The 41,111-nt window shown below is 69.9% G+C and carries 37 protein-coding genes, 1 tRNA gene and 1 pseudogene; 23 read left to right on the forward strand and 16 right to left on the reverse strand.

The features are described from left to right. The 7 genes from ACTOWL_RS29845 to ACTOWL_RS29875 all read left to right on the forward strand — a co-directional run. Positions 1-717, forward strand: a 717-nt coding sequence (locus tag ACTOWL_RS29845) for a hypothetical protein (RefSeq protein WP_441324925.1), incomplete at its 5' end; no start/stop codon positions are given. 266 nt (positions 718-983) lie between these two features. Further along, a complete protein-coding gene (locus tag ACTOWL_RS29850; RefSeq protein ID WP_441324926.1) occupies positions 984-1,790 on the forward strand; it encodes a TIGR04255 family protein in 807 nt (268 codons plus the stop codon). A 269-nt stretch (positions 1,791-2,059) separates the two neighbouring features. Beyond that, the gene (locus ACTOWL_RS29855) at positions 2,060-2,509 is read left to right on the forward strand and encodes a hypothetical protein (RefSeq protein ID WP_441324927.1); all 450 of its coding nucleotides are present in this window, start codon (positions 2,060-2,062) and stop codon (positions 2,507-2,509) included. Then, on the forward strand, positions 2,510-3,355 hold the full coding sequence (locus tag ACTOWL_RS29860; RefSeq protein ID WP_441324928.1) for a hypothetical protein: 846 nt from the start codon (positions 2,510-2,512) through the stop codon (positions 3,353-3,355). It abuts the gene before it with no gap. A 284-nt stretch (positions 3,356-3,639) separates the two neighbouring features. After that, positions 3,640-4,656: an N-acetyltransferase DgcN gene (gene dgcN, locus ACTOWL_RS29865; protein ID WP_441324929.1), complete on the forward strand. Its 1,017-nt coding sequence runs from the start codon at positions 3,640-3,642 to the stop codon at positions 4,654-4,656. After that, positions 4,653-5,639, forward strand: coding sequence for an N-acetyl-D-Glu racemase DgcA (dgcA, locus tag ACTOWL_RS29870; protein ID WP_441324930.1), 987 nt, complete (start codon positions 4,653-4,655; stop codon positions 5,637-5,639). Before dgcN ends, dgcA begins: the two co-directional genes overlap by 4 nt. Before the next feature lie 143 nt (positions 5,640-5,782). After that, a complete protein-coding gene (locus ACTOWL_RS29875; RefSeq protein WP_441324931.1) occupies positions 5,783-6,988 on the forward strand; it encodes an adenylate/guanylate cyclase domain-containing protein in 1,206 nt (401 codons plus the stop codon). A gap of 1 nt (position 6,989) precedes the next feature. Here the strand turns inward: ACTOWL_RS29875 and ACTOWL_RS29880 are convergent, their stop codons facing one another. Both ACTOWL_RS29880 and ACTOWL_RS29885 read right to left on the reverse strand, forming a co-directional pair. After that, a complete protein-coding gene (locus ACTOWL_RS29880; RefSeq protein ID WP_441324932.1) occupies positions 6,990-8,015 on the reverse strand; it encodes an alpha/beta fold hydrolase in 1,026 nt (341 codons plus the stop codon). A gap of 121 nt (positions 8,016-8,136) precedes the next feature. Further along, positions 8,137-9,045 carry a LysR family transcriptional regulator gene (locus ACTOWL_RS29885; RefSeq protein WP_441324933.1) on the reverse strand — a complete coding sequence of 303 codons (909 nt, stop codon included), beginning with the start codon at positions 9,043-9,045 and terminating at the stop codon, positions 8,137-8,139. Positions 9,046-9,224: 179 nt separating this feature from the next. Between ACTOWL_RS29885 and ACTOWL_RS29890 the strand changes: the two genes are divergently transcribed. The 3 genes from ACTOWL_RS29890 to ACTOWL_RS29900 are packed head-to-tail and all read left to right on the forward strand — an operon-like array spanning position 9,225 to position 13,506. Beyond that, complete coding sequence (locus tag ACTOWL_RS29890) at positions 9,225-12,800, forward strand: ABC transporter ATP-binding protein (RefSeq protein ID WP_441324934.1); 3,576 nt, start codon at positions 9,225-9,227, stop codon at positions 12,798-12,800. Positions 12,801-12,847: 47 nt separating this feature from the next. Beyond that, positions 12,848-13,267 (forward strand): putative toxin-antitoxin system toxin component, PIN family, encoded by a 420-nt coding sequence (locus tag ACTOWL_RS29895; RefSeq protein ID WP_441324935.1) that lies wholly within the window; start codon positions 12,848-12,850, stop codon positions 13,265-13,267. After that, positions 13,264-13,506 (forward strand): toxin-antitoxin system HicB family antitoxin, encoded by a 243-nt coding sequence (locus ACTOWL_RS29900; protein WP_437378594.1) that lies wholly within the window; start codon positions 13,264-13,266, stop codon positions 13,504-13,506. Before ACTOWL_RS29895 ends, ACTOWL_RS29900 begins: the two co-directional genes overlap by 4 nt. 6 nt (positions 13,507-13,512) lie before the next feature. Here ACTOWL_RS29900 and ACTOWL_RS29905 read toward each other — a convergent pair whose 3' ends face one another. Next, complete coding sequence (locus ACTOWL_RS29905) at positions 13,513-14,499, reverse strand: ABC transporter ATP-binding protein (RefSeq protein ID WP_441324936.1); 987 nt, start codon at positions 14,497-14,499, stop codon at positions 13,513-13,515. Between the two features lie 106 nt (positions 14,500-14,605). Between ACTOWL_RS29905 and ACTOWL_RS29910 the strand changes: the two genes are divergently transcribed. The 8 genes from ACTOWL_RS29910 (at position 14,606) to dapB (ending at position 21,988) form a co-directional block, all read left to right on the forward strand. Next, positions 14,606-14,797: a zinc-finger domain-containing protein gene (locus ACTOWL_RS29910; protein ID WP_395673132.1), complete on the forward strand. Its 192-nt coding sequence runs from the start codon at positions 14,606-14,608 to the stop codon at positions 14,795-14,797. A 16-nt stretch (positions 14,798-14,813) separates the two neighbouring features. Beyond that, the gene (locus tag ACTOWL_RS29915) at positions 14,814-15,167 is read left to right on the forward strand and encodes an MmcQ/YjbR family DNA-binding protein (protein WP_441324937.1); all 354 of its coding nucleotides are present in this window, start codon (positions 14,814-14,816) and stop codon (positions 15,165-15,167) included. Position 15,168: 1 nt separating this feature from the next. Beyond that, the gene (locus ACTOWL_RS29920) at positions 15,169-16,152 is read left to right on the forward strand and encodes a DNA polymerase beta superfamily protein (protein ID WP_441324938.1); all 984 of its coding nucleotides are present in this window, start codon (positions 15,169-15,171) and stop codon (positions 16,150-16,152) included. After that, the gene (locus ACTOWL_RS29925; protein ID WP_441324939.1) at positions 16,149-16,955 is read left to right on the forward strand and encodes a nucleotidyltransferase domain-containing protein; all 807 of its coding nucleotides are present in this window, start codon (positions 16,149-16,151) and stop codon (positions 16,953-16,955) included. Before ACTOWL_RS29920 ends, ACTOWL_RS29925 begins: the two co-directional genes overlap by 4 nt. Before the next feature lie 73 nt (positions 16,956-17,028). Next, positions 17,029-17,658: a rhomboid family intramembrane serine protease gene (locus tag ACTOWL_RS29930; protein WP_441324940.1), complete on the forward strand. Its 630-nt coding sequence runs from the start codon at positions 17,029-17,031 to the stop codon at positions 17,656-17,658. 193 nt (positions 17,659-17,851) lie between these two features. Next, positions 17,852-19,771: a molecular chaperone DnaK gene (gene dnaK / locus ACTOWL_RS29935; protein WP_441324941.1), complete on the forward strand. Its 1,920-nt coding sequence runs from the start codon at positions 17,852-17,854 to the stop codon at positions 19,769-19,771. Between the two features lie 136 nt (positions 19,772-19,907). Next, complete coding sequence (gene dnaJ / locus ACTOWL_RS29940; RefSeq protein WP_441324942.1) at positions 19,908-21,029, forward strand: molecular chaperone DnaJ; 1,122 nt, start codon at positions 19,908-19,910, stop codon at positions 21,027-21,029. 122 nt (positions 21,030-21,151) lie between these two features. After that, positions 21,152-21,988 carry a 4-hydroxy-tetrahydrodipicolinate reductase gene (gene dapB / locus ACTOWL_RS29945; protein WP_441324943.1) on the forward strand — a complete coding sequence of 279 codons (837 nt, stop codon included), beginning with the start codon at positions 21,152-21,154 and terminating at the stop codon, positions 21,986-21,988. Between the two features lie 9 nt (positions 21,989-21,997). Here dapB and ACTOWL_RS29950 read toward each other — a convergent pair. After that, a pseudogene (locus ACTOWL_RS29950) lies at positions 21,998-23,324 on the reverse strand (amidase). Between the two features lie 209 nt (positions 23,325-23,533). On the opposite strand from ACTOWL_RS29950, the gene ACTOWL_RS29955 reads away from it, so the two are divergent. Next, positions 23,534-24,445 carry an ADP-ribosylglycohydrolase family protein gene (locus ACTOWL_RS29955; RefSeq protein WP_441324944.1) on the forward strand — a complete coding sequence of 304 codons (912 nt, stop codon included), beginning with the start codon at positions 23,534-23,536 and terminating at the stop codon, positions 24,443-24,445. Here ACTOWL_RS29955 and ACTOWL_RS29960 read toward each other — a convergent pair. The 3 genes from ACTOWL_RS29960 to ACTOWL_RS29970 form a co-directional block, all read right to left on the reverse strand. Further along, complete coding sequence (locus tag ACTOWL_RS29960; RefSeq protein WP_441324945.1) at positions 24,442-25,320, reverse strand: methylated-DNA--[protein]-cysteine S-methyltransferase; 879 nt, start codon at positions 25,318-25,320, stop codon at positions 24,442-24,444. The two genes, ACTOWL_RS29955 and ACTOWL_RS29960, sit on opposite strands and share 4 nt — an antisense overlap. A gap of 61 nt (positions 25,321-25,381) precedes the next feature. After that, positions 25,382-26,284: a creatininase family protein gene (locus ACTOWL_RS29965; RefSeq protein ID WP_441324946.1), complete on the reverse strand. Its 903-nt coding sequence runs from the start codon at positions 26,282-26,284 to the stop codon at positions 25,382-25,384. A gap of 41 nt (positions 26,285-26,325) precedes the next feature. Then, positions 26,326-26,850: a DUF2244 domain-containing protein gene (locus tag ACTOWL_RS29970; RefSeq protein WP_441324959.1), complete on the reverse strand. Its 525-nt coding sequence runs from the start codon at positions 26,848-26,850 to the stop codon at positions 26,326-26,328. Positions 26,851-26,928: 78 nt separating this feature from the next. On the opposite strand from ACTOWL_RS29970, the gene nth reads away from it, so the two are divergent. Continuing rightward, positions 26,929-27,567: an endonuclease III gene (gene nth / locus ACTOWL_RS29975; RefSeq protein ID WP_441324947.1), complete on the forward strand. Its 639-nt coding sequence runs from the start codon at positions 26,929-26,931 to the stop codon at positions 27,565-27,567. 10 nt (positions 27,568-27,577) lie between these two features. On the opposite strand, the gene ACTOWL_RS29980 is transcribed toward nth, so the two are convergent. The 3 genes from ACTOWL_RS29980 to ACTOWL_RS29990 all read right to left on the reverse strand — a co-directional run bounded on the left by ACTOWL_RS29980 (position 27,578) and on the right by ACTOWL_RS29990 (position 30,069). Beyond that, the gene (locus ACTOWL_RS29980; RefSeq protein WP_441324948.1) at positions 27,578-28,525 is read right to left on the reverse strand and encodes a hypothetical protein; all 948 of its coding nucleotides are present in this window, start codon (positions 28,523-28,525) and stop codon (positions 27,578-27,580) included. Positions 28,526-28,748: 223 nt separating this feature from the next. Further along, positions 28,749-29,156: a VOC family protein gene (locus tag ACTOWL_RS29985; protein ID WP_441324949.1), complete on the reverse strand. Its 408-nt coding sequence runs from the start codon at positions 29,154-29,156 to the stop codon at positions 28,749-28,751. Between the two features lie 31 nt (positions 29,157-29,187). Then, positions 29,188-30,069, reverse strand: a complete 882-nt coding sequence (locus tag ACTOWL_RS29990) for an N-formylglutamate amidohydrolase (protein ID WP_441324950.1) — start codon at positions 30,067-30,069, stop codon at positions 29,188-29,190. Positions 30,070-30,221: 152 nt separating this feature from the next. Here ACTOWL_RS29990 and ACTOWL_RS29995 point away from each other — a divergent pair. After that, positions 30,222-30,296: transfer RNA gene (locus tag ACTOWL_RS29995), tRNA-Val, on the forward strand. A gap of 115 nt (positions 30,297-30,411) precedes the next feature. Here the strand turns inward: ACTOWL_RS29995 and ACTOWL_RS30000 are convergent. From ACTOWL_RS30000 to ligD, 6 genes are all read right to left on the reverse strand, one after another. Then, the gene (locus tag ACTOWL_RS30000) at positions 30,412-30,699 is read right to left on the reverse strand and encodes a type II toxin-antitoxin system RelE/ParE family toxin (protein ID WP_441324951.1); all 288 of its coding nucleotides are present in this window, start codon (positions 30,697-30,699) and stop codon (positions 30,412-30,414) included. Continuing rightward, positions 30,696-30,953, reverse strand: coding sequence for a type II toxin-antitoxin system ParD family antitoxin (locus ACTOWL_RS30005; RefSeq protein ID WP_441324952.1), 258 nt, complete (start codon positions 30,951-30,953; stop codon positions 30,696-30,698). Before ACTOWL_RS30005 ends, ACTOWL_RS30000 begins: the two co-directional genes overlap by 4 nt. Positions 30,954-31,042: 89 nt before the next feature. Then, the gene (locus tag ACTOWL_RS30010) at positions 31,043-31,777 is read right to left on the reverse strand and encodes a class I SAM-dependent methyltransferase (protein ID WP_441324953.1); all 735 of its coding nucleotides are present in this window, start codon (positions 31,775-31,777) and stop codon (positions 31,043-31,045) included. Position 31,778: 1 nt separating this feature from the next. Next, a complete protein-coding gene (locus tag ACTOWL_RS30015; protein ID WP_441324954.1) occupies positions 31,779-33,596 on the reverse strand; it encodes a polysaccharide pyruvyl transferase family protein in 1,818 nt (605 codons plus the stop codon). Next, positions 33,589-35,727 (reverse strand): polysaccharide pyruvyl transferase family protein, encoded by a 2,139-nt coding sequence (locus tag ACTOWL_RS30020; RefSeq protein ID WP_441324955.1) that lies wholly within the window; start codon positions 35,725-35,727, stop codon positions 33,589-33,591. The genes ACTOWL_RS30015 and ACTOWL_RS30020 overlap by 8 nt, the downstream gene beginning before the upstream one ends. A 789-nt stretch (positions 35,728-36,516) precedes the next feature. Then, positions 36,517-39,162, reverse strand: a complete 2,646-nt coding sequence (ligD, locus tag ACTOWL_RS30025) for a DNA ligase D (RefSeq protein WP_441324956.1) — start codon at positions 39,160-39,162, stop codon at positions 36,517-36,519. Between the two features lie 144 nt (positions 39,163-39,306). Between ligD and ku the strand changes: the two genes are divergently transcribed. Both ku and ACTOWL_RS30035 read left to right on the forward strand, forming a co-directional pair. Continuing rightward, positions 39,307-40,176, forward strand: coding sequence for a non-homologous end joining protein Ku (ku, locus tag ACTOWL_RS30030; protein ID WP_441324957.1), 870 nt, complete (start codon positions 39,307-39,309; stop codon positions 40,174-40,176). A gap of 74 nt (positions 40,177-40,250) precedes the next feature. After that, positions 40,251-40,913, forward strand: coding sequence for a hypothetical protein (locus ACTOWL_RS30035; protein ID WP_441324958.1), 663 nt, complete (start codon positions 40,251-40,253; stop codon positions 40,911-40,913). Positions 40,914-41,111: the final 198 nt, after the last annotated feature.

The following is a 41,111-nucleotide window of genomic DNA, read 5'->3' on the forward strand; positions in this document are numbered from 1 at the left end:
GCTCAGCCCGCGCCGGCCGCCCCGATCGCCCCGACCCAGCCGGCCACTGCGGCCGACACCAGCACCGTGCCGTCGGCCCGGGTCGCCGCCCGGCTGATCGAGGCGCTGCGCCGCTGGCCGCAGCCGCCGATGGTGACCGCGGCGCCCACGGCGGACGCGGCGCCCAAGGCCCCGGATCCCTTCGCCGAACTCTATGCCCGGCTGCGCGGCCACGCCGCCAATGGCGAGATGCCGGCGGTGCAGGCCGGCCGTTACGAGCTGGTCGGCATGGCGCTGCTCGAGCACGGCGCCGAATCGACCCAGATGCTCGACGCCGACCTGCTGCTGGTGCAGGCCGCCCAGGCCCTCGACGCGCGCGACGAGGCCCGCCGCGGCCTGGCCGCGGCGGCGCCCCTGATCGGCCGGCTGGGCAGCGGCGAGAGCCGGCGGTCGCGGCAGTCGTTGGAGGCGGCGACGGCCTGGCTGGGGCTGCGCATCGTCGCCGCCGACCTGCTGGAGGCGATCGAGGCGGCGAAGGCCGATCCGCTGGACGGCACCACCGCCGACCGCATGGCCGAGCGGCTGGACCAGATCGAGCAGGTCATGGCCCAGGCCCAGGACGGCGTCGACGAGCTGGCGGCCCAGGCCCTGTTCCTGCGCGCCGCCGTGCTGGCCTCGGCCGGGCGGATGCCGGACGATGCCGAGCTGAAGGCCGAGATCGACCGCCTGCTGAAGTAGGCTGCCGCAGCGGTAGGCGCTTTCGAATGGCGCCATGCCGAGCATCGCCAAACCCTGCCGTACGCTTCGCTCCATACCTGTTCGTCGCTGCTAGGCGCCGCACGCAACGCTACCCTTGCATTACAATGTGTTCACTTTACGCCATACTTTACATTCGATATGATGAATATGGTCGTTCGGAAGCGGCACACAGCCGTACCTTTAATGTTCGGCTTTACGCCCTACTTGACATTATGTACCGTGATTCCGCACGGGGAGACACACCAATGGAAATGCGCGACACCTTCGATCCGCTCTTCGGGGCGGAGCGTAAGGAGATTCCCCTCGCCGCCGCGCCGCTCGCACGTGTAGTGGCGCAAGTCCGCTTCGCAGAGATCGTCTCCATCGAAAAGAGGGCCTTTATCGCCGAGTTTCAGGAGGCGATCAGAGGCGATTATCCGAGGTTCGCCGGCGAGGAAGTCCAAGTCGTGGTTGGCGTCGGGATGCAGCCCGACATTCGCCGCGATCAGATTTGGCGTTTCTATGACGACCAGGGCATCTGGCGCGTCTCGTTGACCTCAAACTTCGTTGCGCTGGAAACGACCGCCTACGAGTCTCGCTCGGACTTCATGGAGCGCTTTCGGGCTGTGCTTGACGCACTTGCGCGAACGATCGCTCCGACGCACGTCAACCGGATCGGTGTTCGGTATGTCGACCACATCCGGTCGCCGCACTCGGACGATATGGATGAGATGGTTAATCCGCAGATGCTCGGGCTCGTCACATCCGACCTGCGCGAGCATATTCAGCACTCCATCAGCGAGACCCTATGTGAGGTGGCAGAGGGACAACTTCTCGCGCGATGGGGCCTGCTGCCTCCCGACGGCACTCACGACCCGGCAGTCATGCCCGCAGCTGATAAGCAATCTTGGTTCCTGGATCTTGACGTGTTCCAGGAGCATGGGCGAGAGTCTGTGCCGTACGATTCTGCTCGCCTTCAGGCAGTTGGGCTTGCATTGGCAACCCGTGCGTACTCATTTTTCCGGTGGGCAACCACCGACAAATTCATATCTGCCTATGGTGGCAAATCATGACTTTTTCGCACGCGCTGAGTCCCAAGGAATCGAAAGCTTACGGCGCTTACGAGGAGATTGACCCTCGCAAACCGCGGTGGACCCGTGGCTTTGTGGTTATCCTCCGATCGCTTACGGGTTGGAACGGCCGTGACATTGGAGAAGGGACCACCACTGCACCCGATCGCGCACTGGAACTCCGACACTCAATCGCATCTCCATGGCGAGATCATACGGCAAGTGAGAAGCCTATAGTCGACGAGCCGTCGCAAGCGACTGACGTGCCTGGAATGCTGGCCGAGACGAAGCGGTTAACTGGCTGGAGTTGGGAGACTCTTGCGACCACCCTGGGTTGCACTCGTCAAGCGGTGCATGGATGGACTCTCGGTCGCGAGATAAACCAGGACAATCTCGCTCGTCTTGGCAGACTCCATGCGGCTGTGAAATTTGTCGATCGCGGAAGCGCCGAGGCTAATCGCATTCTCCTCGCACTGGACGCTGGTGATGGCCTGACGTGGATCGAACTGCTCAAGCAGGGCGAATTCACGTTCGTCTGCGAACGGCTGGGCCGGGGAACTGCTCGCCCAAGTTCGACATGGGCGCCGCTTGTTCCTGGGAAATCCGCGGACCGGCAGCATTGGTTCGACCGATTGGCCGTGGACGGGGAGAGCATCGATCCAGATGCGCAGTTTGCGCTACGTGGAGAGAAGAAGCGCGTGGCTATCCGGCGGAGAGAGTGAATGTCGCCAGCCGGTGAGGCTGATGCCGCTCTGGTAAAGGCACTTGAGGATTGGCGCCAAGGTGATTGCATCTTGGCGCCAATCCAATTTATCGAGGCGGACGGACTTGAAGGTGGAGCCCTCACTGTCGGGTCCTGGGATGTCCCCGGCCTCGTCGTGATCACTCAAACCTGCGATATCGTTAACTTCGGCCCCGGCAAAGAGTCGGTTGTCGTATGTCCACTCGTTGAGCTCTCCGACGCGACGCTCATCGAGGTAGCTACTGGGCGTACTCCTCGAGCAGCTCTTCTAGAGCATCCGCCAAAGCCGAATCTCGCAATCGATCTGGGTCGGATGATGTCCCTCCGAAAGGAGGTTCTTGCCACGCTCACGCGCCACGTCGGCGTTTCCACTGATGAAGCCCGTGTGCGGCTTGCGGATGCGCTTCAGCGTAAGCATGGCCGGTTTGCCTTCCCGGACGCCTTTAATGAACACGTTTTAAATGTGTTAAAAAAGAAAATTGCCCGTGCTCATAAGAGCTCCGGCTCGCCGGCTGGAAAGGCCTATCGGTCAATTCGCTATACCCGCGTGCGAGGGGCTCCAAACTGGGAAGCCGAACATGTCACGGTTGGCTTTTGGTTCGTGCTGCACGACCCGAGCCAACGAGAGGTCAGCCTTAGCGAGATTGACAAGGCAGTTGGCGAATTGCTCGAAGGACTTGTCTGGCCGGACGGCTTTGCTGCTGAGCGGCCGGCGTACGAGCTTCGGACAATGGACGAAATGACGGCGAGGGAATGGAACGAAAGCCAGTTGGTTGATTGGGAATTCATCTCAAACCGTTCCAGGCCCGAGTCCGCTGGAAGCTAGTTTGTCGAATTTTCCCGCTCCAACGGTGGAGAGGTAACTCCTCCGACGGGGCGGACGCTCGTTCTTTTCCCGGACTCCCAGGAGGGCCGCCGCCGGTGCCCGTCCAGGCCCAGCCGAGCATCCGCCATCGCATAATGTTGCCGCCACCGGACAAACGGCAGCAGCAGGACCAGAACTGACCTCGCGGACCCTCACCGCTGGTTATGACATCCCGAAGCCCCGATCCTGGCCAGCCCCCGGATTCCCGCTACACTCGCGGCGATCGTTGGTGAGGAGCCCGCATCGTGGATATCAGGCGTCCCTATCTGCTGTTCCTGGGGGATGCCCCCGACCAGCTCGCCGCCAAGACCGCCTATGGCGTGGCGCAGTGGCGCCGCGAGGTCTGCGTCGGCCAGCTGCGGCTGGACGGCTGCCGCGCCACCTGCGGCCTGCCCGACCTGACGCTGGAGGAGGCGGCGGCCAAGGGCGCGCAGACCCTGATTATCGGCGTCGCCAACCGCGGCGGCCGGATCTCGGAGGCCTGGCAGGACACCATGCTGCGGGCGCTCGAACTCGGCATGGACATCGCCTCCGGCCTGCACAACCGCATCGCCGACCTGCCGGCGGTGGCGCAGCGCGCCCAGGCGCTGGGCCGCAGCCTGTTCGACGTGCGCCACCCGGACCGCGACTTCGACGTCGCCACCGGGGCCCCGCGCCAGGGCCGGCGCCTCTTGACCGTCGGCACCGACTGCTCGGTCGGCAAGATGTTCACCTCGCTGGCGCTGGAGCGCGAGATGAAGGCCCGCGGCCTGAAGGCCGATTTCCGCGCCACCGGCCAGACCGGCATCCTGATCGCCGGCGGCGGCGTCTCGGTCGACGCCGTGGTCGCCGACTTCATCTCCGGCGCCACCGAATGGCTGTCCCCGGAGGCCGAGACCGACCATTGGGACCTGATCGAGGGCCAGGGGTCGCTGTTCCACGCCTCCTATGCCGGCGTCTCGCTCGGCCTGCTGCACGGCGCCCAGGCCGAGGCGCTGGTGATGTGCCACGAGCCCGGGCGGCCGCATATGCGTGGCCTGCCGCACTTCCCGCTGCCCGACCTGGCCGACTGCATCGCCCTGAACGAGCGCTGCGCCCGGCTGACCAACCCGGACGCCAGGGTGGTGGGGCTGGCCTTCAACACCTCGGCGCTCGACCCGCAGGCGGCGGAGCGGGCGCTGAAGGAGGCCGAGGACCGCTTCGGCCTGCCGACGGTCGACCCGGTGCGCACCGGCGTCGGCGCCATCGTCGATCGGCTGCCGACCCCGGTCGCCGCCGAATGACCGGTCGCCGGCTTTCGGTGCGCGAGGCGGTGTGGCCGATCCGCGGCGTCTTCACCATCTCGCGCGGCAGCCGCACCGAGGCGCGGACGCTGATCGCCGAGATCGTCGCCGGCGGCGCGGTCGGCCGCGGCGAGTGCACGCCCTATGCCCGCTACGGCGAGAGCCTGGAGAGCGTGGCGGCCCAGATCGAGAGCGTGGTCCAGGCGATCGCCGACGGTGCCGACCGGCCCGGCCTGGAAGCGCTGCTGCCGCCGGGCGCGGCGCGCAACGCGGTCGACTGCGCCCTGTGGGACCTGGAGGCCAAGCTGGCCGGGGTGCCGGCCTGGGCCGTGGCCGGGATCCCGGAGCCGGGCCCGGTCACCACCGTCTACACGCTGAGCCTGGACACGGTGGAGAAGATGGGCGAGGCGGCCCGGCAATCGGCGCACCGGCCGCTGTTGAAGCTGAAGCTGACCGGCGACGGTGACCTGGAGCGGGTGCAGGCGGTGCGCGCCAACGCGCCGGCCAGCCGCCTGGTGGTCGACGCCAACGAGGCCTGGTCGATCGCCCATCTCGAGCGCTTCGGCCCGGCCTTCGCCGCGCTCGGCGTCGAGGTGATCGAGCAGCCGCTGAGGGCGTCGGAGGACGACGCGCTGCTGGGCTTCGAGAGCCCGATCCCGCTCTGCGCCGACGAGAGCTGCCACGACACCGCCAGCCTGGAGCACTGCGCCGGCAAATACGCCATGGTGAACATCAAGCTGGACAAGGCCGGCGGCCTGACCGAGGCGCTGCGGCTGCGTGCCGCAGCCCGCGAGCGCGGCTTCGCCGTGATGGTCGGCTGCATGGTCGCCTCCTCCCTCGCCATGGCGCCGGCGACCCTGGTCGCCCAGGGGGCGGAACTGGTGGATCTCGACGGACCGCTGCTGCTGGCCCAGGACCACGATCCTGCCCTGCGCTACGACGGCGCCACGGTGTACCCGCCGGAGCCGTCGCTATGGGGCTGAGACCGCCCCGGCCCGCTGCGCAAGGCAGGATTTCCTTTCGATCGTAACGACCTGACTCGAAATCTGGACGCGTCACCCCTAGATGAGGGAGGCTGTGCTGCGAGGGGCGGACCATGGGCGTCGTGATCGAGAAAGAGAATCCGATGACGAGCTGTACCGGCTCACCCACGCTGGACTGGCTGCTCTATGAGGCGCCGGGCATCCGCGACATCGGCCAGCTGCTGGAGGAATTCTGCAACCGCCTGGTCGCCGAGGACGTCCCGGTCACGCGCGGCCTCGCCATCATCCCGGCCCTCCACCCGCTCTATTTCGGCACCGCCTATATCTGGCGCGGCACCGGCGCGATCGAGCGGCGCCGCGGCCTGTGGGAGAACCGGAACTCGCCCGAATACCAGGACAGCCCGATCCGCGTGGTGATCGAGGACGGCGCGGACGCGCTGCGCCGCCGCCTGACCGGCCCGAAGGCGCAGCTCGACTTCCCGGTGCTGGAGGAGTTCCGCGACGAGGGGCTGACCGACTACGCCCTGTTCGGCCTCGCCTTCACCAGCGGGCGCCGCTCCGCCATCTCCTTCGCCACGCGCGAGGAGGGCGGGTTCAGCGAGGCGGCGCTGGAGAGGGTCGACCGGCTGATGCCGATCCTGACCCGGCTGATCGAGATCCATGCCCTGCGCGCCACCGCGGTCGACCTGCTGGACACCTATGTCGGCCACGACGCCGGCGCCCGCATCCTGAACGGCCAGATCCGCCGCGGCATGTCGGAATCGCTTCACGCCGCGATCTGGTACTGCGACCTGCGCGACTTCACCGCGATGAGCGAGAAGGTCGGGCGCGAGGAGATCGTCGCCTCCCTCGACAGCTATTTCGAGACGATGGCCGCGGCGGTGCAGGAATCCGGCGGCGAGATCCTGAAGTTCATCGGCGACGCCATGCTGGCGATCTTCCCGGTGGATGAGGAGCAGGGCGTGCAGGACGCCGCGTCCAAGGCCCTGGCCGCCGCCGCGGTGGCCGAGCACGGCATGGCCGCGCTGAACGTCAAGCGCGTCGAGGAAGGCCGGCAGGCGCTCGACTACGGCCTGTCGCTGCATATCGGCGAGGTGATGTACGGCAATATCGGCGCCGCCGACCGGCTGGACTTCACCGTGATCGGCCCGGCGGTCAACCTGGCCAGCCGGGTCGAGGCGCTGTGCCGCATCACCGGCCGCCGGCCGCTGATGACCGACGCCTTCCGCCGCGCCGTCGGGGTCGAGGCCGAGCCGATGGGCCGGTTCAGCCTGCGCGGCGTGTCGGAGGAGCAGGAGGTGTTCAGCCCGGTACGCCTGCCGCTCCCGGCCGAAGCCGCCGCCGAATAGCTCAAGGCCCGCCTGACGCCTGTTGATCGGAGGCCGCGACCGTGCCGTCGGCCACGGCACGCCGGGCCTCGCCGCGCAGCTCGGCGCCCGAGGGCAGGCCGGTCCCCGGATGCAGCATCCAGTCGGCGACATCGCGCTGCGGCGTGCGCCGGCCGAGATCGCGCAGCAGCCAGTGCCAGCCGCGGCTGTAGGAGGCGACGACAAAGTCCGGCCGTCGCGGCAGGCGGCGCAGCAGCAGGTTGACCGAGGTCGGCGCCAGCACCTGCTCATGCTCGCCCAGCAGCACCAGGGTCGGCTGCGGGATCTCCGCCGCCGCGTCCGAGCCGCGGCCCATCAAATCGACCAGCCCGTCGATCGTGTCGACCCGGGTCGCCCGGATGTAGAGCGGGTCGCGGCCGAGCGCGATCAGCATCGGCACGTTGTCGCTGGCCTGGACGCCGAGATTGCGCCCGGTGAAGGTCATCGCCGGGATCAGCCGGCGGGTCAGCCACAGCGCCACCCGCGGGATGGTGTCCATGCTCTGCCGACCCCAGGTGGCCGGGGCGGACAGGATCAGCCCGGCCATCGGCGGGTGGTCCGGCCCGGTCGCGGCCAGGATGGCCACCGCGCCGCCCATGCTCTCGCCCAGCAGATAGGCCGGCACGCCGGGATAGCGCGCCTCCAGCAGCTGCAGCGCAGTGGCGGCGTCGGCGGCCAGCGTCTCCGCCCCCGGCCAGATGCCGCGCCCGGCGGTGTCGCCGAAGCCGCGCTGGTCATAGGCATAGGTGGCGATGCCCAACGCGCCCCAGAACCGCGCCGGATCGTCGAAGGCCCGGCCGTATTCGTTGAAGCCGTGCAGCGCCAGCACCACCGCGCGGGGCCGCTCGACCGGCCCCCAGTGCCGCAGCGGCAGGCGATAGCCGTCGGCCGCGATCACGGCGTCGGCCTCCAGCCGCGGCGCCCCGTTCGACGCGCCCATCGGCTGGACCATCGCTCCGCAGGCGGCGACCAGGAGGAGGGCGAGGAGGGGCAGGAGACGGGCGAACAACCCGGGAGCGTATCCCTTTCCTGTCCCCCCTCCCCTTGCGGGAGGGGGACTAGGATTTGCCTTCGTCGTGGATCTGTCGCTCACCAGCATGGCCCCATTTCATCCGCCGGCGGCGTCAGGATCAAGGCGTCGCGACCTCCTGAGGCAGCCGGCCTTCCAGCTCGTCGCGCCGTTCACGGAACAGGGCGACCAGGGAATCCATCACCCGGCGCACCCGCGACAGGGCCCGCAGGTCGCGATGCACCAAGAGCCACTGGTCGACCCCGACCTCCTCCACCACCGGCCGAAGCCGGCGCAGGCCGGGATCCGGATCGCCGGCATAGCAGGGCAGCAGCCCCACCGCCTCGCCGCTGCGCACCGCCTGCTGCAGCACCAGCCAGTTGTTGACCCGCACCGCCGGCCGGGCGCCCTGCAGCAGCTCCGCCACCCAGGCCTGGCCGGGCATGTAGGCATGCTCCTCGTCGAAGCCGGCCCAGGTCGCGCCGCGCAGCCCCTCCCGCGTCGTGTCCGGCACCTCGCGGCCGCGGCCGGCATAGATCGCGTACTCGACGCGCCCCAGCCGCCGCGCCACCAGGCTCGACACGTCCGGCACCTGCTCGCGGATCAGCAGGTCGGCCTCGCGCCGCGACAGGTTGGCCAGCATGTGGCTGGCCGCCAGCTCGATCTCGATGCATTGCAGGCCGCGCCGCAGCCGCGGCAGATGGTCGGCCAGGAACCCGGTCATCGCCTCGCCGGCCGAGACCCGCACCGTGCCATGCGCGGTGTCGCCGAGGCCGGCGCTGCGGCGCTGGATCGATTCGGCCGCCCGCTCCATCGCCTCGGTGTCGGCCAGCAGCTCTTCGCCCGCCGCGGTCAGGACGAAGCGGTCGGGCAGCCGGTCGAACAGCCGGGCGCCGATCGACTCCTCCAGGCTGCGCACTCGCCGCGCCACGGTGGGGTGGCTGACCTGCAGCCGCCGCGCCGCCGCGGTCAGGTTGCCCTCGCGCGCCAGGGTCAGGAACACGCGCAGATCGTCCCAGTCGGCGGCCATGGCCCGTTCTCCCACACCGATGTGCCTGAACAGAAACGTACAGCCCATCCTCGAATTTGTCGAATTCCGTTCACCAGCGTTCACATTATCGTCAGGTCGGGGCCGGCCCGACCCATCCGACGCCTGACTTATCCAAGGGGGGCCGACCGGCAGCGTCTTTTCATCAGAGGGAATGCGTGATGCATTTCGAACCGCGCCTGTGGCAGTTCACCCAAGGGGTCCGCGCCCGCATCGCCTGGGCGGTCGGGATCGGCCTGGTCTCAGTGGCGCTCGGCGTCGCCCGGCTGGCCCTGCTGGGCTGGCTGATCGGCCAGGTCTTCGCCGGCCGGCCGCTGGCCGAGCTGGTGCCGTCGATCGTCCTGATCGCCGGCGTCATGGTGCTGCGCGGCGTCGCCGAATACGGAAGGGTGATGGTGGCGCACGAGACCGCGTCGCGCGTCCAGGCCCGGCTGCGCCGCACCATCTTCGACCGGATCGCGGCGCTGGGGCCGGGCACCGTGGCCCGCCGCCGCTCCGGCGCGCTGACCCTGTCGCTGATCGACGGGGTGGAGCAGCTGGAAGTCTATTTCGGCCAGTTCCTGCCGCAATTCCTGATCGCGCTGCTGACCCCGATCCTGATCTTCGCCGCCATCGCCTTCGTCGACCTGCCGGTGGCGGCGGTGATGCTGGCCTTCGCCCTGATCGCCCTGTTCGGTCCGGCGCTGTGGCACCGGCGCGAAACCGGCAGCTCGCTGCAGCTGCGCCAGGTCTATGCCGATTTCGCCGCCGAGTTCCTGGATTCGGTGCAGGGCCTGGCGACGCTGAAGGCCTTCGGCCAGAGCGGCGCGCGGGCCGTGACCTTGAAGCTCAAGGCGCAGTCGGTGTTCCGCAGCACTATGCGGGTGCTGGGGACCAATGTGCTGGCCCGCGGCATCACCGACAGCGCCATCGCCAGCGGCGCCGCCGCTGCCCTGGCGCTGGGCGCCTGGCGGGTCGAGTCCGGCGCCATGGCCCTGTCGGCGCTGCTGGTCATCCTGATGCTGGGGGTCGAGATCTTCCGGCCGATGCGCGAGCTGCGGTCGGTGCTGCACCAGGGCATGGTCGGCCTGTCCGCCGCCCAGGGCATCTACCAGGTGCTGGACGACACGCCGGAGGTGGCGGATGCGGCCCCGGCGGCGCTGGCCCGGCCGCTGGACCCGACCATCACCTTCGACGGCGTGCGCTTCCGCTATCCCGGCACCCGCCGCACCATCCATGAGGCGCTGAGCTTCGAGGCCCGGGCCGGCGAGCGCATCGGCCTGGTCGGCCCGTCCGGCGGCGGCAAGTCGTCGATCGTGCGCCTGCTGCTGCGCTTCTACGACCCGGAGGCGGGGACCATCCGCCTGGGCGGGCACGACCTGCGCGGCCTGTCCTTCGGCCAGATCCGGTCGATGATCTCGGTGGTGAACCAGGACACCTTCCTGTTCCACGGCACGGTCGAGGACAACATCCGCATGGGCCGGCCGGAGGCGACCGAGGCCGAGGTCGAGGCCGCCGCCCGCGCCGCCAACATCCACGGCTTCGTCCAGTCGCTGCCGCAGGGCTACAGGACCGTGGTCGGCGAGAAGGGCGTGAAGCTGTCCGGCGGCCAGCGCCAGCGCGTCGCCATCGCCCGCGCCCTGCTGCGCGACACCCCGATCCTGGTGCTGGACGAGGCGCTGTCGGCGGTCGACGCCGAGAACGAGGCGGTGATCCAGGAGGCGCTGGACCGGCTGATGCAGGGCCGCACCACCCTGGTGCTGGCGCACCGCCTGTCGAGCGTGATCGGCTGCGACCGTATCCTGGTGCTGGACCGCGGCCGGGTGGTCGAGAGCGGCCCCCATGCCGCGTTGATGCAGCAGGGCGGTGTCTACGCCGGGCTGATGGCCGAGCAGGCGCGCGAATCCGCCGCCGGCACGATCATCGACGCTCCCATCGCGGCCCGCACGGCCGAGTCGGCGCCGACTGCGCCGAGCGCCGCGGCCAAGTCCGAGACCGAAGGCATCCTTAAGGCCGAGGGGCTGGGCTGGGGCCGGCTGGTGGCCGAGCTGATGACGCTGGCCATGCCCTGGAAGGGCAAGCTGGCCCTGACCTTCGCCTTCGGCGTGCTGCGCGTCGTCAGCTTCATCGGCGTCGGGGTGCTGAGCGCCCTGGTGCTGCTGGCGCTGAAGAACGGCGAGCCTTACGGCGCGCTGCTCTGGGCCCTGGCCGTCGTCGCGCCGTTGTCCGGCGTGCTGCACTGGCTGGAATCCTGGATCGCCCATGACATGGCCTTCCGCCTGCTCGCCGACATGCGCGCCGACGTGTTCCGCAAGCTCGACGCCCTGGCCCCGGCCTATCTGGTGCGGCGGCGCACCGGCGACCTGATGGCGCTGGTCACCCATGACATCGAGCTGGTGGAGTATTTCTTCGCCCACACCGTGGCGCCGGCCTTCGTCGCCGTGCTGGTGCCGGCCGCGGTGCTGGCCGTGCTGGTCTGGGCCAGCCCGTGGATCGCGCTGGCGCTGCTGCCCTTCCTGCTGGCGGTGGCCATCAGCCCGTTCCTGATGCGCGGCCGGGTCGACAAGCTCGGCTCCGAGTCGCGGGAAGCGGCCGGCGAGCTCGGCGCCTTCGCCGTCGACTCGGTGCAGGGCCTGGGCGAGATCGTCGCCTTCCAGCAGGAAAGCGCGCGGGGCGGCCGGCTGGACGCGCTGTCGCAGCGCTTCATCCGGCTGCGCCTGCCCTTTTTCGCCGAGCTGACCCGGCAGCAGAGCCTGCTGGAGATCCTGACCGGCCTGGGCGGCCTGGCCGTGGTGGTGACCGGCGCCGCGCTGTCGACCCATGGCGCGATCGATCCCGGCCTGCTGCCGCTGCTGACCATCCTGGCCATGGCGGCGTTCCTGCCGGTGTCGGAGATCGCGCAGGTCGGCCGCCAGCTGGCCGACACGCTGGGCGCCACCCGCCGCATCTACGGGCTGAAGGCCGAGCCGGTGCCGGTCGTCGACGGGCCGGGCGTGCCGGACCATGCCGGCCCGGCGGCGTTGGCGCTGCAGGGCGTCGGCTTCACCTATCCCGGCCAGGGCCGGCGCGCCTTGGCCGGGGTGACGGTCGAGATCCCGGCCGGCAAGACCGTGGCGCTGGTCGGCACCTCCGGCGCCGGCAAGACCACCACGGCGCAGCTGCTGATGCGGTTCTGGGACGTGGATGAGGGCCGGATCATGCTGAACGGCGCCGACCTGCGGGACTACAGTCTCGACGACCTGCGCCGCCGCATCGCCCTGGTGGCCCAGGACACCTACCTGTTCAACGACACGCTGCGCGCCAACATCCTGATCGCCCGGCCGGAGGCGAGCGAGACGGAGCTGGCAGCCGCGATCGGCCACGCCTCGCTGGCCGAGCTGGTCGAGACCCTGCCCGAGGGGCTCGACTCGCCGGTCGGCGAGCGCGGCACGGCGCTGTCCGGCGGCCAGCGCCAGCGTGTCGCCATCGCCCGCGCCTTCCTGAAGAACGCGTCGGTGCTGATCCTGGACGAGGCGACCTCGCATCTCGACACGGTGAACGAGCAGGCGGTGCGCCGGGCGCTGGACCGGCTGCAGGCCGACCGCACCACCATCGTCATCGCCCATCGCCTGTCGACCGTGCGCGACGCCGACCTGATCGTGGTGCTGGACGAGGGCCGGGTGGCGGAGACCGGGACCCACGCGGCGCTGCTGGCCCGCGGCGGGCTCTACGCCCAGCTGGTCTCGCGCCAGCTCGCCTCGGCCCAGGCGGCGCAGTGAGTGGGCGATCGTGGTTTCATATCGTCCGTGATATGATATGATAGTTGATGATACGAGCGGTTCTCGACACCAACATTCTGGTTTCGGCTCGTCGCAGCCGGATGAGCGCCTCCAACGCGCTTCTCCGTGCGGTCGATCAGCGACGCTTTCGGATGTTGGCAAGCGTTCCGCTCTTTCTGGAGTACGAAGCCGTGTTGTGCAGGCCCGAGCACTTGCTGGCGGCCCGCTTGACGCCCGAGGCGGTCGCGGGGTTCCTGGACTATCTTGCCGGGCTGGTCGCACCGGTGAGGCTGCACTATCTGTGGCGGCCGCAGCTCGGCGACGTGGCGGACGAAATGGTCCTGGAAACGGCGATCAATGGCCGGGCGGACTGTATCGTGACCTTCAACGCCGGGCATTTCGCACCGGCGGATCGGTTCGGGATCCAGATCGTCTCGCCTGCAGAGCTGCTGAGGAGGATCGGATGAGCAAGGCCAACTACGCGCTGCGGCTTCAGCCTTCGCTCAAAAGCGCGGCGGAGCGCTTGGCGGCGGCTGAAGGCACCAGCCTGAATCAATTCATCAATGTCGCCGTGGCCGAAAAGCTGTCGGCGCTCGAAACGGAGGAATTCTTCCGGAAGCGGGCAGCCGCGGGAGACCGGGCAGCGTTCCTGCGCTTTCTCGACGAGGCCGGTGACGAGCCGCCGGCCGACGAGGACGCCGGCTGAGGCAACCTACTCCCCCGCCGCCCTCCGGGCCGCGGCGCCTTCGCCGGTCAGCTGCAGGAAGATGTCCTCCAGGTCGGTCTCCTCGGTGGTCAGGTCGGCGATGCGCACGCCGGCCTGGTCCATCAGGGTCAGCAGGTCGCCCAGCCGGGTCTCGCTCGGCCGGTAGCGCACCACCAGCCGGGCCGCGCCGGCCAGCTCCATGCCGCGCGCGGCCAGGGCCGGCGGCAGCGCGTCCAGCGGCTCGCTCAGGGTTACCACCAGGGTCTTGCTGTCGATGCTGGAGAGCAGGTTGGCGGTGCTGTCGCAGGCGACGATGCGGCCCTGATCGATGATCGCGATCCGGTCGCACAGCTCCTCCGCTTCCTCCAGGTAATGCGTGGTCAGGACGATGGTGGTGCCGGCCCGGTTCAGCGCCCGGACATGGGCCCACAGGCTGCGCCTGAGCTCGATGTCGACGCCGGCGGTCGGCTCGTCCAGCACCAGCACCGGCGGCGAATGCACCATCGCCTTGGCCACCATCAGCCGCCGCCGCATGCCGCCCGACAGCGTGCGGGCATAGGCGTCGGCCTTGTCCGCCAGCCCGACCGCCGCCAGCAGGTCCGTGGTGATCCGCTCCCGCTTCGGCACGCCGTAGAGGCCGGCCTGCAGGTCGAGGAGCTCGCGCGGGGTGAAGAACGGGTCGATGTTCAGCTCCTGCGGCACCACGCCGATCGCGGCCCGCGCCTGGCGCGTCGCCCGGCCGATGTCGAAGCCCCAGATCCAGGCGTCGCCCGCGGTCTTGGTGACGAGGCCGGCCAGGATGTTGATCAGGGTCGACTTGCCGGCGCCGTTGGGCCCGAGCAGGCCGAAGATCGAGCCGGCGGGAATGTCGAGGTCGATCGGATGCAGCGCCAGCTTGTCCGGCTGCTTGTTGCGCCCGCGATAGGTCTTGGTCAGCCCGCGCAGCCGGATGGCGCTCTCCGGTGCGGCGTTCGGCAGCGGCTCGGCGGCCATGATTCCGTGCGAAATGGTTGATCGGCTTGGCGCCATGGGTATCATCCGGCCGGAATCCGGGCAATGATCGCCCGTCATGCCCTTGCCGCCAGGAATCCCCCCAGCCATGCAGCCCGCCACCCTTCAGCCGTCCGATGTGATCGAGGTCGACCGCGATGTCGAGACCGTCGGGTGCGACGGCGGCGGCGCGCCGCTGGGCCACCCGATGGTCTACTACCCGATCGGGCATGAGCACGAGGTGGTGTGCAACTATTGCGGCCGCCGCTTCGTCCGCAAGGCCAACCGCCACGGCCACTGACCGCGCGGAGGGCGCGATGACGCCCGCTTCGGTCGAGGAGTTCTGCCTGACCCTGCCCGGCGCGGCCTTGAGCGTGCAGTGGGGCGGCGCCCATGTGCTCAAGGTCGGCGGCAAGATCTTCACCATCCTGGCCGGGATGTCGCGCGGCGCGCCCGAGGCCTGGTTCAAGGCGTCGGAGTTCTCCTACATCCTGCTGGTCGAGCAGCCCGGCATTCGCCCGGCGCCCTATCTGGCCCGGGCCAAATGGGTGGCGGCGGAGCTCGGCGCCCTGCCCCCGGACGACCTGCAGGCCTATCTGCGCGAGGCGCACCGCCTGGTCCTGGCCAAGCTGACCCGGGCGGCACGGGCGGAGATCCTGGGGGCGGGGTGAGATGCGTATCCTGGTCGAGATGCGGTGCGGGTCGCATCTGTACGGCACCGCAACGCCCGATTCCGACATCGACCTCAAGGCCGTCTACCTGCCGGCGGCGCGCGACCTGCTGCTGCAGCGGGCCCCCGCCACCATCGTTGAGTCCCGCCCGAAGGATCACGGCGAACGCAACCGGCCCGGCGATGTCGACCGGGAGGTGTTCAGCCTGCAGCGCTATCTGGATCTTCTGGTCGGCGGCCAGCCCATGGCGATCGAGATGCTGTTCGCCCCGGACGGCATGATGACCGGCCCGCCCGATCAGATCTGGCGCCAGCTTCAGGCAGCGGCGCCGCGGCTGGTCAGCCGGCGGGCCGGGTCCTTCGTCCGCTACTGTCGGCAGCAGGCCAACAAATACGGCATCAAGGGCTCCCGCGCCGCCACCGCTCGCCAGGCCCTGGCCGTGCTCGAAGCCGCGGAACAGACCTATGGCGCCGGCAGCCAGCTGGGCCAGGCGGAAGCCATGCTGGAGGCGCTCGCCGCCGGGACCGAGCATGTGGCCCTGGTCGACATCGAGGTCCAGCCCGGGCGCATGGCGCGGCACCTCGACATCTGCGGCCGCAAGGCGCCGTTCCATGCCGCGATCAAGACCGCGCGGGAGCTGGCGGCGCGGCTGGTCGCCGAATACGGGCAGCGGGCGCTGGAGGCGGAGCGCCAGCAGGGCATCGATTGGAAGGCCCTGTCGCACGCCGTGCGGGTCGGGCACGAGGCGCTGGAGCTGTTCACGACCGGCCAGTTGCGGTTTCCCCTGGCCACCGCCAGCCATCTGCTGCGGATCAAGCGCGGCGAGCTGCCCTATGCAGCCGTCGCCGAGGAGATCGAGGTGCTGATGGAGCGGGCCGAGGCGGCCGCGGCGATCTCCGTCCTGCCGATGGAGCCGGACGTGGCTGCGGTGGAGGCAGTCATCATCGAGGCGCATCGCCGGCAGATCCTGGAGAACGGCGCATGACGCAGGATCCGATGATCGACGAGGCGATGCGGGAGCGCATCGGCTCGATCCTGAACGAGATCGAGCGGCGCGAAGGCGCGCGCATCCTGGTCGCGGTGGAATCGGGCAGCCGCGCCTGGCGCTTCGCGTCGCGCGACAGCGACTACGACGTCCGCTTCATCTATGTCCGGCCGGTCGAGGACTATCTTTCGGTCGAGACGCGGCGCGACGTGATCGAGCTGCCGGTCGACGGCACGCTGGACGTGAATGGCTGGGACCTGCGCAAGGCCCTCGGCCTGATCGCCAAATCGAACGCCGTCGTGGCGGAGTGGCTGACCTCGCCGGTGGTCTATCGTCGCGACGACGGCACCGCCGCCCTCCTGCTCGGCCTGGCCAGGGCGTGCGCCCATCTGCCGGCGCTGGCCTATCACTACGACCGCTCGGCGCGCCGCGCCTGGGCGCCGGGGGACGATCCGGTCAGGCTGAAATCCTACTTCTATGCGCTGCGGCCGGCGCTGGCCCTGGATTGGATGCGCCGCAAGGCGGAGCCGCCGCCGATGGACTTGCCGGGCCTGATGGAGGGCATCCCCTTGCCGGACGATCTGCGCGAGGCCGTGGCCATGCTGCTGCTGCGCAAGCGGGCAGCCACCGAGTCCGACACGGCCGAGCGCGTCCCGCCGCTGGAGGCCTACCTGACCGCCACGCTGTCCGAGATGGCGCCGCGGCCGGGCATCTGGGACCGGGCCCCGGCCGTCAAGGCGGTCGACGAGGCGTTCCGGGCACTGTTGCGGCCGGCGCGGGCGGAGATCCTGGGGTCGGGGTGACGGATCGCGGGCTTCCGATCCGCCCGGCACTCCTGTAAGAGGCCGGGACCCGTCTCCGACCGCCCGAGGGGCCATGCCGCGCCAGCCGATCTTCAACGTCCCGCCGATCACGCTGTGGCTGAGCGGCGTGATGGTCGTTGTCTTCGCCGCGCTGCACCTGCTGCCGGAGGCGGCGTGGGATCCGGTGATCATCAGGATGGCCGTGATCCCGGCCCGCTTCGCCGATCTCGGCCAGCAGCCGCCGCTCGATGCCCTGACCGTGCTCGCCTCGCTGGTGTTCTACGGGCTGGTGCATTACGAGCCGATCCACCTGATCGCCAATCTCGGCTTCTTCCTGGCCTTCGGCAGCGTCTGCGAGCGGCACTACGGCCCGCGCCGCTACACCGTGCTGCTGCTGGTCACCACCGTGGTCGCGGCCCTGGTGCAGATCGCCGCCAGCTGGGGCAGCGCCGCCCCGCTGATCGGCGCCTCCGGCGCGGTGTCGGGCTGCATCGCCGCCTTCTGCCGGCTGGCCCTGGCGCGGCACGACCCGGCCGGGCGGCGCCTGGCGCTGAACCTGATCGGCTTCACCATCGTCATCAACGTCGTCTTCGCCGTGATGGGCGGCGGCATCATGGGCCTGGACGCGCAGATCGCCTGGCAGGCGCATATCGGCGGCTTCCTGGCCGGCCTCCTCCTCGGCGCGCCCCGCCGGACGGGATAGGCCGGACGTGACGCGGCGGCCACAGCCGTCCGGGGTGGTCACAATCCTGCAGACTCCACGTTGCAGCACGAGGACGCGCCGCCTATATGACCGGTGAAGCAAGAGCCGCCTCCCGGGCGGCATGGAATCATTGGGGGTCCCGGCGGTGCCTCACCGAGGGCCAGCCGCGACCTGCTGAAGGAATGAGGAAGAGATGAGCAAAGTCATCGGTATCGACCTCGGCACGACCAATTCCTGCGTCGCCATCATGGATGGGGCCCAGGGCCGGGTGATCGAGAACGCGGAAGGCGCGCGCACCACGCCGTCGATCGTCGCCTTCACCGAATCGGGTGAGCGGCTGGTCGGCCAGGCGGCGAAGCGCCAGGCGGTGACCAATCCCGAGAACACCATCTTCGCGGTCAAGCGCCTGATCGGCCGGCGCTACGACGACCCGATGACCCAGAAGGACAAGGGCCTGGTCCCGTACCAGATCGTGTCCGGCGACAACGGCGACGCCTGGGTCGAGTCGCGCAGCCAGAAATATGCCCCGAGCCAGATCAGCGCCTTCATCCTGCAGAAGATGAAGGAGACGGCCGAGAGCTTCCTGGGCGAGAAGGTGACGCAGGCCGTCATCACCGTCCCGGCCTATTTCAACGACAGCCAGCGCCAGGCCACCAAGGATGCCGGCAGGATCGCCGGGCTCGAGGTGCTGCGCATCATCAACGAGCCGACGGCGGCCGCCCTGGCCTATGGCCTGGACAAGAAGGCGACCGGCACGATCGCGGTCTACGACCTCGGCGGCGGCACCTTCGACATCTCGGTGCTGGAGATCGGCGACGGCGTGTTCGAGGTGAAGTCGACCAACGGCGACACCTTCCTGGGTGGTGAGGATTTCGACGCCAAGATCATCGACTACCTGGCCGAGGAGTTCAAAAAGGAGCAGGGCATCGACCTGCGCAAGGACAAGCTGGCCTTGCAGCGCCTGAAGGAAGCGGCCGAGAAGGCGAAGATCGAGCTGTCCTCCTCGGTCCAGACCGAGGTGAACCTGCCGTTCATCACCGCCGACGCGTCCGGCCCGAAGCACCTGAACATCAAGCTGACCCGGGCCAAGCTCGAGGCGCTGGTCGACGACCTGATCCAGCGCACGGTCGAGCCGTGCCGCGCCGCGCTGAAGGATGCCGGGCTGAAGGCCAGCGAGATCGACGAGGTGATCCTGGTCGGCGGCATGACCCGCATGCCCAAGGTCATCGAGACGGTGAAGCAGTTCTTCGGCAAGGAGCCGCATCGCGGCGTCAACCCGGATGAGGTCGTGGCCGTCGGCGCGGCGATCCAGGGCGGCGTGCTGAAGGGCGAGGTCAAGGACGTCCTGCTGCTCGACGTCACCCCGCTGTCGCTGGGCATCGAGACGCTGGGCGGCGTGTTCACCCGGCTGATCGAGCGCAACACCACGATCCCGACCAAGAAGAGCCAGACCTTCTCGACCGCCGAGGACAACCAGACCGCGGTGACCATCCGCGTGTTCCAGGGCGAGCGCGAGATGGCGGCCGACAACAAGATCCTCGGCCAGTTCGACCTGGTCGGCATCCCGCCGGCCCCGCGCGGCATGCCGCAGGTCGAGGTGACCTTCGACATCGACGCCAACGGCCTGGTCAATGTCAGCGCCAAGGACAAGGCGACCGGCAAGGAGCAGGCGATCCGCATCCAGGCCTCGGGCGGCCTGTCCGACACCGACATCGACAAGATGGTCAAGGACGCCGAGGCCAACGCCGCCGGCGACAAGAAGCGCCGTGAGGCGGTCGAGGCGCGCAACCACGGCGATGCCCTGGTCCATTCGACCGAGAAGCAGCTGGCCGAGTTCGGCGACAAGGTCGACGCGGCCGACAAGGCGGCGGTCGAGAGCGCGATCGCCGACCTGAAGTCGGTGCTGTCGAGCGACGACGCCGACCAGATCAAGGCCAAGACCGAGGCCCTGGCCCAGGCGGCGATGAAGATCGGCGAGGCCATGTACAAGGCCAGCCAGGAGTCGGCCGCGGCGCCGGAGGGCGGCGAGCAGGCTTCGGCGAAGCCGGATGACGGCGTGGTCGACGCCGATTTCGAGGAAGTCGACGACGACAAGAAGAAGAAGTCGGCGTGACCGCGGTCGCATGACCACGATACGACGATAAGGGGCAGACACCCGCCCCCGCGAGGGTCCGTGACGGGCCGCGCGGGGGCGGTTTTCATCCGGGCCGGGGCCGGTGCGGCTCTCCCGGTTCGGCACGAGGATCGGCATGGCGAAGCAGGATTTTTACGATCTGTTGGGGGTAGCGCGCGGCGCCGGCGCGGACGAGATCAAGAAGGCCTACCGCAAGCTGGCGATGCAATATCACCCGGACCGCAACCCGGGCGACCAGGCCGCCGAGCACAAGTTCAAGGAAATCAGCGAGGCCTACGACGTCCTGAAGGATGAGCAGAAGCGCGCCGCCTATGACCGCTTCGGCCACGCCGCCTTCGACGGCGCCGGGCCGCGGGGGCCGGGCGGGGCCGATTTCTCCGGCGGCTTCGCCGACATCTTCGAGGAGATGTTCGGCGACTTCATGGGCGGCCGCCGCGGCGGCCAGCGCGCCCAGGCCGGCCGCGGCGCCGATGTCCGCTTCAACCTCGAGATCACGCTGGAGGAGGCGTTCCTCGGCAAGCAGGCCACGGTCAAGGTCCCGTCCTCGGTCGGCTGCGAGGTCTGCGACGGCTCGGGCGCCGAGCCCGGCAGCCAGCCGGTGACCTGCCCGACCTGCGGCGGCGCCGGCCGCGTCCGCGCCAGTCAGGGTTTCTTCACGGTCGAGCGCACCTGCCCCGGCTGCGGCGGCCAGGGCCGGGTGATCAAGAACCCGTGCCGGAACTGCGGCGGCGCTGGCCGCGTGCGCAAGGACAAGACGCTGAAGGTCGACATCCCGCCGGGGGTGGACGACGGCACCCGCATCCGCCTGTCGAACGAGGGTGAGAGCGGCACGCGCGGCGCCCCGCCGGGCGACCTGTACATCTTCCTGTCGGTGCGGCCGCACACACTGTTCCAGCGCGACGGCGCCGACCTGTTCTGCAAGGCGCCGATCCCGATGGCCACGGCGGCGCTGGGCGGGCCGATCGAGATCCCGGCGATCGACGGCGGCCGCGCCAAGATCACGGTGCCGGCCGGCACCCAGTCCGGCGCCCGCTTCCGCCTGAAGGGCAAGGGCATGTCGGTGCTGCGCTCGGCCGGCCGCGGCGACATGTATGTCGAGCTGCAGGTCGAGACCCCGGTCAACCTGAGCAAGCGCCAGCGCGAGCTGCTCGAGGAGTTCGAGCGCGAGGGCGGCGGCGGCACCAGCCCCGAGAGCCAGGGCTTCTTCGCCAAGGTGAAGGAGTTCTTCAAGGAGTAGCGGCGCGAATCGCGTCGCCGTCTCCCCTATCTGTCATCGCCGGGCTTGACCCGGTGATGCAGGGGCCGCAAAGAGCCGAGGCATCCTCGCTGGATGCCCGGACCATCGAAGGACCCTGCCGCATGACCGCCGGCGACACCCCCCGCCCCGTCGAGGGCCCCGTCAGGATCGGCATCACCGGCGCCGCCGGCCGGATGGGCCGGATGCTGATCCAGGCCGTGCTGGACTCGACCGACGGCTCGGTGGCGCTGCATGGCGCAGTCGGCAACGAGGGCAGCGCCGCGATCGGCCAGGATGCCGGCCTCCTCGCCGGGCGCCCGCCCTGCGGCGTCGCCGTCTCCGACGACCCGGTGCCGCTGTTCGCCACCGCCGATGCGGTGATCGACTTCACCCGGCCCGAGGCCTCGGTCCGCTTCGCCGCCCTGGCGGCGCAGGGCAAGGCAGTGCTGGTCACCGGCACCACCGGCTTCTCGGCCGAGGATCTGGCGGCGCTGGGCCGGGCCGCGCGGCACACCCCGATCATCCAGTCCTACAATATGAGCCTGGGCGTGAACCTGCTGGCGGCGCTGGTGCGCCAGGCCGCCCGCGCGCTCGATGCCGGCTGGGACATCGAGGTGGTGGAGATGCACCACCGCCACAAGATCGACGCCCCCTCCGGCACCGCCATCCTGCTGGGCCGCGCCGCCGCCGAGGGCCGTGGCGTCGAGTTCGACGCGGTGAAGGCGGTCGACCGCGACGGCAAGCGGGCGGAGGGCGCCATCGGCTTCGCCACGCTGCGCGGCGGCGACGTGGTCGGCGAGCATGCGGTGATCCTGGCCGGCGCCGGCGAACGCATCGAGCTGGGGCACAAGGCGACCGACCGCGGCATCTTCGCCCGCGGCGCGGTCAAGGCCGCCCTGTGGGGCCGCGGCCGCGCGCCCGGTCTCTATTCCATGAACGACGTGCTCGGGCTCAGCTGAGCCTTCGCCTCACGCGCACACCGGCGGCCGGCGGTCGATCCAGGGCTGCGCCACCTCCAGCTGGGTCGCCAGCCGCAGCAGCGTCGCCTCGTCGCCGGCGCGGCCGGCCAGCTGCACCCCGACCGGCAGCCCGTCCGGCGTCCAGTGCATCGGCAGCGACACCGCCGGCAGGCCGGACAGGTTGAACGGGAACATGAACACCGCGTCCGACCACAGCGCGTTGTAGGCGTCGTAGTCGGTCATGGTCATGTCCCAATGGCCGAAGGGCCGCGGCGGCTGGGTCAGGGTCGGGGTCAGCACGGCGTCGAAGGGCAGCAGCTGCCCGACCAGGCCGCGGCCGAAACGCCGCAGCGCCTCGATGTCGGCGGCGTGCCCGATGCCGCTGATCGACCGGCCGCGCTCGATCGCCGCCCAGGTGATCGGCTCGACATCCTTCGGCGTCACCGGCCGGCCGGCCACCGGCTCCAGCGCCGCGAACATGCCCGCCGTCTGCACCGCCCCCATGCGGGTGTAGGTGGCCCAGGCCGCCGGGGCGTCGAAGTCGAGCTCGATCTCCTCGACCGAGTGGCCCAGCCCCTCCAGCAGCCGCGCCGTGCCGCGCAGCGCCGCCATCACCTCCGGATGGACCGGGTTGCCGTCCGGCGCCCGGGTGACGACCGCGAGGCGCAGCCCCTTCGCCGGCTGCCGCGCCGCCACGGACCAGCTGTCCGACGGCGTCGACGGCGTGTAGGGGTCGCCCGGCGTGCCGCCGGCCACGGCGTCGAGATAGGCCGCGGTATCGCGCACCGAGCGCGAGACGCAGAGGAAATACGCGCCGCCATACCAGACATCGACCGCGCCGGGGGCGAAGGAGACGCGGCCGCGCGACGGCTTCAGCCCGACCAGGCCGCAATTCGACGCCGGCACGCGGATCGAGCCGGCGCCGTCGCTGGCCTCGGCCAGCGGCACCATCCGCGCCGCCGCTGGAGCCGCCGGAGGTGACGTCCGAGCGCCAGGGGTTGTGGGTGCGGCCGCGCAGCCGCGGCTCGGTCGAGATGCACCAGCCGTTCTCCGGCACGTTGCTGCGGCCGAGGATGCTGAAGCCAGCCTGCTTGACCCGCCGGGTCGAGTCCCCGTCCACCGGGGCGGGCAGATCCTGCAGATAGGCGCAGCTGGCGGTGGCCGGCACGCTCTGCCATTGCGAGCCGAGATCCTTCAGCAGGAACGGCACCCCGGCGAAGGGCGCGCCGGCCGGGGCCTGCGCCGCCGCCTGCCGCCCGAGGTCGTAGGCCTTGATGGTGACCGCGTTGAGCTGCGGATTCAGCCGCTCGATCGCCGTGATCGCGGTCTCGACCAGCTCGGCCGCCGAGACCGCGCCGCTGCGCACCCATTCGGCCAGTCCCAGCCCATCGCGCGCCGCGTAGTCGCGAATCAGGGCCTCGGTGACGATGGCCATGGCACCCCTCCCTCTGGTTTCGGAGGAGGCTAGCATGGGCACCTGCCGCGGCAACGACGCCCTGGTGCGGGGCTGCCATCACCGCGCCACGCCCCATGCTATGGTGCGGCATGGACGACATCCTGACAGACGCCGTGATCGACCGGGCGCGTGGCGCCTTCGTCGGTCTCGCGGTCGGCGACGCGCTCGGCACCACGCTCGAGTTCAGCAGCCGCGACAGCCGGCCCCACCACCGGGAGATGACCGGCGGTGGTCCGTTCGGGCTCGCGCCCGGCCAGTGGACCGACGACACCAGCATGGCGCTGGCCCTGGCCGACAGCCTGATCACTCGCGGCGGCTTCGATGCGACCGACCTGATGGACCGCTTCGTCGCCTGGTGGCAGGACGGCCGCTATTCCTGCACCGGTGCATGTTTCGACATCGGCATGGCCACGCAGGGGGCGCTGGACCACTATCTGCACGGCGGCGGTCCCTTCGCCGGTTCGACCGACCCGACCACGGCCGGCAACGGATCGCTGATGCGGCTGGCGCCCGCCGTGCTGCACACCCTTCGCGACGCCGAGGCCTGCCGCCGCATCGCCGCCGAGCAGAGCCGCACCACCCATGGCGCGCGCGAGGCGACGGAGGCCTGCGTCTTCTTCGGCGATAGGCTGCGATCGGCGATTCTGGGCGCCGGCAAGGGCGAGGTTCTGACTTCCCGGCCCTGGGACGGCACCGCCAGAATCCAGGCCACTGCCCGCGGCGGTTGGCGCGGCCAGCCGCGCGCCCTGATCGAATCCTCAGGCTATGTCGTCCACACCCTGGAGGCGGCCCTCTGGGCGGTCGACCGCACCGACAGCTTTGAAGACGCGCTGATCCTGGCCGTGAACCTCGCCGACGACGCGGATTCGGTCGGCGCCGTCACCGGCCAGTTGGCCGGCGCGCTGTACGGCCTGTCCGGCATCCCCCGGCGCTGGCTGGAGCCGCTGGCTTGGCGGGAGCGGATCGTGGAGATGGCAGACACCCTGATCGCCCGCGGCTAGGCGGCCGCGTCGGTCAGCCCGGCTTCCCAGGCCAGCAGGGCCTGCTTCTTGGTGGCGCCCCAGCGATAGTTGTGGAGGATGCCGCTGGCCCGGATCACGCGGTGGCAGGGGATCAGCACCGAGACCGGATTGGACCCGACCGCCCCGCCCACGGCGCGGCTGGCGGTCGGCCGGCCGATCGCGGCGGCGACGTCGCCATAGCTCGCCACCCGGCCGGGCGGGATCGACAGCAGCGCCTCCCACACCTTGACCTGGAAATTGGTGCCGCGCAGCAGCACCGGCAGCGGCGGGTTGTCCGCCGTCGGGGCGGCCACCGGCGCGAACATCCGCGCCACCACGGCGGCGGTGGCCGCCTGGTCGCGAACCAGCTCTGCCCCCGGCCATTCACCGGCGAACTCGGCCACCGCCGCGCCTTCGTCGCCGGTCACGAAGCTGAACCAGCAGACGCCGCGGTCGGTGGTGCCGACGATGCAGCGGCCGAACGGGCTGGAATGCAGGCCCCAGCGGATCACCAGGCCGGCGCCGCGCGCCTTCCAGTCGCCCGGGGTCATCGCCTCGCAGGTCACGAACAAATCGTGCAGCCGCGACGGGCCGGACAGGCCGGTGTCGAGCGCGGCGTCGAGCAGGCTGGTCGGGGCGCTGAGCAGCCTGCGGGCATGGTCGAGCCGCAGATACTGGGCGAAGCGCTTCGGGCTGATGCCGACCCAGCGCGAGAACACGCGCTGGAAATGATGCGGGTGCAGCCCGGCCTCGGCGGCCAGCGCCGCCAGGTCGGGCGGGTCGTCGCGCCGCTCCACCAGCAGGGCGATGGCGCGCGCCACGGCGTCGTGGCGCGGCTCGTCCCCGGCGGGGTCGATGGCGGGATCGGCGTTCATGCCGCCCCTGTCCCGCCGCCGGCCCCGGCGGACAACCCGGAAGTTGCGGTGCCGGCCGGCCTCAGCCTTGCTCTTCCGCCGCCAGCCAGTTCAGGTGCCAGCGGCTGTCCGGCGGCACCGCACGCCCCTGGCCGGTGCCGTCGCGCTGCATGGTCAGGAAGCCCGGCAGGGCCGGCGCCACCACCGTGTCCCACAGCCGCTCGACATCGCGGAAGCCGAGCAGCCGGGCGGTCGGCCGGAGCTCGTCATAAGCGACCAGCAGTTCCCGTGCCCGATCCGCCAGCCAGTCCGCCTGCCGCGCCACCATCGCCTCGCCGTCGCGCCGGCTGGACTGCGCCGCATCCGGCCCCATGGCGAAATGCGGCCCCGGCGCCCCCTCCGGCGGCAGGCGCGAGCTGTCGACGCAGTCCGGCTCGACCGCCCAGAGCTGCGAGGTCTCGATCCGCCCGGCATGATCGCCCCGCGACGACCCCTGCCCGTCGATACCTTCGCGGTCGGCCTCGAAATCGGGCAGCGACAGCAGCCGGGCGCCGATGAAGGGCTGGATCAGCCCGACCATGGTCTTCAGGTCGCGATAGTTCTGGCCGTAATGGCCGGTCAGCAGGATCACCGCCTTGAAGCCGATGCGGTCGGCGGCGCGCAGCTGGTAGCAGATGTTCTTGAAATGCTGCCAGGGCGGCAGCGCCGTCAGCCAGTCGCGCGCCACCTCGCCGACATGGGCGCGGGACCAGATGGCGTAGTCGCCGACCTCGTGGATATGCCAATAGTCCGGCGGCGCGACGATGCCGCCGCCGCGCCGGGCCGCGGCACAGGCGATGCCATGCGCCTTCAGCGCGTCCAGCCCGACCGCGTTGTGCGGGCCGTGCGGCTCGCACAACCCGTAGGTCAGGTACAGCACCGGCGCCTCGGCGAAGCGGCGCTCCAGCTGATCGGGGAACATCCGCTCCCAGCGGACCTCGTCCATCGCATCCCTCCGTTCGCGACCCGCGACGGCGGGGCGGCTGGTCAAGTCTCGGCGCTGCCGCGCAGCCGGTCGAGCGCCGCCGACAGGTCGCGCGCCAGATGGGCCCGGTCGGACGGCGCCAGGAAGCCGCCGATGGCGAAGCGCTGGCCGTGGCTGGTCAGGGTGACCCGGTTCTGCCCGACCTCGCTGCGGTCGACATCAACCCGCAGCCAGTAGGGCTGCAGCTCGATCCGGTGCGACACGCCATGGTGGTCGCCATGCTCGATCACCAGCCGGCCGGCGGTCAGGCGCAGGCTTTCCCAGCTGCGCCCGGCCCGGCGCAGGTTCAGCCGCATCAGGACAAACAGCAGCAGGGCGTCGAGCCCGTAGAAGCCGAGCACCGGCCAGGCGCCGAGCATCAGGAACAGCACGCCGTTGAACAGGCTGGTGACGCCGACCACGCCGATCACCAGCCAGAAGCCGATCGGTCCCAGGCTGCGCTTCGGCCGCAGCAGCCGCTCGAACAGGATCGGGTCCTCGGCGACGGGGCCATGGGCGCCGATCCGGGTGAGGCTGCTGCAGCGCATGCCCACGAGCATAGTCCTCGGAAAGGACATGGCAATGGCCGATGGCGCGGTCTGCCGGGCCTCGCTAGGCTGCGGCGCATGAAGCCAGCCGCGATCGACACCTTCTACGCCCGACTCGCCGCCCGCATGCCGGAGCCGCAGACCGAGCTGCAGTACAGCAGCCCCTTCACCCTGCTGGTCGCGGTGGTGCTGTCGGCCCAGGCCACCGATGTCGGGGTGAACAAGGCGACCGGGCCGCTGTTCGCCGTGGCCGACACGCCGGCGAAGATCGCGGCGCTGGGGGTGGAGGGGCTGTCGCGCTACATCCGCACCATCGGCCTCTACAACATGAAGGCGAAGAACGTCATCGCCCTGTCGCAGATCCTCCTGCTGCAGCATGGCGGCGAGGTGCCGCATGACCGGGCGTCGCTGGAAGCGCTGCCGGGCGTCGGCCGCAAGACCGCCAATGTGGTGCTGAACGTCGCCTTCGGCGAGCCGACCATCGCCGTCGACACCCACATCTTCCGGGTCGGCAACCGCACCGGCCTGGCGCCGGGCAAGACGCCGGACGCGGTGGAGAAGGTGCTGGAGCGGGTGACGCCGGACCGCTGGAAGCTGCACGCGCATCACTGGCTGATCCTGCACGGCCGCTACACCTGCAAGGCGCGCAAGCCGCTGTGCCCGGCCTGTGTCGTCGCCGATCTGTGCGAATGGCCGGAGAAGAGCGTGCCGGCCTAGCCCGCATGGGCTAGAGCGGCGCCCCCACCCGCGCGCCGGTCCGGCGGCCCGCGGCCCCGGCCAGCATCGCCAGATGGGCCCGGGCGATGCCCAGCTTCTTCTCGAAGGACGTGCCGCATTCGATGCGGTGGAACAGGTCCTGCCGGTCCGACAGCGCATCGATCATGCAGTCGACATAGGGCTGCCGGGGCCGGGCGCGGGCGACCGCCCGCAGATGGGCCAGCCCGTCCGGATCGGCCAGGTCGGCGTCGAAGCTGTCCCGGATCTCGCCGGCCAGGGCGGCCTCGAACCACGGCAGCAGGCGGGGATGGGTCAGCAGCACCCCGAACAGCGCATCGTCGCGATAGCGGTGCCAGCGCGTGGTCAGGCGCCGGGCCTCGTCGTCGCCGACGCTGGCGAGGTCCTTGAACGAGCTGCCGCCGCCATGCCGGGTGACGGCGGCGACGCGCTCGCTCGACCGCAGCCCGAGCCGGTCCGCCACGCGCTGCCGGTAGTCGGCGTCCAGGACCCAGGCGTTGTAGCCGATCAGCGACAGCCCCGGCATGGTGCCTTCGGCATAGGCCTCGAGCCAGTCGCGCTGGGCGAAGAGCTGGCGCAGGATCATCACCAGGTCCAGCCGGACCAGCTGCTTGCGGTGCATCAGGCTGGCGCACAGGTTCAGCGGGTCGCGCAGGAACACGAGATCGACCGTCCGGCCGCCGGCCGCGCGCTGCATCTGCCAGGCGGCCTCGAGCCCCAGCCGGGTCACGCCCTCGAAGTTGAAGATCGTGGTGCCGTGCGCGCCCTTGCCCCGCGCCGCCGGGCCGGTGACGTCGCGAAGATGCGACCGGATCGGCTCGCCGATCACGGCGTTGTTGACGAAGGCGGCCGGCGTGTCGCGGTGCTGGCGCAGCCAGCGGACGAAGGCGTGGTGGCCGGATCGCTTGGTGGAAATGACGTTGATGAATTCGAGACTCATCCCGCGTACCGCTCTCCCTCGGCGTGGACGGATGAAGGCCCCTGCCCTGCTCTCCGGACAGCGGACGGCGCCGCCATCGACCGGCTTCGGGCCGGCGCGGCCATCCTTACAGGAAAGTAAAGAGACGCAGAACCGCTAAGTTCGCCGCAGGGGCCGGGCACCCCGGCACCGGACGCCGGTCACGGCATCGTGGCCGTGGGACTTCGCGCGGCGCCGCGCCGGCTCAGGCCGGCGGGTCGGCGATCTCGTCATAGCCGCGGTTGAGGAACTGGATCAGGCACAGGCCGTGGCCGAACGGGTCGGCCAGCTGCGCCAGCCGGCCCCAGACCGCGGTGCGGATCTCGCCCTCGGCCACGGCGCCGGCCGCGACCGCCCGGGCCAGCGCCGCCGCGACATCGTCCACCACGACGTCGAGATGCACCGGCGTCCAGTGCCGGGCATAGAAGCGGCGGCTGTCGCCGGCGCCGACCGTGCCGGCCGCCTTGCGCAGCAGATAGAGCGGCGCGGGCCAGCCGGTCAGCTCGACCACCTCGCCACCGAAGCGGCGCCCGACCGCGAGGCCGAAGGCTGCGGTGTAGAACGCGACCCCGGCCTCGAGATCGGGCACGTCGATATTGACCAGCAGGCTCATGGCGATCCCCCTTCCTCGCCCGACAACAACCCTATCCCGACAGCGCCTCCGGCTCGAGCGCGCCGAGGGCGGCGGCGAAATCGGTCATGTCGCCGGTCAGCCGGGCCAGGCCCTTGGTCGGCGACAGCGTCGCCTCGTCCATGTACAGGGCCCGGTTCAGCTCGATCTGCAGGGCGTGGATGCCGGCGCGCGGCCGGCCGTAATGCCGGGTGGTGAAGCCGCCGGCATAGGGCGTGTTGCGGGTGACGACATAGCCGCGGCCGGCCAGCCACTGCTCCGCCGACTCGGTCACCGCCGCGGCGCAGGAGCTGCCGTAGCAGTCGCCCAGCACGACGTCGACGGCGCGGCCGCCGGGGGTGCGCGAGGCGCCCTGCGACGGCATCGAATGGGCGTCGATCAGGATGGCGTGGCCGAACCGGCTGCGGGTCTCGTCGACCAGCCGGCGCAGCGCCGCGTGATAGGGGGTGTAGCAGCGCTCGACCCGCTCCACCGCCTCGGCGAAGCGCAGCTTGCCGCGATAGATGTCCTTCCCCTGGGCGACGATGCGGGCGATGGTGCCGAGCCCGGCGACGACGCGTGGCGAGCGGGTGTTGACCCAGCCCGGCAGCGCGTCGTCGAACATCTCGGGGTCGAGCTCATAGGCCTCGCGGTTGGCGTCGAGGAAGGCACGCGGGAACAGGGCGCGCAGCAGCGGCACGCCGCGCTCCGGCACCTGGCCGAAGATCTCGTCGACGAAGCCGTCCTCGGAGCGGCGCAGCGTGTGCGGGTCGAGCTTCGCCGCGGCCAGGAACGACGGCGGGTAGTCGCGGCCGCTGTGCGGCGAGGCGACCACGACCGGGAGGCGCCGATCCTGTGGCAGGGCGATCGCCACCGCGTCGGACGCCGGCGACTGCGAGGCGACTTGACCATCCATCTCACCGTCATATCCCAGCGCCCCCGGACTGTCGACGGCGGCTGTCGGCGGGGCCGGTGGGTCCGGTCGGTTTGACGCTTGCACGCCCCGATCGATGATGCTACATCGGCGCTCCCCGCGGACGACCGGCTTCGGTCGTCCTTCCCGGTGCCGGGCGCGTAGCTCAGCGGGAGAGCACTACGTTGACATCGTAGGGGTCACTGGTTCAATCCCAGTCGCGCCCACCACCGGCTTCAAGACCTTGGCGACGGCCGGCGGCTTCCGTCATGGACAGCCCCAGAGACGCAACCGCGCCCCTGCGGAGTTCGCCAAAATGCGCACGGTGGTGCGGTATCGTCGCCCCTACAGCAGCGCCTCATAGTCGCGCGCTCCGTGCAGAATACGCACCACGTAGACCTGCTCGTCATCGGCGCGATAGAAAATCTGGTAGTTGCCGTGCACGCGCCGGCGGATGCCCCGCTTCCCGTAGCGCGGCACAAGCGGGTAGCCCATCGGCATGTCGGCCAAGCCCCGGCATCTTGCCCGCAGTTCCTGCACGAAGCTCAGAGCCCGAGCCGGGTTGTCCTTCGCAATGAAATCGGCAATGGCCTCGAGATCGCTTTCTGCTTCTGCGGAAAGCGCAACGATCATTCCGTTTTCCCGGCCATGGCCCGGTATTTGCGCTCAAGCCGCTCGAAGACCTCGTCGGCAGGCTTGGTGCGGCCGGCCTCGACATCGGCCATGCCGTGCTCGATGGCGGCATCCAACAGGGCAAGGCGCTTCTCCCGCTCCTCGACCAGGCGCACGCCTTCGCGCAGCACCTCGCTTTTCGAGCCGTAACGGCCGGATTCGACCAACTTCTTCACCACGCTTTCGAGCTGCGGTCCGAGATCGGCACTGATCATTGGCCATCCTCCGAAATATCAGATTTTAATAATAGTTATTAAAACAGACCCCGCAAGTCCCTGCAGCCTTCGGGCCAGCGATGCGCGCGTCATCCGCCCGCCTCCACCTCCAAAATCCCCACCCGCGACTCGATCTCCACCGCCGACACCACCCCCTCGGCCTGCTCGATCTCGCGGAAGCAGCGGTACATGCCGGGGTTGAAGCGGATGTCGTCGAACACCAGGATCCAGCGGGCCGCTAGGCGCGGCAGCAGCAGCTCGGCCTGCGCCTTGACGATCTCGCCGACATGGATGCCGTCGATGAAGGCGATGCCCGGCCGGCCGAAGCGGATCTTCGCCGCCTCGAACCCGGCCTCGAAGGTGTCGGCCACCGCGGTGAAGCGCGGGCTGATCGCCGCCAAATTGGCGCGGGCGATCTCCTGCCACTGCCGGTTCGGGTCGAAGGTGACCAGCCGGCCGCGGCGGTTGGCCGCCAGCCCGGCCAGCCAGTACATCCCCGAGACGCCGAAGGCGGTGCCGATCTCGACCACCGTCCAGGGCCGGAACCGGCGCACCAGCTCGACATAGAACCGGCCGTATTTGTGGCTGGTGCGGACGCTGTTGCTCGACCGCTTGAAGCTGTCGTCGGGCGCGGCGAAGTCGCGATAGCCCTCCCACAGATCGAGCGGGCCGAGCTCCTGCGTCAGCCGGGCGCGCTCGGCGATCCGCCGCTCCCGGGCGAAGGGGCGGGGGCGGATCAGCTCCACCACCACCGCCTCGCTCAGGAACGCCGTGTCCCGCCGCCGGCGGACCACCGCCAACGGCGCCTGTGCCGGTTCTCCCATCCTAGGCCGCGAGCGGGAACGGGCAGGCCTCGCGCAGCGCGGCGAGGTCCGGCATCCGCTCGGGCACGTACTGGCACAGCCGCGCATGGTCCGGCGTGACCGTGCCGATCCCGGCCAGGTCGAAGGGCTCGACATCCTTCAGCCCGACCGAGGCGAAATAGTCCTCGAACTTGGTGTTGCCGCCCGGGATCTGGGTCTCGCTGGTCGACATCACCGCCCAGCCGACCGGGATGCCGTAGGCCTGCGCCACGATCAGCCCGTGCAGCGAGGTCGAGATGATGTGCTCGCATTCCGACACCTCGTCGAGGAACGCCTCGATGCCGTCATAGGAGCCGCGCATGATGTCGATCACCTTGACGTCCGGATGCACCTCCAGCGGCGCCGCCACATGGGTGAAGTGGCGGATCAGGCCGAGCTTGTGCTTTTTGCTGCCCTTCGGCTGGTACAGCTGCGGCAGCAAGAGGGCGACGTCGCCATAGACCTGCGGGCATTGGCCGCCGCTGTCGAGCACCAGGCGCCGGGTCAGCGGGCCGCGCACCGCCTTGTACACCGCCTGCGGATGCAGCTTGTCGGTCAGGCGCGGGCTGCCCGTGCCCCAGACCGGCGTGCCCTTCTTGGCGAATTTGATCACCGAGCCGATGACGAGGGCGCCGCTGCCCGCCGCCACCCAGCGCGGTGCCCGCCCGGTCAGCTTCTCGACGATGTAGGGGTTGAGGATGTCACCGAAATTGCCGGGATAGGGCTGCTCCATCCACCACAGCTGGGGCCGCTGCTTCAGCGGCAGCTCCGCCGCCTTGGCCCGCTGCTCCAGCCCCAGCCGCAGCATCCGGCCCTGGGCGAAGGCCTTGGCCTTGGCGGTGCCGTGCTCGGCCAGCTCGCCGGCGTAGCGCTGGCCCTCCTCCGGCAGGTGGAACTCGATGCAGAAATCGACCACGCGCTGCAGCAGCGCCGACAGGCGGTCGCTGTACTCGCCCTCCTGCCGCAGCTGGCCGACCCGGCCCTCATACAGCGCCAGCGCGGCCTGCTCGCCCTCCTGCCGGCGGGCCAGCCGGGCCAGGGTGTTGAGCGGGTCGTCCTGCGACGGGTCGAGATCGGTCATCTTCTTCAGATAGACCGCGGCGTTCTGCAGCTTGCCGGCCTTCAGCTCTTGCTCGGAGATCGCCTTCAGCACCCGGTACTGGCGCGACGGCTCCAGGATCGGCGCGTCGTGCTGCGCCACCTCCTTGACGAAGTCGCGGACATTGCCGCTGTCGCCGAAGGCGAACCAGGCGTCGGCCGCCCCCAGCTTGTCGCCCCAGGAGAGCCGCTTCGGCGGCAGCAGCGTCACCTGCAGCTGCTCGGAATGCGCCCGCCAGGCCTCCTCGAAGAAATAGTCGTCGGTGCCGCGCTCCTTGCTGCCCTGCTCCAACTCGACCAGCTGCTCCAGCAGGCGCCGGGTCGGCGCCGTGTAGTTGAAGAACAGGAACCCGGGATGGAACGTCCGCGCGAAGATGAACGGGTCGTATTCCCGGAAGTACTTGAAGTTGCGCAGGAAAGCCGCGAAGTCGCTCTCGCTGCGCAGGAACGGGTCCGGCCGCTTGATGATGCGGGTGTCGATGTCGACCCAGATGATCGGCCGCTTATGCTCCTCCAGCTTGCGGGAGTAGTAGTTGACCTTGTAGCGGCAGATGTCGGCCCAGTTGGCGTCCGGCCCGAGCTTGACCTCCTCGAAATCGTATTCGATGTCGAGCTTCTTGCAGTCCTCGGCCAGGTGGTAGGCCGAGTCGTAGTAGTACTGCTTCCCGCCGTAGAAGCTGACGACGACGGCTTCCTTATCCATGGTGCGCCTCTTCGAGCTGGAGCAGCAGGGTGGTCTCGTCGAGCTGGGCGATCTCGTAGATCGGCCGCTCGACCAGGTCGGAGTCTCCGAAGGTGAAGATCCGGCGGCCCTCGCGGGCGATCTCGGAGCCGAGGAAGCTCTCGATCGCGTTGCGCACCGCCGGCAGGTCGGCCGCCTCGACGATGACATGCGGCGAGCGCGAGCGGATCGCCCGGATGCAGTCCGCCCGATCCTTGGCGGGCTGGCCCGACAGGCGCAGCCGCACCAGGCTGGCGTCGTCGCAGGCCTTGGACAGCTGCTTCGCATCGGCGGCGTCGCACAGCTTGATCGCCGCCCCGCCGCCCTTGCCGTTGAGGGCGCGGTACTGCTTCAGGATCGGCTCGCCCTTGCTCTTCTCATAGGCGACCGACACCGACCCGGCCTTGGAGACCAGGGAGCCGAAGGCGGAGGCGAAGTAGAGGAAGCCGGGGTCGAGATCGACCACCTTGTCGCCCGGCTTCAGCACCTTGGCGGCGCAGGCCAGCGTGCTGTTGCGCCACCGCCGGGCCTCGATCTCCTGCAACTCGGCCTCGGCGCCGCCGACCGGCACGGCCAGCTGGATGGCATCGGCCGTGGTGACCACGACATGGTCCGGCAGCACGATCTCCTGGTTCTTCGACGGCTCCTCGGCCGCGGGCTCCGGCGCCTTCGCAGCGGGGGCCGGGGCCGGATCGATCGCGATGGCCTCGACCGCGACGACCTCCTTGCGGTCGAAGGCGGCGGCGAAATGCTGGACGTTCTCGCGTGCGCCCTCGATCGCCGCCGACCGCTCCTCCTCGCCGACCGGCTGGACGAACTCGATCGCGTCGCCGATCCGCAGGTTGCGGTTGGCGTGGTCGAGCAGGATCGCGGCGCGGGTCAGCGACGGGAAGCGCTCGGCCAGCGCCCGGCCGCTCTTGCTGGTCGGGCCGCAGACCTGGACCAGCGGCGTCCGCCCCATCACCGAGAACAGCAGCCCGTGGAAGCGGGAGCTCACGGCCAGGCCGGCCGAGGCGTAGAGGTCCATGATCGCCGAGACGTCGAACTCGGCCGCCTTGACCACATGGATCTCGCGCCGCTGCCGCAACCGCTCGTAGATCGCCTCGTCATCGACCGAATGCACGACGCCGACCACTGTGTTGTAGCCCTTGCCGAGGGAATCGAGTGTCTCGTCGAGATAGGCGTCGATGGTGCTGTCGCGCTTGGCCAGCCAGCTCTCCAGGCTGTGGCTGAGCGACAGCACGGCGAGGTTCGGGTCGCGCCGGACCGGCACCGGCCGCGGCCCGTCCGCCAGCAGCAGGGCCAGGTCGCCGGTGGTGTGGACGTTCTTCAGCCCCACCGTCTCGGTCAGCAGGGTGGCGTCGCTGCGCTCGCGCACCGTGACCAGCCGCGCCAGGGACAGCGCGTCCTTGTAGGCGGCGGCGCCGAGCGTCGTCCGGATGCCCTGGGCGCCGACGCCGAGCACGGCGGAGGGGATGCCGCGCTCATAGGCGTAGCGGATCGGCGCGGTGTAGTTCGAGACGTTGCTGAAGCTGCTGTCGTAGAGCAGCCCGCCGCCGCCGACCACGACCAGGTCCGCAGTGTCGATCACCGAGTAGTCAGGGTTGGGGCCGACCAGCGCGACCTCGTCGAAGCCGCTGCGGTACAGCACCTCGCGGGCGCCGAAGCTGACCGCGTCGTCGCCGACATTGCCGACGCCGAAGGCCGAGACCACCACCGCCCGCCGGTCGGTCGAGCGGGGCCGCACGCGGATGTCGCGCTTGACGTAGTCCAGCACCGGCTGGCTGTGGCGGCGCCGGGCGACGTCGAGCACCGACGGCTTGGTGCCGCCGCCGTGCCGGGCGAACACCACGAAGACCTCGTTGGCGTGCACGATGTCGCCATGGATCACCAGCGCCTGCAGGCTCTGCCGCGGCAGGCGGGGCATCAGCCCCTTATGCACGATCGCACGGTCGGGAACCGGCGATTTCAGCTGCGCTGCCGCGCTGTACGGGATGATCCGGGCGTTGGCGAGATCCTTCGACAAGGTTTCGAACAGATAGTCTGGAACCAGAACCTCGTCGCCGGGCGCAAGCTTCAGCGACGAGATCATGTCCTTATGGTGCTTATCCACTGTCCCCTCCGAGAAACCGTTGAAAGGGGGAGGGTGGCGCGACCAGCTTTCCGCGAATCCGGAAGGGCCTCTTCCGGATTCGCGGCATGACGGGCCAACTTCCGCCGGCGGCACGGCCGGGCGGGCGGCGGCTGTCATCGCTGGAACGCTCGGATATCGGCGCTACGGGGCGTCGCGTCTCGCTCTGGGACGCCGGCGATCGCTCGATTCCATCTGATCCCCCTTCACTGAGGTGCGCGGCCGCCAGCAGCCGTCCGGACAAGCCGGCACCAGCCGATAGTCGCGACCGCCTTCCCCGGGTTGGGTCCCAGATCAGGCACAATGGCGCCGAAGCGCCATTCGCCCCGCAGGCTGATCGCCTTGCGATAGGGTTCGTCGGCCGCAGGCCACTTGGTCTTTTTGACACCGTTCATGTTGCGGCGCAATCAGTAATTCGTCCGCTCTTTCAACTGCTAATAAACGTCATAATTTATATTATTGTCTGATAATTGCATTTCTGCATTGCACAATTTTTATTCATTCTTTATTTGGACACACAGCCTCAGCTTTCTATACTAGAATCATCTGGCGGATGCGGCAACCCCGTATCGGTAATTCCTTGCGGTGAAAGATATCAATCCTGGTTTTCAGTGTGGAAATACAGGCGACGCTGCGCAGGCACAGGGTCTCGGCACGGACTCCCAGATTCCGGAACTGCAGTGCATCGCTCCGTGCGGCGCAGCGCCCGGGATGATGATTGATTTCATAGATTCAGCGGTATGAAGGCCAGCAGTCACCAAGATTCCGGTCTCAGGCCGCCGCCTTGCGGCGCTCCAGCCGCCGGATCGCGTCGGCGAGCGGCCGGGCGGCATCGTCATAGCCGTCCCAGGCCGAGCCTTTCGCCAGCAGGCCGGGCACGGTGCGCAGGGTGTAGCGCTTCGGGTCGAGCCCCTTCCGCACCTGGTCCCAGGTCAGCGGCATCGACACCGTCGCCCCCGGCCGGGCCCGCGGCGACAGCGGCGCCACCGCGGTCGCCATCCGGTCGTTGCGCAGATAGTCGAGGAAGATGCGGCCCCGGCGCTTGTCCTTCGCCATGTTGACCAGATAGCGGTCCGGCATGTCGGCGGCCAGGCGGGCGCAGACCTCCTTGGCGAAGCCCTTGGCATCGGCCCAGTCCGGCCCGCCGGCGCGCGACGCGGCCAGCGGCGTCACCACATGCAGCCCCTTGCCGCCGGTGGTCTTGCAGAACGGGACCAGGCCGACCGCCTCCAGCCGGTCCTTCAGCTCGCGCGCCGCCTCGACCACCGCGGCGAAATCGATGCCGGGGCCGGGGTCGAGGTCGAACACCAGCCGGCCCGGGCGGTCTGGAACGCCGGGCCAGCAGTTCCAGGGATGCAGCTCCAGCCCGCCCGACTGCGCCACCGCCGCCAGCCCCTCGATCCGGTCGATCTGGAGATAGGGCTTGCGGTCGCCCGCCACCTTGACCAGCGAGATCAGGCTCGACGTGCCGGGCATGGCGTGGCGCTGGAAGAAGACCTGGCCGCCGATCCCGTCCGGCGCCCGCAGGATCGAGCAGGGGCGGCCCTTGATGTGCGGCAGCATCCACGGGCCGACCGCCTCCAGATACAGGGCCAGGTCGTGCTTGGTGACCGGCTCGCCGTCGCCCGCATCGGGCCACAGCGCCTTGTCGGCATGGGACAGGGACACGCCCATCACCGCCGCCTTGCCGCCCACGGCCTGGCGCCGCGCCGGCTTGGCCGTCTTCGTCTTGGCCGGCACCGGCTCCGCCAACTCGGTCTCGGCGGCCGGCGCCTCGACCTCCTCGGCCGGCTTGTCCTCGCGCAGCCCCTTGAACGCGGCCTGGCGGACCATGCCGGAGCCGGTCCAGCCGGCGAACTCGATCTCGGCCACCAGCTCCGGCCGGGCCCAGTGGACGCCGCGCTCCTTCCGGGGGGCGCCCGGGCCGGTGAAGGGCGAGGTGTCCGACTCGACCGCCTTCAGCCGCGGCAGCAGCCGCTCCACCTTGGCGGCGCCGTAGCCGGTGCCGACCCGGCCGATATGGACCAGATGGCCGCCGCGGCGGATTCCGACCAGCAGCGACCGGAACCGGTTGCCGGTGGTCGACCAGCCGCCGATCACCACCTCGTGTCCGCCGCGGCACTTGGCCTTGGTCCAGCGGTCGCTGCGGCCGGACTGGTAGGCGGCGTCGAGCCGCTTGGAGATGATGCCCTCGAGGTTCAGCCGGCAGGCGGAGCGCAGCACCGCGTCGCCCGCCTCCTCGAAATGCTCGACATAGCGGATGGTCGAGGTCGTGTCGCAGCCCTGTGCCTCCAGCAGCTCGCGCAGCCGTTCCTTGCGCTGCGACAGCGGCTCCGGCCGCCAGTCGCGGCCGCCCTCGACCAGCAGGTCGAAGGCGAAGTAGATCAGGTCGCGGCTGTGCCCTTCCGACAGCGCCACCTGCAGCGCCGCGAAATCCGGATGGCCGCGCTCGTCCAGCGCCACCGCCTCGCCGTCGACGATGGCGTCGGGCCAGCCCTTCGCCGCATCGGCGATGGCCTGGAACCGTCCGGTCCAGTCGAGGCCCTTGCGGGTCTTCAGCGTCGCTTTGCCACCTTCGATCCGCAGCTGCAGGCGATAGCCGTCGAACTTGATCTCATGGCCCCAGCCGGCGCCGCCGGGCGGGCGGTCGACCGACAGGCACAGCTCCGGCGGGATGAACTCCGGCATCGCCGCGGCGGCCTTCGTCTTCCGGCGGCGTGGCGCGAACGCCTTGGCCGCCGCCTTCTCCGGCTTCGCGGCGGAATCCCAGACCGCATCCGCCGGCGCCGATGTCCGGCCGCCCAGCATGAAGGGCTTCGGGCCGCGGCCCCGCCCGCCCGCGATCGCGGCCATGGCGCGGCCGGAGGCGACCGACCGGTCCTCGGCCAGCACCACATCGCCGTCGCCTTCCACCGCATGCTCGTCGCGATGCTTGATCAGCAGCCAGTTGCTGCGCTTGCCGCCGGTGCGGTCCCGCTTCATCCGCACCAGCACCCAGCTGCCGTGCAGCCGGTCGCCCTCCAGGGTGAACTTCAGGTCGCCCTTGGCCAGCGCCTGCTGCGGCGACATGCGGCCCTCCGGCTGCCAGAAGCCGCGGTCCCACAGCTGGACCGTGCCGCCGCCATATTGCCCCTTCGGGATCGTGCCCTCGAAATCGCCATAGGCCAGCGGATGGTCCTCGACCTCCACGGACAGGCGCTTGTCATGCGGGTCGAGCGACGGCCCCTTGGTCACCGCCCAGGACTTGAACACGCCGTCGAGCTCCAGCCGCAAATCGTAATGCAGCCGCGTCGCCGCATGCTTCTGGATGACGAAGCGCAGCCGGTCCGAAGCGGCGACGCCGGTCGCGTCGCTGGGTTCGGAGGTCTTCTCGAAGTCGCGCTTGCGCCGATAGGTCGACAGGCTGTTCTTCGCCATCGCCTTCGCCTGAGAGTTCCGCTGCTTCGGGAACGATGCGCGTGAACCGGCAGTTCCGGAAGATCCATTGGGCGGACCAGATGCAGGAACCCGATGCGACGCCCGGCCGTTCCTTCCGGGACCCGATCCGCTGCCGAGGATGAGATGGCGCCGCGCGCAACCTGGAAAGGCTCGCTGAAGCTGGGCTTCCTGTCCTGCCCGGTGGCGCTGTACACTGCCGTCGGCGACGGCGACGAGATCCACTTCAACATGGTCAACCGGCGCAGCGGCCACCGGCTGCGGCGGCTGTTCGTCGATTCCGGGACCGGCAAGCCGGTGGAGCGCGACCAGCAGGTGAAGGGCTACGAGGTCGACACCGACCGCTATGTCGTGCTGACCGAGGAGGAGATCGAGGCGGCGATCCCGGACAGCACCAAGACCATCGACATCGAGGCCTTCGTGCCGCGCGACCAGGTCGACCGCGTCGCCATCGACCGGCCCTATTACCTGGCGCCGGCCGATGCGGTGGGGGCCGAGGCCTTCGCCGTGATCCGGGCGGCCTGCGAGAAGTCCGGGGCGGTGGGCATCGGCCGCACCGTGCTGTTCCGGCGCGACCGGGTGGTGATGCTGTGCCCGCAGGGGCCGGGCTTCCTGGCCAATCTGCTGCACTTCGAATACGAGATGCGCGACGAGGCCCAGGCCTTCGACGACATCCCGAAGGTCAAGATCGCCGGCGAGATGCTGGACCTGGCCAAGCACATCATCGGCCAGAAGAAGGGCAAGTTCGACCCGGCCAAGTTCGAGGACCGGTACGAGACGGCGCTGCTGGAGCTGATCCGGGCCAAGCAGCGCGGCGAGACGATCAAGCCGCCGGCGGCGCCGAAGCGCGGCCAGGTGATCGACCTGATGGCGGCCCTGCGCGAGAGTGCGGGGAAGTCCGGCCGCAAGGCTGCGACGAAGTCCAAGCCCGCGGCCAAGAGCAAGACCAAGCGCAAGGCCCCCGCCGCCAGCACCACGCGCCGGAAGGCGAGCTGATTATCCGAAAGAACCAACGCGTTGATTTTTCTCCGGAAATGTAATCGCGGTAGTATTAGCGGCCGCATCTGTTCATGCTGCGTTCCATGGACATGGCGCAATCCGACTCCGACGAGATCCGGCCGACCGACCCCGACATGAAATGGACGGGGTGGGCGCTGGATTCGCTGCGCTACGTGGTCGAGCTCGACATCCGGACCAAGCGGATGACGGCGCAGGAGCAGTCGCAGATCCTGCGGGGGTCGGAGATGCCGGACTACCCGCTGATGCAGTCGCGGCTGTCGCGGTCGGTGCGGCTGTCGATCGCGATGACCGAGCGGATCCGGGCCGACTATCTGATGCGCCGGGAAGGGCGGAAGGAGTCGGGCGAGCAGGAGCGCCGCCGGCAGCGGCGGGAGCAGGTCACCGAGGCGGTGGCCAAGGCGGTCGCGGCGCCCGACGAGGCCGAGGACGCCGAGCGGGTGCGGTCCCTGGTGTGGGAGACGCTGGTCGAGGACGAGATCCTGGACGTGCAGCTCGACACGCTGTCGCCGGAGGAGTTCGTGCGCGAGGTGTGCCGCAAGATCGGCCGCCCGCCGCCGTCGATCCGTCTGCCGCAAGGCTGGGACGACATCGCCGCGGCGAGAACCGATGACAGCCTCGCCGATCGCGAGCCCGCACAGGATTGGCCCCTGGCGCCGGACGAGTCCGCCGCTGGCCGGCCCATGCCCAAGCCGCCGAAACCGGACAGCAGCTGAGCGGCGGTGCGGGCGCGACCGCGTAGGTTGGGTTCGCCTTCGAACCCAACATCTCGCCGCCGCGCCGTGGCCTGTTGGGTTCGCTTGCCGCGAACCCAACCTACGGTGTGCCGAGCATGATCGACAGCTTGGAGGTGGAAGTCCTCTGTCCAGCCTGATGGCGGTGAAGGACTAGCGAAGCGCAAGGGCGTCGCCGTG

Origin of the sequence: Inquilinus sp. CA228 (genome assembly GCF_052078665.1) — a bacterium.
Lineage (GTDB): Bacteria > Pseudomonadota > Alphaproteobacteria > DSM-16000 > Inquilinaceae > Inquilinus.

Excerpts from the sequence above, each read along its gene's own strand:
- ACTOWL_RS29850 (WP_441324926.1), top strand. The coding sequence starts at position 984 with ATGGAAATGCGCGACACCTTCGATCCGCTCTTCGGGGCGGAGCGTAAG.
- ACTOWL_RS29855 (WP_441324927.1), top strand. The coding sequence starts at position 2,060 with ATGCTGGCCGAGACGAAGCGGTTAACTGGCTGGAGTTGGGAGACTCTT.
- ACTOWL_RS29860 (WP_441324928.1), top strand. The coding sequence starts at position 2,510 with ATGTCGCCAGCCGGTGAGGCTGATGCCGCTCTGGTAAAGGCACTTGAG.
- dgcA (WP_441324930.1), top strand. The coding sequence starts at position 4,653 with ATGACCGGTCGCCGGCTTTCGGTGCGCGAGGCGGTGTGGCCGATCCGC.
- ACTOWL_RS29875 (WP_441324931.1), top strand. The coding sequence starts at position 5,783 with ATGACGAGCTGTACCGGCTCACCCACGCTGGACTGGCTGCTCTATGAG.
- ACTOWL_RS29885 (WP_441324933.1), bottom strand. The coding sequence starts at position 9,045 with ATGGCCGCCGACTGGGACGATCTGCGCGTGTTCCTGACCCTGGCGCGC.
- ACTOWL_RS29890 (WP_441324934.1), top strand. The coding sequence starts at position 9,225 with ATGCATTTCGAACCGCGCCTGTGGCAGTTCACCCAAGGGGTCCGCGCC.
- ACTOWL_RS29895 (WP_441324935.1), top strand. The coding sequence starts at position 12,848 with ATGATACGAGCGGTTCTCGACACCAACATTCTGGTTTCGGCTCGTCGC.
- ACTOWL_RS29900 (WP_437378594.1), top strand. The coding sequence starts at position 13,264 with ATGAGCAAGGCCAACTACGCGCTGCGGCTTCAGCCTTCGCTCAAAAGC.
- ACTOWL_RS29905 (WP_441324936.1), bottom strand. The coding sequence starts at position 14,499 with ATGGCCGCCGAGCCGCTGCCGAACGCCGCACCGGAGAGCGCCATCCGG.
- ACTOWL_RS29910 (WP_395673132.1), top strand. The coding sequence starts at position 14,606 with ATGCAGCCCGCCACCCTTCAGCCGTCCGATGTGATCGAGGTCGACCGC.
- ACTOWL_RS29915 (WP_441324937.1), top strand. The coding sequence starts at position 14,814 with ATGACGCCCGCTTCGGTCGAGGAGTTCTGCCTGACCCTGCCCGGCGCG.
- ACTOWL_RS29920 (WP_441324938.1), top strand. The coding sequence starts at position 15,169 with ATGCGTATCCTGGTCGAGATGCGGTGCGGGTCGCATCTGTACGGCACC.
- ACTOWL_RS29925 (WP_441324939.1), top strand. The coding sequence starts at position 16,149 with ATGACGCAGGATCCGATGATCGACGAGGCGATGCGGGAGCGCATCGGC.
- ACTOWL_RS29930 (WP_441324940.1), top strand. The coding sequence starts at position 17,029 with ATGCCGCGCCAGCCGATCTTCAACGTCCCGCCGATCACGCTGTGGCTG.
- dnaK (WP_441324941.1), top strand. The coding sequence starts at position 17,852 with ATGAGCAAAGTCATCGGTATCGACCTCGGCACGACCAATTCCTGCGTC.
- dnaJ (WP_441324942.1), top strand. The coding sequence starts at position 19,908 with ATGGCGAAGCAGGATTTTTACGATCTGTTGGGGGTAGCGCGCGGCGCC.
- dapB (WP_441324943.1), top strand. The coding sequence starts at position 21,152 with ATGACCGCCGGCGACACCCCCCGCCCCGTCGAGGGCCCCGTCAGGATC.
- ACTOWL_RS29955 (WP_441324944.1), top strand. The coding sequence starts at position 23,534 with ATGGACGACATCCTGACAGACGCCGTGATCGACCGGGCGCGTGGCGCC.
- ACTOWL_RS29960 (WP_441324945.1), bottom strand. The coding sequence starts at position 25,320 with ATGAACGCCGATCCCGCCATCGACCCCGCCGGGGACGAGCCGCGCCAC.
- ACTOWL_RS29965 (WP_441324946.1), bottom strand. The coding sequence starts at position 26,284 with ATGGACGAGGTCCGCTGGGAGCGGATGTTCCCCGATCAGCTGGAGCGC.
- ACTOWL_RS29970 (WP_441324959.1), bottom strand. The coding sequence starts at position 26,850 with ATGCGCTGCAGCAGCCTCACCCGGATCGGCGCCCATGGCCCCGTCGCC.
- nth (WP_441324947.1), top strand. The coding sequence starts at position 26,929 with ATGAAGCCAGCCGCGATCGACACCTTCTACGCCCGACTCGCCGCCCGC.
- ACTOWL_RS29980 (WP_441324948.1), bottom strand. The coding sequence starts at position 28,525 with ATGAGTCTCGAATTCATCAACGTCATTTCCACCAAGCGATCCGGCCAC.
- ACTOWL_RS29985 (WP_441324949.1), bottom strand. The coding sequence starts at position 29,156 with ATGAGCCTGCTGGTCAATATCGACGTGCCCGATCTCGAGGCCGGGGTC.
- ACTOWL_RS29990 (WP_441324950.1), bottom strand. The coding sequence starts at position 30,069 with ATGGATGGTCAAGTCGCCTCGCAGTCGCCGGCGTCCGACGCGGTGGCG.
- ACTOWL_RS30000 (WP_441324951.1), bottom strand. The coding sequence starts at position 30,699 with ATGATCGTTGCGCTTTCCGCAGAAGCAGAAAGCGATCTCGAGGCCATT.
- ACTOWL_RS30005 (WP_441324952.1), bottom strand. The coding sequence starts at position 30,953 with ATGATCAGTGCCGATCTCGGACCGCAGCTCGAAAGCGTGGTGAAGAAG.
- ACTOWL_RS30010 (WP_441324953.1), bottom strand. The coding sequence starts at position 31,777 with ATGGGAGAACCGGCACAGGCGCCGTTGGCGGTGGTCCGCCGGCGGCGG.
- ACTOWL_RS30015 (WP_441324954.1), bottom strand. The coding sequence starts at position 33,596 with ATGGATAAGGAAGCCGTCGTCGTCAGCTTCTACGGCGGGAAGCAGTAC.
- ligD (WP_441324956.1), bottom strand. The coding sequence starts at position 39,162 with ATGGCGAAGAACAGCCTGTCGACCTATCGGCGCAAGCGCGACTTCGAG.
- ku (WP_441324957.1), top strand. The coding sequence starts at position 39,307 with ATGGCGCCGCGCGCAACCTGGAAAGGCTCGCTGAAGCTGGGCTTCCTG.
- ACTOWL_RS30035 (WP_441324958.1), top strand. The coding sequence starts at position 40,251 with ATGCTGCGTTCCATGGACATGGCGCAATCCGACTCCGACGAGATCCGG.